Origin of the sequence: Psychrobacter sp. UBA6291 (assembly GCF_002439405.1) — a bacterium.
GTDB classification, from domain to species: Bacteria; Pseudomonadota; Gammaproteobacteria; order Pseudomonadales; family Moraxellaceae; genus Psychrobacter; species Psychrobacter faecalis.
Map to the genome: position 1 here is coordinate 55,475 of NZ_DJUD01000014.1, position 55,658 is coordinate 111,132.

The following is a 55,658-nucleotide window of genomic DNA, read 5'->3' on the forward strand; positions in this document are numbered from 1 at the left end:
AATGAGTTTGTGTATTCAGCGGTGAATAACGGCGTGTATAAAGCAGGGTTTGCCACGACCGAAGCTGCGTACAAAGAAGCAGTAGTAACGTTGTTTGATGCGCTTGATACGTTAGAGGCGCGTTTGGCAGACCAACGTTACTTGCTCGGTGATACGGTTACTGAAGCCGATTGGCGTTTATTCACCACGCTAGTACGGTTTGATGCAGTATATGTTGGGCATTTTAAATGTAATATCCGCCGTATTGTTGATTATCCCAACCTTTGGGGCTATCTGCGTGATTTATATCAGGTGCCCGGTATCGCCGAGACGGTGAGTATCGAGCATATCAAGGCGCATTATTACACCAGTCACGCCAACATTAATCCCACGCGTATTATTCCTGTCGGTCCACTGCTTGACTTTAACGAACCTCATGACCGTACGCGTTTCTAGCTTTTATTGAGCTTTTTAAATTAAGCTAAGAAAAAACCGCGCCAGCTTCTATAGAAGCTGGCGCGGTTCTTTGTATAAAACGATTTAATTTATATTAAGCGTTATTCAACTGACGAGCCGCTTCTAGGGCAAAATAAGTCAAAATCCCATCAGCGCCCGCACGGCGGAAACCAATCAAGGATTCCAAAATCACCGCATCGGTTAGCCAGCCGTTTTGAATAGCGGCCATATGCATGGCGTATTCACCAGACACTTGATACGCAAAGGTTGGTACGCCAAAGGTGTTTTTAACTTCACGAATTAGGTCTAAGTACGGCTGACCCGGTTTAATCATCACCATATCAGCCCCCTCATTGATATCCATGGCAACTTCGTGCAGCGCTTCGGCGCGGTTGCCAAAGTCCATCTGATATTGCTTTTTATGCCCACCTTTTAAGTTGCCGGCACTCCCAACGGCATCACGGAACGGACCGTAGTAAGCAGAAGCATATTTGGCAGAATAGGCCATGATAGCGGTGTTGACAAAGCCTTCAGCTTCAAAGGCATCACGCATAGCTTTGATACGCCCATCCATCATATCACTTGGCGAGATGATATCAGCGCCTGCACGGGCATGTACAAGCGCTTGCTTGACCAAGACTTCGACCGTTTCATCATTGACCACATAGCCTGAGTCATCGAGCAAACCGTCTTGACCGTGAGAGGTATAAGGGTCTAGCGCCACATCAGTGATTACCACCATTTCTGGTACGGCATCTTTGACTGCTTTGACGGCGCGCGCGCTTAAGCCATTTTCATCATAAGCCGATTTACCATCAGGCGTTTTTAATGAATTATCAATGACAGGGAAGATGTCGATAGTGGTAACACCCTCTGCTAATAATTCTTTGGCATAATTAATCAACAGATCAATCGATAGGCGCTCAACGCCGGGCATGCTAGCGATTGCTTCACGCTTGTTTTCACCTTCTAATACAAAAACAGGGGCGATAAAATGCTTGGGATGCAGCTCAACTTCACGAATCATCGAACGCACGTTATCGTTATAACGCAAGCGACGTAGACGGGTTTCAGGGAATTGACGGTTAAAAGTATAAGTCATGAGGTTTCCTTATTTGATTTTAAGCATGGTTATCTATCAGCTTTATGGAAACAGCTGTTTTAAGACTGGCTTTTATAAGATTGGTATCATTAAGAGAATAAAAAGGTCGTTGGTATAATGTTGTACGATAACTGGCACTACTATAACCAATAGTGACTATCGAAAGCAAAAAGCCCTACCAAGTCGGTAGGGCTGATTGTAGTTATCGACTATCAAGGTGAGGAGAACTTTCCCACAGCCTTTACAGCTACTTAACGCTCATTAATCTGCGTGACCGGTACTTGCTCAACATTGGCCTCTTTCGTAATGGTCTGTTCAGTGACCACGCCGACGGCAGCGTCTGTCTTGCCATCATTATTGACATCGACAACAGCTGTTGGGTTAAAAGTTGCTTTCTCTATTGGCTGTGCCTGCTTAATTGCTTGCGCTTCTTGTGCAGAAGCCACGCGAGCAGAGCTGGCAGCTTCGATAGCATCGACCGCTTTGGCTTTATTGCTATTGGCCGGTAGATTGACCAATTGTACCAAGTTTTTATGCGGTACAGGAATGACCGTTGGTACATCAAGGTTGGCACCGCCACCTAGCACTTGGTAGAGCTCAACTTGGCTGATAATTTTTTGTAGCTCTAAGTCCAAGATACCTTGCTGCGTTGAGAATAGCGAACGCTGCGCATCGAGTACATCTAGGTAGTTGGCAATACCCGCTTTAAAGCGCGCATCGGCAATCTGATACGTTTGTTCAAAGTTATCTTGCAGACGGTACTGCGCGGCCAACTGTTCGCCCAATGTCGCGCGTGTCGCTAGGACGTCCGATACTTCACGGAAAGCGGTTTGAATAGAGCGCTCGTAGTTTGCCAGCGTCTGTTCGCGCTCAATTTTCGCCACATCATAATTGGCATCTAAACGGCCCGCATCAAAAATAGGCACGCTAATACTTGGACCAAATGACCAGCCAACCGAACCACTCTTAAATAAATCATCCAAACTGCCACTACTCACACCCACGCTACTAGCTAAGCTAATAGATGGGAAGTAAGAGGCGCGCGCCACTTCAATATTGGCACCAGCGGCTTTTAGACTGTACTCTGCTTCCAATACATCAGGGCGATAGCGCAGCAATTCACTTGGTAAGCCGGCGCTAAATATCTGCTGGCTTGTGATATTGCTGACCGCAGGCGCTGGAATAAGATTGGTTGGAATGGGTCCACCGACCAAAAACTGCAGCGCGTTACGCGATCTTAAAATACTGCTTTGCGCCTGTAAAACGGCAAGTCTGGCATTTTCTAGTGACGCACTGGCTTGCAAAGACGGCAGTTTGGGATCTATACCTGCTTCAAAGCGTTTATCAGCGATAAATAGAGACTTCTCACGGCTTTCGACCGTCGCTTCAGCCAGCTTTAACTGCGCAAGGCTATAGCTCAAATTGGCATAGCTTTGAGCGATATTACTAATCAAGCTGATTTGGGTAGTGTCTTTCGCTGCCGTAGTCGCTAAGAAGTTCTGTAACGCCTGCTCTTTTAAGCTGGCGATTTTACCCCAAAAATCTAACTCATAGTTGGCCAAGCCAAGATTGACATTATATGAGCTGTTAGGGTTTTTATCCGTTCTGTTTTGCGCTTGGCGCGTATAACCACCGCTACCATCAATTCTAGGCAGGTCATTGAGATCAGTAATTTGATACTGCGCGCGTGCTTTCTCAATTGCCAAACGCGCACTTTCAAAGTCTTTGTTGTTCTCTAAACCTAACGCAATCAGACCTTTTAAGCGCTCGTCGCTGTAAAACTCCTGCCAGCGCTGCCCAGCGATACTGGCCTGATTGGCGCTGCTGACCGTTTCTTTGTCGAACGCGCCATAGGTTTGCTCGATAGGCACGTTTGGTTCAGCAAGCACAGGGCGCATATCCGCTTTTGGAATGGTATTACAAGCAGCCATGCTCAACGCTAAGGCGGTAAGGCCAATGAGGCGACCGCCATTTTTACGCAGTACTGCTAGCGCTGGTTGGGCAGTGGTAGCTATAGAGACTACCGCTGCTGAGTTTAAAGTAAAGTTTTTTTGAGCACTCATTGTATATTATCTCCAAAGCTTGCAGGCTGATAACTATCAGAAGGCATTGGGTCAGAAGGTGTTGGATTTTGCGGGCCAGGTGTGCCGTCGTTACCATCATCTCTATCTTTCGGTTTATTATTCTCATACTTGTAAGGGAATAAACTACGTACCCAAATAAAGAACATTGGAATAAAGAAGATACCTAATAACGTCGCGGTGACAACACCACCTACCACGCTGGTACCAATGGCGTTTTGACTGCCTGAGCCCGGACCTGTGGCGATGAATAATGGCACAACACCAAGTCCAAACGCAAGTGAGGTCATGATAATTGGACGCAGACGTTGACGCGCCGCTATCATAACCGCTTCTTTTAGCGTATTACCTTCTTCTTGATGCTCTTTTGCAAACTCAATAATCAAGATAGCGTTTTTGGCTGATAGACCAACCACCGTTAGTAGACCAACTTGCAAGTAGATATCGTTATTAAAGCCGCGTAGCCAGGTAAATATCACCGCACCTAGCACCCCAAGCGGGATGACCAATAGTACAGAGAAGGGGATAGACCAGCTTTCATATAGAGCGGCGAGACATAAGAATACCACCAAGATCGACAGGGCATAAAGCATCGGCGCTTGGGCACCTGACTTTTGCTCTTCAAGTGACATACCTGTCCACTCGTAGCCAATACCTTCAGGTAGCTTTTGCATCATCGCTTCCATTGAGCTCATCGCTTCACCCGTACTAAGACCAGGGGCGGCGCTACCTTGGATATTCATTGACGGTAAGCTGTTATAACGGGTCAGACGCGGTGAGCCTGATTGCCATTCACTGCTTGAGAACGCATCAAATGGAATCATTTCACCGGCATCATTACGAACATACCATTTGCCGATATCATCAGGATTGGTACGACTGCTTGGCTCGCCTTGGACAAACACGCGCTTAATACGACCACGATCGACGAAGTCGTTGATATAGCTTGAGCCCCAAGCTGTAGAAATAACACTATTGATGCTACCAAGCGATAGGCCATAAGCGGCGGCTTGCTCTTGGTTGATATTGACTTTGAGCTGCGGCGCATCTTCTTGGCCGTTAGGACGCACGCCTGCTACTTGATCGTTTTGCGCGGCCATACCAAGCAGCATATTGCGTGCCTCGAGCAGGCCTTCGTGGCCGAGGTTGCCGGTATCCTGAATCATCAAGTCAAAACCACTGGCGTTACCCAGCTCAGTAATCGCTGGTGGAACGATGGCAAAGACTTGTGCTTCGTTTAGCTGGGTAAAGAAGTAACCCATGGCACGATCGGCGACAGCCTGTGCGGTGTTTTCTTCACCAGGACGATCCGCCCAGTCAGATAAGCGCACAAAGGCCAGACCCATGTTTTGACCTTGTCCAGCAAAACTAAAGCCTGCAATGGTAAAGACAGAGGCGATATTGTCGCCTTCTTGGGTGTCGTAATAGTTACTGACTTTATCGAGCACGTCTTGTGTTTCATCTAGCGTGGAGCCAGCAGGAAGCTGAACTAAGGTAAACATAATACCTTGGTCTTCTTCTGGCAAAAACGAACCTGGAATACGTAGGAATACCACGGCCATAACACCAATAATGGCAGCATAGCCGATTAAGTATAACCACTTAAAGCGGAAGCTTTTGCCAACCGAGTTTTCATATTTACGGCTGACTTTATAAAAAGAGCGGTTAAACCAACCGAAGAAACCTTTTTGCTCTTCAGTAGATCCTTTCTCGTGGCTCTTACTACGTTTTAGCAAGGTCACACATAGGGCAGGGGTAAAGATAAGCGCCACTAATGCTGACAGTACCATGGCGGTAATCAGGGTAATGGAGAACTGACGATAAATGACACCGGTTGAGCCACCAAAGAAGGCCATCGGTACGAAAACGGCCGATAGAATCAAGGCGATACCGACAACAATTTTACTAATCTCGCCCATCGATTGTATGGTCGCGTCTTTAATGGAAATATGAGGGTCTTCTTCCAAGATACGCTCAACGTTTTCGACGACAACGATGGCGTCATCGACCAGTAGACCGATGGACAATACCAAGGCAAACATGGTTAATACGTTGATACTAAAGCCAGCGATATATAAGACGGCAAAAGTACCCAGTAATACCACGGGTACAGCAAGCGTTGGAATAATGGTCGCGCGCCAGTTCTGTAAGAAAATGAACATGACGATAAAGACTAAAACAATCGCTTCGATGAGTGTTTTGACTACTTGCTCAATAGACAAACGTACAAATGGCGTGGTGTCATAAGGAATAACGGTCGTCAGATTTTTTGGGAAATTCTGTTCAAGCTCCGCCATACGAGCGCCAACGGCTTCACGAGTTTCAAGCGCGTTTGCACCACCCGCCAAAGAAATACCGAGACCAGCGGAACTCTGCCCATTATAAAGCGCAGTCACACTATAGTTTTCACTACCGATTTCAACTTTTGCAACATCACCTAGGCGAACCTTCGCCCCAGAGGTATCGGTTTTTAATAAGATATTTTTAAATTCTTCAGGGGTTTGTAAATAGCTTTGCACGGTAACCGTGGCGTTAATAACCTGTCGATCCGTATCTGCAGGCGCTTGTCCTAATTGGCCAGCAGACACCTGCGCGTTTTGCGCACGTACGGCATTGACCACATCAGCTGGCACCAAGTTATAACTACGTAGCAGCGAAGGATCAAGCCAGATACGCATGGCATAGGCTGAACCAAACACCTGCACTTCACCAACACCTTCGACACGGCTGAGCTGGTCAACGACGTTTGAGTTGATATAGTCAGCAATATCGCCGTTATCCATACTGCCGTCTTCAGAGATAAACCCTTGTACCATTAAAAAGCTACTAGAGGATTTATTGACGTTGACGCCTTGACGCTGTACGGACTCAGGTAGCGAGCTCATGGCCGCTTGTAGTTTGTTTTGTACTTGTACCTGTGCCGTATCAGGGTCTGTGCCGTTTTCAAAAGTGAGCGTCACAGAGGCGCTACCGTTTGAGGAGCTCGACGATGACATATACATCAGACCATCAAGGCCCTTCATACGTTGTTCAATGATCTGGACAACGGAGTCTTCGACGGTCTGGGCGTTAGCACCAGGATAGCTTGCGCTAACCGAAATGGTCGGCGGTGCAATACGTGGATACTGTTCGATCGGTAGGTTGATGACCGATATCACCCCGATGAGCATGACCAAAATAGCCAGCACCCATGCAAAAATAGGGCGATCAATAAAAAAACGTGACATAGTATATTCCTAGTCTTCCTATCTTTGAATGGAATTAGTTAGCGGTAGATTCTAATGGCTTTTTGGCAGCGGCATCTTTACTGGCTGGCTTATCCATCGCTTTTGCAGCTTGCTGCGGCGTTTGAGCAGTAGCAGCGCCTGGCTTAGCAGGGGCGGCATTCGGATTTTCTAATGGTTTAGCAACGACTTCTTGCTCCGGCTTCACTTTTGAGCCGCCGATAATCACCACTTTATCCCCTGCTTGTAAGCCGTCAGTGACGACCCACTGATCTTTATAGGTGCCATTAATAGTGACAGGACGTACTTGAATTTTATTATTCTCATCAACGATATAAACTTGCGGTTCGCTTTTTGGTGTACGCATCACTGCGCTTTGTGGCACTAATGCAGCATTGCTGATGACGCTTTGGGTTAAGCGTGCACTGACGTACATCCCCGGTAGCAGGACATTATTAGGGTTGGGGAAGACGGCGCGTAAAGTCACCGCACCCGTTGATTCATCAACTTTTGCTTCTGATAGAGCAAGCTTGCCGCGTACCGGATAGACCGAACCATCCTCTAATACCAGTTCAACCGAATTCATGCCTGCTTGTGCTTTACCGGCAGAGATTTGCTGGCGTAATTTAAGCAGCTCAGAGGATGACTGGCTGATATCGACATAGATAGGATCTAAGCGCGAGATAGTCACTAAAGGATCTGGTTGACCGGCGCTGACCAAAGTACCAGCAGTCACGCTCGAGCGGTCAGTACGTCCTGCGAGCGGTGCCCGTACGATAGTACGGTTGAGATCTAGTGTACTGGCTTGTAAGTTTGCTTTTGCTGTTTGGATACCAGCTTTAGCACTTTCAATACCAGCTTCGGTTTGCCCAATCGCCGCACGCGCGCTTTCGACTGCTGCTTGTGCGGTGCGAACTTGGGTAACTGCTTGGTCGTATTGCTGCTTTGAGATGGCATCAATTTCGATCAAACCTTGCAAGCGATTTAAGTCATTTTGCGCTTGTGATAATGACGCTTGGCGACTGACCAGCTCAGCTTTGGCATTGGCGTTGTTTGCTAACGCCGTCTGATAATTGGCTTCAGCTTGTTGAATGGCCGCCTGCCCACTGGTGATAGACGTCGCGTAGTTATCGGTATTGATACGGTATAAAGGTTGGTCTTTTTTGACTTTGCTGCCTTCGCGGAACAACACCTCGTCAATAATTCCGTTTACTTGTGGGCGAACGTCGGCGGTTTGGTAAGCGGCGGTACGTCCAGCAAAGGTTTGTACTTGCGGTACGGTATCTAAAGTGACAGTCTGAACGTTGACGACGGCAGGTGGCATCTGCTGCTGCGCCGCTGCCCCAGCTGCGTCCTCATTTTTATCACAGCCGACCAATACAGCGCCAGATAGTACAGATGCTATTACAAGCGCAAGAGTAGAGTGCTTCATTAATGTCCTCGGCAATATAAATATCATATAATAATTACAGTTTAAAAAGTTTAGGGATAAATCTTAACGAAGTAAATATGAAACGTAATATGTCTTTACCGCTGTTAGAGTTCATTACTAAATAGATAATATAATAACTAAACACAGAACAATCGGCTAAGCAGATTTAAAGTAATGCATGATTATAAACTATAGGGTATACCCCACAGTCAAGACACAAAAAGGTGCTTATTCACCTTGTAAATGCTTTATATCTCGATAAAATTCTAACAAACATTGATAATACAAGCGTAACGTTCTAAATACTTCGTAAGATTGGTAATGAATACAGCGCCAAAATATTGTTAAATTTTGTTTTTTTAAATACGATTCAGAGATAGTAGCAAGAAAACCATATAAAAATACAGTAGAAAATGGCATGTACAGAAAAACGGTGTTTTAGCAATACTTAAGTGTGAACGCTAAAATTTCAGGGAAAAATAAGAGCAATTGAACGAAGAAAGTGATGGGTAATGAGAAAACTGCGTGTATAGCAACCTTGTTTTCTCATTTTATTTATTTTATTATTATAAAGTAAAACTTAACTAAAAATTAAATAGTCACATACTTTTTTTATTGATGCCTAAACATTTTAAGCATCAATAATATTTTTAAGCATCTATAATATATAGGCTAGCAATATTTACACTAACCGCGCGCTAGCAAGCTCAGTCAGCTGATATAGCCCTTGACGGTAGCGGTTATCAGGTAAGCTGCTTAGCGCTTGCTGTGCCAGTTTGGTTTCTTCCAAAGCACGCTTTTTACAGTATTCAAGCGAACCTGACTGACGGACGAGCTCGATAAGCTGCTCAGCGTTTGGCGTTTTACCCGTTTGCACCGCAAGGCGTAATTGCTCATAGCCTGCTTTATCGCTGTTTTTTAATAGTTCAAGTGCCTTAATGGTTGGCAGCGTAGGTTTGCCTTCTGCCAAATCATCGCCCAAATTCTTGCCCATTACTTCACTATCGCCACTGTAGTCGAGTACATCATCGACGATTTGAAAAGCGTTACCGAAATGCTGACCAAAATCAGCCAATGCTTGCAAGTGCTCGGTTCTATTTTGCAAAATAGCCGCGCCTTGGGTCGCCATCATAAATAAGCGCGAGGTTTTGCCATCGATAATATTGAGGTAGTCTTGTTCAGTGGCTGCAGGGTTATGCTGATGCTGTAGCTGTAAGACTTCGCCCTCGGCAATATCACAAGTACCATCGGAGAATACCTGCAATAACGGCAAGCTTTGAAAACCAACCAACAGATTAAAAGCGCGAGCTATCAAATAGTCGCCGACCAGCACGGCAGTGGCATTGTCCCAAGTGGCATTAGCCGTTGGTTTGCCACGGCGCTGTCCTGATTCATCAATCACATCATCATGTACCAAGGTTGCCGTATGCAGCATCTCAGTAATCGCCGCCAGATGCATCGCTTGCTGCGATGGCTCGTCGTTAAACATACGCGCGCACAATAAGGTAATCAGCGGGCGCATACGTTTGCCACCAGCATTGATTACATGCTGCGAGACGCTCATTACCAGTTGCACTTTAGAATTCAAACTGCCAAAGACTTGCTTATCCATAATCTCAAAATCGTTAGCAACGATACTTTGGATATCAGCATAGCTTAGCGTATCAGCAGAGCTTGGCGTACTGGTTAGAACGTTTAATGGCGTGGTCGAGGGTGCGGCGGCGTTCGATAAAGAATTACTGGTCATAATGAGTCGTCATACCAATGAAAGAAATGAAAAATGAGTTTAGATAGCGGTCTATTTATAATAATGCTTGCAGCAAATAATAGTTAGGCTAGCGTTTGACGCATAATAGCATAGCTGTTTAGGTCAATGGTTGATTTAAGTATAGCAGAAAGTAAGTTAGGACTTTTAATATAGCGACGTGTTGTCCTTTTGATTTCTATCATTTTTAAAAGTTAACTGATTAGATTTTTTTTAATTAGTCACTTATGTTAGCAACATTTTATTAATAATAGTCGTTAATAAGGTTTATATTTACAAAAAACTGTAAGTCACTGATAATATAAGCTATAATAGCGGCTGTTGGATTTTAACCCATTCGCGTTCGTTATAGTATATCTACATAGAGCGGTTTATCTTAACATCGGTAGTCACTACCTTTGTCAGTGAAATCTATCGCTTTTTTTGAGAATTATATCAATCGCTATGATTGTTATTACCACCTTGCAAAAACAAGAGGCGCGGCTTGCTTTTATGAGCAAAAAGCCGTAAAATCTTGCCTTTAATTTTTCCCTGTCGTGTTCGTTATTGAAGCGTTGATATAACATCAGCCACGGCACACGGGTTAAACGGAGTCAGACAATGTACGCAGTAATCAAAACTGGTGGTAAACAGCACCGTGTTGTGGTCGATGAGCTTTTAAAAGTTGAATTACTAAAAGCAGAAAAAGGCGAAACAATCAAATTTGAAGACGTATTGATGGTTGTTGACGGTGAAACTGTCAAAATCGGTCAACCTATCGTTGAAGGCGCTAGCGTAGAAGTTGAAGTAGTTGAGCATGGTCGCGGCGAAAAAATCCGTATCATCAAACACAACCGTCGTAAGCATTATCACAAAGAGCAAGGTCACCGCCAATGGTATACCTTGTTAAAAATCAAAGCGATTAATGCCTAATTATTCACTTAGCAATGACTGCTAAATAGCGCACTAAATGCTTAAGAGTTGTCGCATTAGCGATAAGTCACATTAACAAGGAGATTTTCTCATGGCACATAAAAAAGCTGCCGGTTCGAGCCGTAACGGTCGTGATTCAAACCCAAAAATGCTAGGCGTTAAAATCTTTGGTGGCCAAGCTATCACAGCTGGTAACATCATCGTACGTCAACGTGGTACAGAATTCCACGCAGGCGAAGGCGTTGGCATGGGTCGTGACCATACTTTATTTGCACTAAATGACGGTGTGGTAAAATTTGCGACCAAAGGTAAATTCAACCGCCGTTATGTTATGGTTGAAAGCGCATAGTTGCCCATCTAGATTATTTAGTTATTAACTAACATAATCGGATGACTAAAAAAGCCCTTATTACCCTTTGGTAGTAAGGGCTTTTTTATGGTGCCAATTTAAATATAAAACAGCTAAAGCAAAGAATAAACAGCGCCATATGCCGTGTAACGCTATCGGTTACAAGCGTGTATGGCAACGGTAGTAATGATTGCAAATCATGACTAGGCGCGTAATAAAAAAACTGGCACACTGTCTGCATTGTTTACTGACGTCGATTTTTTGGCGCGAGATAAGCACTTATTGAAAACAAAAATTTTAATTATCACGTATTATTTTTATGCAACTTTGCATTTGAGAGAGGATTTATAATGACTGTATTACCAAAAAAGATCACTTTAAAACAAAAATTGATGGGCGGCGCTTTAACGGGCGTATTGATGACATCGCTTGGAGTGGCAGCGCCGATGGTAGCATTGACCCAAACAGCAAGCGCTGCTCCTGCGGATAATTTAACGGCCGCTAAACGCTTAAATAAGCTACTAAGCAACACCAAAAGCATGACTGCTAATTTTAGCCAAACCACCAAAGGTGCGAATAGCGGTACTTTTAGTGGCACCATGAGTGTTCAGCGCCCAAATAACTTCCGCTGGGAAACCAAGTCACCGTCAGAGCAGCTTATTGTAGCGAATGGCAGCTCAATGTGGGTTTATGACAAAGACTTGGAACAAGCGACCAAGCAAAATGTCGATAGCCAAGTAGGTAATACGCCAGCGTTATTGTTATCAGGTGACCCAAGTAAGATTGATAAAAACTTTAAAATCACCCAGCCTTATGCCAATAAAAACTACTATGTGCTCTATCCAAAATCAGATAGCGCCAGCTTTAAGAGCTTATCGATGAGCTTTAGTGGTGGCAAACCTGTGATGATGGTGCTGAATGATACGCTAGGACAAACCACGACGATTAAGTTTAGCGGTATTAAAATGAACCCAAGTATCAATAGCAGTCAGTTTAAATTCACGCCGCCAAAGGGCGTTGATATTATTAATCAATAATTCTTTTAGTGGTTAAGCCTATAAAAAAGGACACGCTTATAAAGCCTGTCCTTTTTTATTGCTATAAGTCCAAGATATACAGATTTTACTTTAATCGATAAGAAATAACGACTTGCTACTAAGACAAAGCTTTGATGGCTTCCATATCGGGCAGTGGCGGTAGCTCATCTAAACTGGTTAATCCAAACGCATCTAAAAATTGCGCTGTGGTATGTAGCAGTGCAGGGCGCCCCAAAGTTTCTTTATAACCTTTCTCTTCAATCCAGCCTTTATCAAACAGTTGACGCAAGATATTACTTGATAGCGTCACACCGCGCACGTGCTCGATATCACTACGGGTCACAGGCTGCTTATAGGCGATGACACTTAAGGTTTCAAGCAGGGCTTGGCTCAGGCGCTCTTGACGCTGAGGAAAGACACGCTGGATTAATGCACTATAGTCGTCGGCAACTTGCAGTCGATAGCCGCTAGCCGTTTCATGTAAGGTCAGCACACCAGTATCTAAACGTTGTTGTAATAGCGCTAACGCTTGCGTAAGCTCTTTAGTGTTTAATGACAGATATTTTTTTAAAATACTGGCAGTCAGGGGCGCTTCTGAAGCGTGCAGGAGTACTTCGATATGCTTGCTGATTTCTTCTAAATCTTGATTTTGCTTATCTGTCATTGCACGTATTCTCTGTTAAAACCATTAAGCTAGCCACTGTAACGTTAATTGTCCTATATGGCGGTCTACAGCAGACTGATTGTCAGCAGCTGGTTGGAGCTCTGAATGATTATTTACGACACCAACCAACTGCCGTTTCATCAGCTCAAGTACGGCGACAAAACTGACTACGACGCCTATCTTACCTTGGGATTTATCCAGTAGTTCATAAAACGAGCGCGCACCATCCGTGCTTAGTTGTCTGCTAATACTAGCGATACGATCAGAAAGAGGCATTGCATCAACTTTGATATTATGCATTTGATAGTCGGGCTGTAGCTGCATTTTAAATAAGCTATCAATCAAAAGGTTTGGCGAATAATTGGGCAGTTCGGCATTCATAACGTCTTGACTTGGCACACTGACCAGCGCTAAAAATACATCGCGCTCAAGACGCATGAGATTGTCCAAACGTTGACTGGCCACTTTGATTTGCGCATATTCTTCAAGGCGTTCAATCAGCTCAGCTTTTGGGTCGCGCTCATCGCTTGGCGTTTCAGGCCTTGGTAGTAGCAGCTCGGTTTTAATGGCAATCAAGGTCGACGCCATCAGCAGATAGTCACCGGCCAATTCAAAATGTTCGGTATCTAGCTCACTAATATAAGCCAAATACTGCTCAGTAATCGGCAATATCGGCATTTGGGTGAGATCGACATTATTCTTTTTGACCAGATATAATAAAAAATCTAAGGGTCCAGCAAATTGCTCAAGCCAAATGGCAAAGGCTTGCGGTGGTACATAGAGATCTTCTGGTAGATGCTGCACTGGCGTCTGATAAATACGCAGCGCCATATCATTATTGATTGAAATACGATGTTTGCCATTGTTATCCATAAACTTAGCGTTTTCATCCACGCTTACGGAAAATGCGGCCTTTGGTAAAGCCGCTGTTTTATTTTTCAATACTGTCTGCACCTTTAGCATCCGCCCTGATTACTGTGAGTAAAAGCAATCAAAGACTTACTTAAGCTTAGCGAGGGGGCGAATACCAATAGCACGGCGAGTTTTATCGAGCTGTTTACGGCTATGGCGACGGGCTTTTTCTGCGCCCATTTGTAAGATTTCTTCTAGCTCTTTTGGATTGGCCATCAGTTCCTCATAACGAGCACGGAATGGGGCAATCTCGCTATTGATTTTATCAAACAATGCTTGCTTGGCATCACCCCAGCCAATACCTGCGGCATACTGCGCCCGCATATCGGCAATCTCTGTAGGCGTCGCAAAAGCTTTATAAATCTCAAAGAGGGCAGAATCATCAGGGTCTTTCGGTTCAGCAGGCAGTTGTGAGTTGGTGACAATTTTCATGATGGCTTTATGCATCTGCTTTTCAGAGCTGACTTGCGGATTAGGCTCACCAAATAAAGGAATGGTGTTGCCATAGCTCTTGCTCATTTTACGGCCATCAAGCCCTGTTAATAGTGGGATGTCTTCATCAACAACCGCTGATGGTAAGGTAAAGAGGGGTTTATAACGATGGTTAAATGTACCAGCGATATCACGGGCCATCTCAATATGCTGTACTTGGTCGCGACCGACGGGTACATGGGTGGCATTGAACATCAAGATATCAGCCGCCATAAGCACTGGATAGCCGAATAGACCCATATTGATACCTTGATCTGGATCAACGTCGGCTTTTTCAGTATTGATATCGACAGCCGCTTTATAAGCGTGCGCGCGGTTCATCAGCCCTTTGGCGCATGAGCAATTTAAAATCCAAGCCAATTCTGGAATCTCTGGCACATCGGACTGACGATAAAAGGTCACACGTTCAGGGTCAAGACCGCAAGCAATCCAAGTCGCGGCAATGATTTTGGTCGATTCATGAATGACAGTAGGGTCATAACAGCCGATAATGCCATGATAATCGGCCAAAAAGAAAAACGCCTCATCATCGCTATTTTGAATGGACTGAATGGCTGGGCGAATGGCGCCAACGTAGTTACCCAAATGAGGAATGCCCGTCGGTTTGATGCCGGTTAGGATACGTTTACTTTCTTGTTTAGAACTGTCTACAGCTGCGTCAGTTTGAGTGCTCATGAAAAATCCGTTATTTTATTACTCACATCGTTATTTATGCAGGTGAGTTATTGATATGAGTGAGTTATTAAAATAGATAAGTTATCGAGGTAAATAATAGAGCTGATAAAATATCAGCTGCAAAGTATAGCAAATTTCGCAGCTATTTTTTGGGGAATCAAAACCTACTTATAAATATCGGTACGACCGTTAGGGCCGTTTTTAAAGCGACGATGGAACCACATCCATTGGGTCGGATCGATACGAATCAACCCTTCTAGCACCTCATTAACGCGGGTCGCGTCAGCAACCTCGTCATCACTTGGATAATTATCAAGCTCTGGCGTAATGGTCAGATGATAATGCGGACGTTTGCCTCGCGGCAGGTTATCAGGTGTTTGCCGATAAGTATGCAGCGCCATGAGCGCTGGTGGGTTTTGCTTGTCACCCAATTTTGCCATCCGCCGAGAAGCAGTAATAGTAGCGGCAGGCACACCAAAAAACGGCGCCATGACACCTTGCTTGAGACCATAATCTTGGTCAGGTGAGTACCAAATCACGTGCTTAGCTTTAATAGAATTAACAAGGCTACGCATGTCACGGCTGGCAATCTGCTTGCCAAAAATCTTAGTACGTCCGTTATAAATGAACCAATCAAGAAGCGGATTGTTTTGCGGGCGGTACATACAATCGGTGGCAAAAAACTGCGTGCAGAGCATGCCGCCAAGATCGAGCATCGTATAATGCGCCCCAAGTAAAATCACAGGTCGACCTTGGTTTTGGGCATTCACTAGGTGCTGTAAGCCCGAGATAGACACCGTACGGGTAAAAATATTAGGACGATACCAAGCACACAAGGTTTCAAACACCCCAATACCTTGATTGACGAAAACTTGCTTTGCCATCAGTTCGCGCTCAGCTTCGGGCTTTTCTGGAAAAGCCAATCTTAAATTAATTAAGGTATCACGTCTGCGCGAGCCGGCTAGTTTATAGATTGAAATACCCAGTTTACGACCCAACCAAAACTGCCAACGCAGCGGCAGATATATCATCGGCATAATAATTGCCAATAACAGCCAGATGCCCCAATATTGCGGCAATAAAAACTGCCACTGAAAGGGTTTTTTTTCTGCTTGCGCCGTTTGTTTATGCGTTTGCGTAATTGTAGGCATGCCAGCAGGAATGGCGGGCGACTTAACCATGTCGTTTTGTTTATTATGCTTACCTGTAGGCGGCGGCATATCCGTTTTTGATGGGTTACTAGGATCGTATTGTTCGGGGGCTTTCATAATGAGCACAGTGTAATAAAAGTTATTATTATGATGGGGGAGCGCGTCCAAGTTTGCAAGCAAGTTTTAATAAACTAACGACAACGAGAGCTAAGGACTTTAAACTATTAGGCATTTAAACAATATAGTCAAAATATCCTAAAAACACTGCGGTACTGCTGATATCAATTTTTTGTAGCCTCTGTCTGCGCAGGCACAGCAAGCAAGAAAAATGGATATCAGCAGTGCGTGATGTATNNTATCGATATTACTTTTCACTCAATATAGAGTTAAAACAGCAGCGCTAAAAAATAGCCATAAAAAAACCTTATAAACTGAGACCAGCTTATAAGGTTTTGCAAATCTACTCTTTTGCTTAATACTGCTGCAGCGACTCTGAGAAAAAGAAGGCAGTGGTAAAAAGAGAAGAGATAGCTTTGATTAACGTTTTGAGAATTGTGGACGTTTACGTGCTTTACGTAGACCCAATTTCTTACGTTCAACTTGACGTGAGTCACGAGTAACAAAGCCAGCTGCTTTTAGAGCAGGTTTATTGGCTTCGTCAAGCTCAATCAATGCACGCGTGATGCCGTGACGGATTGCGCCCGCTTGACCACTGATACCGCCACCTTTTACAGTGATGTATAGGTCATAAGCAGTAGGTGATTCAAGTAGTTCTAAAGGCTGACGAACAACCATGCGCGATGTTTCGCGGCTGAAGTACTCATCAAGTGGTTTGCCGTTAACAACGATGCTACCAGTACCTTTCGCTAAAAAGACACGAGCGGTAGAAGTTTTGCGACGACCAGTTCCGTAATTGCGTTCCATAAGTATATCCTTAGATGTCTAGTTCTTTAGGTTGCTGAGCTTCATGTGGATGTTCTGTACCCGCATATAGTTTCAGCTTTTTGATCATCGCGTAGCCAAGAGGACCTTTTGGAAGCATACCCTTAACCGCTTTATGTAGAACATCTTCAGGCTTATGTGCAATCAGCTTGGTGAAGTTGGTTTCTTTAATACCACCTGGGTAACCACTGTGACGATAGTACTTTTTGTCTTGCGCTTTTTTGCCCGTTACCGCGATTTTTTCTGCGTTGATAACAACGATAAAATCACCAGTATCTACGTGCGGCGTGTAACAAGTCTTGTGCTTGCCACGTAAGCGACTAGCGATTTCAGTAGCTAAGCGACCAAGGGTTTTGCCGTCAGCATCTACGACATACCAGTCATGGGTCACTTCAGCTGGTTTTGCACTAAGTGTTTTCATGATAAAACCTTAAAATTAGAATTCGTTGAGAGTTTAGCTGGGAACGGGGCTCTCAAAAAACAGACTGCACATTATAAGCAGTAGCGCCTACGCTTGCAAGCTGCATTGGGGTTTATTTTCGCCTTATATACATTAAACTGCAGCGTTGGCCAGTTTTTTAGCGGTTTTAAACATTTTCGAAATTTGTTAATGGCTTTTATTAACCTGACAATTATGACGCTGAAAGCTGATAAAGTCCAGCGACAACTTGCCCAACTTTGGTCTGTTTTAGGCATTCAAAACGTATTAGGCTTTGCGCTATATCTGCTAGCGGCTCAGCGCTTTCGTTGATACTTGCTACCAATTGGTCCAGTTGCAGGGTTAAATCTTTATCCGCCTCTAAATAAATCAGCGTTTCTGTGTTGATTAAAGACTGTTTAATAAGTGTTGTCAAAATCGGCTGCCATAAATCTTGCGCATACGGCGGGTCGATAAAGACGATATCAAAATGCCGCTGTATCGTTTGGTTTTGCGTCAGTACCTGCTCGGCGGTGCCTTGAATAATCTGATAGTTACTGGCATCTAAGCGTAATTGCTCGGCACTTTGGCGCAGCATAGTGACTTGCGCTGAACTTACTTCAATAAAGGTTGTATGAGCCGCGCCACGTGATAAGGCTTCAAAGCCTAAAACGCCGCTACCAGCGCAGCTATCAAGTACTTTGGCGTCATGAATATCGGCAATCAACCAATTAAACAAGGTCTCGCGCAGGCGGTCAGGAGTCGGGCGCAAACCTTCGGCATCGATAAAGCTGACGATACGGCGTTTATACTGCCCGCCGATGATACGTACGTCTCCCGCTACTGCGTTTTTTGCTTTATGATTTTTCTTTTGTTCGCGACCATTTGAGAGTTTCTTCATAGTGTCTCTTATCTACAGCTTTTTATTCGGTGCATTTCGTTTTATATATTTTATTCAGATGTGGCTGCGTTCTCGGCACCTTGCGCCTCGGCTTTTTCCGCTAGCGCTTGCTCTTTATCACGTAAGGCGTCGCGCATGGCCTTTTCAAAAGCCTTTTGGCGTTTGATGGCCCTTAGTTCATCGGCGGTTGGCGGCAAAATAGGGTCGGTTTTACGCTGTAGCATCCAATAATCAAATAAGGCGCGACCAATAGGCGCTGCAACGGCACTACCGCCGCCGCCATTTTCGACCAGTACTGAAAGGGCGATTTCTGGCTCTTCTACAGGCGCGAAACCATTAAACCAAGCATGATCCCAGTGACGTTTATCGAGTGCCGCTTTATTATAGCTTTTACCTTGAGCGATAGATTTGACCTGCGCCGTTCCGGTTTTACCAGCGATGCGATAGCGCGGTGTATAAATGCCACGCGCTGTACCTGCCTTAACCGTTTGTTCCATCGCATCGTGCATACGCGTCCAATCTGACGGTTTACCATTGTAGTCAATTTTGCCATCAGGCTTGCTAATCACGTTAACGGCCGCCGCGCCATCGCTGCTTTTTAATAAATGCGGGGTGATGTGATAACCCTTGTTGGCGGTCATGGCGGTGGCATTGGCAATCTGTAATGGCGTGGCTAAAAAATACCCTTGACCGATACTGACTGAGATGGTTTCACCCGGTAACCAGCCTTTATCATAGGTGTCTCTTTTCCATTTTGGTGACGGCATAACGCCTGATTTTTCATTGGGTAAGTCAATACCAGTTTGTTCACCAAAACCGAAGCGCACCATCCAGTCATGAAGGCGCTGAATCCCCATCTCATACGCCAACTTATAATAATAGGTATCTACCGACATCATGATGGATTTCTTTAAATCTACCGTGCCGTGGCCACCGCGTTTCCAGTCGCGAAAACGGTGCGAATCGCCGGGTAGACTGAAATAACCCGGGTCATAAATGGTCGTTTCCCAATCTCGTAGGCCGTAATGAATACCGCCCAAACCCTCAAAAGGTTTAATGGTCGAGCCGGGCGGATACGTCCCTTGTAGCGCGCGGTTATAAAGGGGCTGATCAAGGTCATCACGCAGAGCGCCGTAGTCCTTAAAAGAGATGCCCGAAATAAAAGGATTGGGGTCGTAGCTTGGGTTACTAACAAAAGCCAAAACATCGCCGTTTTTTGGGTCGATAGCGACGATAGCGCCGCGGCGACCATCAAGCTGCTGCTGCGCAATGGTTTGCAAGCCATAATCTAGACTAAGCGTGATGTCATTGCCCGCAATGGGCGCTTTGGTATCAAGTTGACGTAGGATATTGCCATGAGCATCGGTTTCTACCGACTGATAACCTGGCTGTCCGAGCAGGATGTCTTCATAAAAATCTTCAATACCAATCTTACCGATAAGATCGGTACCCGCGTAGCGATCTTTATTAATTTGCTTGGATTCTTTATCGTTAATACGTCCGACATAGCCAATTACATGGGCAAATAGCTCGTCATAAGGGTACGAGCGTGTGAGTTTGCTTTGAATACTGATGCCACGAAAAAAAGGCTGACGCTCACTAAACTGCGCCAATTGTGCTTCGGTCAAATCAATCTTGATGGTCACTGGGTCATTTTTGGTTTTGCTAACGCGCGCCAAAATATCGGTAATGTCTTTTTCGCTAAGATCAAAAATGGGCGCCAGCAGATTTAGCGTGCGCTCTGGGTCTTCGACTTCGTCAGGGCTTAGCATAGCGGTAAATACGGGCTGATTGTCAGCGAGAATCACGCCGTTACGATCGTAAATATAACCGCGACTGGGCGGCGCAGAGATAAGCTTAATGCGATTGTTATCGGCTTGGGTAGTGTACTTATCATGGGCATACACTTGCAGATAACCGTAACGCGCGATCAATCCCAACAAGCCCACAAACATGAACAGCCCAAGGATAATAATACGGCTGGTAAAAATACGATTGACCTGTTCGGTATCGGACGCGAGCGGTTTGTTCATATAAAGTCAGTACCCAGACGATCAGTAAAACGGTCGTTGATAAAGTGATGGTTGATTAAGCACAGATAAATAAAGCCAAGAAAGATACAGTCATTTTTTTGTTTATCTAAAACGGGGTGAGCATAAAGGATAAGACAAAGTATTTCAATAACATAGCGCGATGATTTATCAATAAAAAGGTCAAATGATTTACTTGCCGTCTTCAGCTAGCCAGTAGCATTAAGCAACCGTAAATTATAACAGAACAAACACTTTCGCGCAGTAGGCAGTCGTCTATTTTGTGAGGATCGTTATTGCCATGATCGTCATTGTTCTTTAGGTGTTTTTAACATCATTAAATGATAGTAAAGGTTTAGGGTGGTGAGTAGGGCGCAAAACGTGTCATCGCTAGTCACAACTTGCCAAGGCTTGATATGTGCTAATAAATAGCAAGTATGCTAAAATCAGGCGATTTATTTTAGCCACTTATCGCATCTATAGCGTTATTTAATTCAGTGGTTATTGAGGACAGAGCGTTTTTATTGAGCGTTCTTAATCGACTAAGGATATTTGCTTAACAACGACCATCATCACCTCAAGGATAATTAGAGTCATGGATGCAAATTCATTGTGGCAGACGATAGCGGAACACCCCGAGTTTTTTGCTATGTTGACCATTCCACCAGTGACTGCATTTGTCACTTGGATACATGTGTGGATGGCACTCAAGATGCTATTTTATCCGATTAAATTTTGGGGTATTCGGATTCCAAACTTTCCATTCTTTGGTTTGCCGGGATTGGGTTGGCAAGGGATCGTGCCACGTAAAGCAGGCAAGATATCGGGCGTGATTGTTGATCAGACGCTCTCAAAGCTGGGTTCGCTCGATGAGTTTTTTCAGGCGATGGAGCCAGAGCAGATGGCGGTATTTATCACCGATACGGTCGATGAAAACCTTGAGAGTTTGATTGATGAGATTATGCTTGACCATTCGCCAGCGCTGTGGGGCAATCTGCCTTATGCGTTAAAGCGCCGCGTCTATGCCCAAGCGCATCAAGAGTTGCCAAATATCATGCAATCCTTGGTGACCGATTTGACCTATCACGTCGAAGATTTGGTCGATATGCGCAAAATGATTGTCAATAAAATGGAAAGCGACCGACGTTTGATGGTCAATATGTTTTTAAAAGTTGGGCAAAAAGAGATTGATTTTATCTGGCATATCAGTGCTTTGATTGGCCTTGTATTCGGTATTATCCAAATGTTTATATTTTTGGTGGTACCGCAGCATTGGACGGTACCGTTTTTTGCCGCTATTTGGGGGTTCTTGACCAACTGGATTGCGATTTGGATGGTGTTTAACCCAGTTGAGCCACGTTTTATTCCGTATGTGAAGTTTTTTGCGCTACAAAACCGTTTCCCATTTATTAAGCCGCAACTGCCGCACATTGCTCAGTACCGCTTTCAAGGCGGCTTTATGAAGCGCCAAGAAGAAGTCTCTGAAGTTTTTGCTGAGATTGTGGTCAAAGATTTGGTCACTTTAGAAAACATCATGAATGAGATGATGTATGGTGACCGCGCCGCCGAAACGCGTGAGTTGATGAAATCGCATTTGTATAAAGTGTTAGAATCGCCGGTCATTAGTACCACATTGCGGGTTGGGCTGGGTCGCCGCGAGTTTGGGCAATTGAAAAATACCATTATCGACAAATCCATCGTCGCGACTATGGTGCCACTGCGAGACCCTGAACTTAATGAAAGCCGTGCCAGTAAAATATTTGGGCTGTTTCGCGATCGTATTCGCGCGCTATCCCCTGATGAGTTTCAAAACCTATTGCGTCCCGCTTTTCGCGAAGATGAGATGACGCTAATTATCCTTGGTGGTTTGACAGGTTTCTTGGCAGGTTGGTTGCATTTGGTCTTGGTGTTTTTCCCTGCCATGCAGTGAGAAAGGGTTTTTATGTTCTTTACACACATTACCTACAGAGTGGATACAGAAACGTGACAAGTTGACGCTAATGTACCATGCTGTAAGTCTTCTAAGCTGCAATAGCTGATAGATACAGATGCAGAAAAAAGCATGACAATGGCGGCGTAATGTCTAAAAGTAACGACTATTGACTATTCTCAGACGCATTAAAAATACTGCTTTCTAAAATAAACAATGACCGTATTAAGGTAAACAAGGTTAGACCGTATGTTAATCACAGAATTGGGTTATTTTGCCTTGCTGGCCGCCTTTGTGTTGGCGATTTTGCAGGTAGTATTACCAACCATTGGTGTCATGAACGACCACGTTGCCTGGCAGCGCCTTGCACCGAGTTTAGCGTGGGCGCAGTTTGCGGCCATGATTGTCTCGTTTGGGTCATTGATGGCAGGCTTTTATTTTAATGATTTTAGCTTGGTTTATGTCACCCAGCACTCTAATACCTTGTTGCCTTGGTATTATAAATTGTCGGCGACGTGGGGCGGGCATGAAGGTTCGCTGCTACTATGGATGACCATTATGGCCACTTGGTGTGCCTTGGTCTCTTACTTTAGCCGTGGCTTGCCATTGACCATGCGCGCCCGCGTACTGGTGATATTGGCTGGCGTGCAGGTGATGATGCTGGCGATGTTAATCTTTACCTCATCACCGTTTGATCGCACTTTACCAAATTTACCCGTCGATGGCGCCGATTTAAACCCTCTGCTACAGGATTTTGGTTTGGTTGTCCACCCACCAATGCTGTATATGGGCTATGTGGGTATGGCCGTGCCATTTGCGTTTTGTATGGCGGCATTATGGGAAGGACGTTTGGACGCTGTCTGGACCCGCTGGTCGCGTCCATGGGCACTGGCGGCGTGGGGCTTTTTGACTGTTGGTATCGCCCTTGGTTCTTGGTGGGCTTATTATGAGCTTGGCTGGGGCGGTTGGTGGTTTTGGGATCCAGTAGAGAACGCCTCACTGATGCCTTGGCTTGCTGGTTTAGCTTTGCTGCATTCGTTGGCCGTAACCGAAAAGCGCGGAGTCTTTAAAGCGTGGACCATTATGCTGGCCATTTTTGCTTTTGCCTTGAGTCTTTTGGGCACCTTCCTTGTGCGCTCAGGCGTTATTACCTCGGTGCATTCATTTGCAGCCGACCCAACGCGTGGTCTGGTTATTTTGGTCATTCTGGGTATTATCGTCGGTGGCGGACTGTTGATGTTTGCTGTGCGCGGTTGGCGTCTGACGGTTGAAAGTCAGTATCAGCTGATATCGCGTGAATCATTTTTAGTTATTAATAACGTGATTATTTTAATCTCAACCTTAGTCGTTCTGCTTGGTACGCTATATCCTATTATCGCTGACTCCTTTAATTTGGGTCAGGTCTCTGTTGGTCCTCCGTACTTTAATGCGCTCTTTGTACCTTTAGCATGGCTACTGTTAGTAGCAATGGGCATGGGTTCTAATATTCGCTGGAAAAAAGACAGCCGTCCGCTCTTAGGCGCCGGTATGGTCATTGCGGTCAGCAGTCTGCTGTTAGCAGCGATTATTGCCTATTTTGTTAGCCCGTCTGATATGTTAAATATTGGCGTCACGCTGGCGGTTAGCTTTTGGGTACTACTTTGGATGGCAGTCGATTTTAAAGACAAAACCAAAAACGCCCCAAGTTTCTTTAAAGGACTACGTCATCTACGTTTGAGCTACTGGGGGCAGCAAACTGCTCATATTGGCGTAATCGTCGCCGTCATCGGGGTGGCGTTTACCAGCACCTTGAGTGTCGAGCGCGATGTGGCATTGGGCGAAAATGAAACTGTGCACGTACAAGGCTACGACTTTGAGGTCAAAGATTTCCATGAAGTCAGGGGCAGTAACTTTGATGGTATGCAAGCACAGGTTGAGGTGACCAAAGAGGGCCGCGCGGTGACAACTTTGTATCCGGAGAAACGTACTTATATTATCAGTGGTATGCCAATGACCGAGGCGGCAATTGATGCCAGTCTCATGCGTGATGTCTATGTAGCGCTGGGCGAGCCTATCGCAGAAGACAGTAATAAGTGGGCGGTACGTATTTATGTCAAGCCGCTGGTGCGCTGGATATGGCTTGGAGCGATTATCATGGCCTTAGGCGGTCTGCTAAGTATGCTCGATAGCCGTTATCGTTTTAAAAAGGCTAAGGCATCAACGCAAACGGCAGCCAACAAAGCAGGATTTATTACCGAAGCTCACGTAGGGGAGAAGTAACATGAGTCAGTCAAATAATTCTTCCCAAAAAGCGCCTGCAGATAAAAAGACTAAAACTATGAAAAAAAGCCAAATAAAGATATGGTTTTTGATTCCGCTGATTGTGTTTGTTGGTTTTATTATTATGCTGTACCTGCGTTTGGGTCAGCCGACGGATATCGTCACCAATACTGCGCTTGAGCGGCCGGTACCGACATTCGAGCTGCCATTATTATCCGATACAAGCCGTATGATGACCAATGACAATTTGCCCGAACAACCATTTTTGATGAATATTTGGGGCTCATGGTGTCCAACTTGTATCGTTGAGCATCCTTTTTTAATGCAATTAGAAGAGCGCGGAGTCAATTTGGTTGGTGTTAATTACAAAGATGACATCGGTGATGCGCTAGGATATTTAAATCGTGGCGGCGACCCATTCTCCATGTCTATTCAGGATTTATCTGGGCAGTTTGCTTTAGATTTAGGCTTAACTGGCGCGCCTGAAACCTTTGTGGTTGATGGGCAAGGTATTATTCGTCAGCATATTGTTGGTGAGATTAATGAAAGCAACTGGCAAAGCCGCATCATGCCCTGTTTGATGGTGCTCAATGAAGCGGATAAGAAAAATGTCAGTCCCGATCCTAGTCAGGTTCAGGAGGTGTGTAAGTGAACGCCATACCTTTAACAGTGATGTCATCAAAAAGCCTGTCAGCACAAAGCATAAAACCAGCAAATTTTATAATAAAGTTAGCCAGCTTAATGCTTGCGTGCTTGCTGAGTTTTATCCTCAGTTTCAATGCGTATGCTGCCATTGACGTTTATGACTTCGATTCGCCGCAGCAAGAAGCGCAGTATCGCGGACTTATCGAGGAGCTGCGTTGCCCAAAATGCCAAAACCAAAATTTGGCAGGTTCTGATGCGCCCATTGCGCAAGATTTAAAGCAAAAAACGTACGACATGATTAAAGAGGGTCGTAGTGATGCGGAAATACGCGCTTATATGCAAGAGCGTTATGGCGACTTTATTACTTACAAGCCGCCTGTGCGCCCATCGACCTGGATACTGTGGTTTTTTCCGCCATTATTATTGATTGCGCTGATTATTGGCTGGTTTTGGCAAAGTAAACGTAGCCAGCGCGTGGCGCGCGGTGAAAGTGCGGTTAATATAGACAGCTCCGCAGCGTTATCGGCGGCAGAAAAAGCGGAGCTTGATCGTTTATTGTCGCGTAGCAATGCTAAAAGCGAAGCTGTTATCACCAGTACAGAGGACAAAAAATGACCCTATTTTCTACTTTTGGCTTATTTATTGCCCTAAGCTTATTTATTGCGCTGCTACTGGCCGTTATCGCTATCATGCCATGGCTACGCGCCTCACGCTTGCGCGACAATCCTGTTGACAACCAACTGCTAGACATCAACGTTGCCGTATTCCGTGAGCGTCTAACAGAGCTGCAAACCGATAAAGACAGCGGCACCATCGATGACGTCCATTACCGCAATCAAAAGCTCGAGCTTGAGCGCCAATTACTGGACGCGCAGCGCACAGTCACGCCCATGGTAGCGCCAAGTTACAAAAGTCGTTTGATTATCATGATATGGGTGCCGGTATTGGCAGGATTGGCTTATTTTTTAATCAGTGACCGTACGTCAGTATTTGACTTATGGGCGGCTGAAGATAAAGTCGGACAAGTGGCAGATGACTTATTGACTGGTAAAATCGATCAGCCGCCTGCTTGGGCGATTGAAGACGGTACGCAGCTTATCAGTGCCATGCAGACCAACGTCTATCGTCATGCTGATGATCCTGATCGCTGGATGCGTCTGTCTGAGCTGTTTTTATCATTAGAAGCAACCGACTCAGCTCTTGAAGCATTATCGCGTGCTTATCGTTTGTCGCCAGGCAATGAAGAGATTGCCACCACTTATGCGCAAATCAGCTTTTTTGCCAATAAAGGCCAGCTCGATGCCAATAGTCGCCGCGTTTTACAAGATGTGCTAGCGAAAAATCCAAAGCATGAAGGCGCTCAAATGCTGATGGCAATGGGCGAGGCGCGTGGCAATAACTTTGAGCAAGCACAAGGCTGGATTAAGCGTTTGCGCGCCAGTATTGCTGCCAAACCGGGCGACCATAGCCAAGCACTGGCAAGCCTTGATGAATTGAGTGCCAACGTCAGCGCGCAGCAGCAGCAGGCATCTGAGGGCGTTGAGATCACCGTCTCTATTAATGCAAGCTTACTACCATTAGTAAAGGCAGACGATGTGTTGTTTGTCGCTATTCGTGATGTCAAAGGTGGGCCACCGTTCGCTGCCAAGCGTTTACCGATTAGCGTCATTAAACAGGGTGAGGCGACTATTAGTCTAAGTGATTTAGACGCCATGATGCCTGAACGTACGCTTGCGTCTGCTCGCGGTGATAAAGTCCAGCTTGCTGTCATTGCCCGTATCAGCCATAGCGGCACCGCCGATGCTGAATCCGGTGATTTAAGCGGTAATCCTGTTGTCATTAGCGCTGACCAAAATCAGGTCAATGTGGCTATTAATCAACAAGTTCCTTGATAGATATATTGTAAAAACTGAATACTTAATAAATGCGCGCTGTCATATTTTTGGCGGCGCACAACCCGCACAATCTTATCTCATGAACAGATAAGTCATCGTAACTTGCCGCATCAAGACTAAAAATACTTGAGCTTTTGAAAGCCACAAGGTAAGGTAAGCTCTGCAACCCACCAATCCCTAAGTTTTATTAGTCCCAAAATCCTATCTATTAAGGAGAGTCGTATAATGATGCGTATTATTTTGCTAGGTCCACCAGGCGCCGGTAAAGGTACCCAAGCCCAGTTCATCTCTAAAGAGTATGATATCCCGCAAATCTCAACAGGTGATATGCTACGTGCCGCCATCAAAGAAGGTACGGAACTTGGCAAACAAGCAAAAGATGTGATGAACGCTGGTGGTTTGGTTTCTGATGATCTTATCATTAACCTCGTGCAAGAACGCATCGCCAAGCCTGATTGTGTCAACGGCTGTATTTTAGATGGTTTTCCGCGTACCATTCCACAAGCCCAAGCGCTTGCTGATGCCAACGTAGCGATTGACCATGTGATTGAAATCAGCGTGCCTGATGATGAAATCGTTAAGCGCCTATCAGGCCGTCGTCAGCATGCTGGTTCTGGGCGTGTTTATCATATCGACCACAATCCACCTAAGGTCGAAGGTATCGACGATGTGACGGGCGAGCCGTTGATTCAGCGTGAAGACGATAAAGAAGCGACCATTCGTGATCGTTTAGCGACCTATCAACAGCAGACCTCTGCCTTGGTTGGTTACTATCAAGAAAAAGCAGCTGAGGGCGGCGATGCCCCTAAATATGACAAATTCGATGGCACCCAAGGCATTGATGATGTTAAACAGCAAATCTTATCGGCACTAAAAGGCTAAAACTTTTTAAACGTCGCCGATAGACGTGTTGATTAACCTTTATATTCAAAACCCTGCCGCTTGTTATTAATAGCAGCAGGGTTTTTTAATGCTTAAAAATAAATGCTAACCAGTACCAATAAAAAAGCCGCTTACTTAAATTCAGTAAACGGCTTTTAGCTACTATTGTTTAAATGCAGCTTAGCTAATGCTTTAGCAAAAAGTTACGCGTTACCTTGGGCATCAACTTGCGCTTGCTGTTGGCTTTGCGCATATGCTTGGTCAAAGTTGACTGGTGCAAGCAATAACTGCGGGAAGCTACCACGCGTTACGATGTCGCTGATCACTTCGCGCGCATACGGGAACAATACGTTCGGGCAGTAAGCACCCAAGATTTGACCGATTTGATCTTCTGGGATGTCTTTTAATAAGAAAATGCCCGCTTGATGCACTTCAGCGATAAATGCCGCTTCTTCAGCGTTTTTAGCGTTGACACTGACCGTTAATACCACTTGATAATGATCGTCATCAAGCTTTTCAGCGTTGCTCGATAGATTGATATCAAGCTCAGGGTTCCACTCTTTAGTAAATACAGCGGCGCCTGGGACTTCAAGTGACATGTCTTTTACATAAATGCGTTCTAGTGCCAATTGTGGTTGTGCTTGCTCTTCAGCCATGGTCATTCCTCTAAAAGTTAATCAAATAATAGGGCAGATTGTCATTGTAACAACATATCATTGTAATATAAATGCAAACTAAGGTTTGAGATTTATCTCAAGGTCTTTTACGCAGTTTTTTTAAATGTTTTTTATCACAAAGCTTTATTCTTAACGCTGTCTATTTTTACACCAATAAAAATAGACAGAAAAGGACAATAGCAGATTAACCGGCTAATAGCTCGTCAAGTTTGCCTTGTTGGTTCATTTGGTTAAGCTCGTCGAAACCACCGACAAAGGTGTCACCAATAAAAATTTGCGGCACAGTGCGATAGTTGTTGGTTTTTTGCATCAAAGCTTGGCGCTCTTCGCGGCTGATGTCATGCATGCCGATTTCTTCGTAATCAACACCTTTAGATTGTAATAATTGCTTAGCGTTTGAGCAGTATGGGCACATTGGAGTGGTATAAACTTGCACAGGTACAGTCATGGTCTTTCCTTATTTATAAATTTATGGGGGAGCAATTTTGTTATAAGTAATAGGATAAATAGTAAGATAAAAAAATTATAGAGTAGTCATTAATATAATCCGTTATCAATACGTAAATGCTAGCTATATTTGCTGCTCCTCCGTATAAAGTGGGGATGGCTATGGCAAATTCAAGCAGTGTTGGTTAAAAAGTGCTGACGGTAGCATAGTTAGCGTATAAAAAAAGACACCTGATAAAAAGGTGTCTTTTTGATTGGTACTGCTGGTTAATAAGACCAGCTAATAGGATTTGTCTTACTTATGCAAACTTGGCTTGGCTTTACCTTTGTTTTTAGATTTAGTATCTTTTATGCCAACCAATGGCATACCAGCGCCTTGCCAGCCGCCGATTCCGCCATCTAGGCGATAGACATTGTCTTTACCAATCATTTGTACCGCAGCACCTGCTTGGATGCCCATATCACAGACGATGATGACTGGCTGTTCAATCGCACGAATTTCTTCAATTCGGTCTTTAAGCTCAGTAAAAGGTATGTTGCGGCTGCCTTGGATATAACCAGTTTCAAATTTCTTTTTGGCGCGAATATCGATCAGCTGCGCATTTTGCGAGTTGACCATCATACCCAAAGTGTTGGGCGATATTTTTCTGCCACTACGTTTATTTTCAATGGCAAAAAATAGCACGGCAAGCACGGCTAATATACCAAATAAAAACGGGTGGTTGCCCACAAATTCCAGCGCACGATCCAAACCATACCTCCAAAAATATAAGTGTTCGGTCAAACTGAGATAACAGCCCAACGATGGTGAACAAGGCGCTATTATACCGATAAGGTCATCTATAGTAAACGGGCGATGACTTGGTCGTTACTTTATCTCGTCGTTCCTTTATCAGTAACCTTTAGACATATCTGCTAATAAGGCTTAGTATCCGCCTCTTCTGTTAACGTCACAAGGTTTTCAACACGGCGCTGCAACACTTCGCCGTCCGCAACCGCTTGCCATAAGGCGCAGCCTTTACTGTTATGGGTATGGCGACAATCGCGGAACTGGCAATCACCTGCCAGCGGTGCAAGCTCGATAAAGCCTGAGATAATATCATCAGGGGTGAGATGCCAAATACCGTACTCACGAATACCAGGGGTGTCGACAATGCCGCCTTGGGTTAAGTCATTTGGGTTAAATGGCAATAAGCGACTGGTGGTGGTGGTATGTTGACCGAGCTTTGAGTTTTCAGAGATGACATTTACCACTTGTCCTGACTCTGGCAGCAAGGCATTGATTAAGCTGCTTTTACCGACGCCTGATTGACCAGCAAAAATGACCAGTTTCTTATCGATGTAGCGCTTTAGCTCATCAAGCCCTATTTGCTCATCGCTATTAGCGATGTTTTCAGGGCACGCAACCGAGGTCAGTACGCTCTCGTAACCAAGCGCCGCGTATTGTGCCAATAATTCACTGGTATCGACGCCGTTTTCCTGCGCCAACAAATCGGCTTTATTAAGTACCAATAGTGGCTTTACGCCCGCATGATGACAAACGACCAAATAGCGATCAATCAATGTCGGCGCAGCGGCAGGCAAGGGCGCAAATACAATGGCCAAAATATCGACATTGGCGGCGACGGGTTTGAGCTTATGATAACGGTCAGGACGCGAAACGAGCGAGGTGCGAGGCTTGACGGACTCGATACGTCCAAAGCCGGTATTAGGGTCTGCAGTCCAGCGTACTTGGTCACCCGCTGCTAGCATGGGCAGATTGGTACGCACATGACAACGCCAAATATCGCCTAACGCCAGCTCTTGCCAAAACGGCTCAGGATCATCAGGCGCAATCTCGGGCTGCACAGGAATTACTGCTGGCAAGCTGGTCACTTGTACTTCTAGCTGCTTACCATAATGCGCCATAACCACGCCATCCATCAAACTGTCATCGATGCTGTCTTGGCTATCGAGCTGTTGTTTGTCGATGCGACGAATCTGTTGTTTAGTCAGTTTGCGTTGCCGGATTAATGCCATGGATTGTGACCTATTAGAAAAATATTGCTAAGTGTAGCGTGAAAATTTGCTAACATACAGCCTAAAGCGCCGCTAGCAGATAGTGGTTTTGTAATGTTTTAGATTTTTAGGCATTATAGCCAATCAAGCGCAAAGTATGTGATTTTGAGCATGACCATTCACAGTTAGTTTAATTGATTAACAAGGCTCACAAGTTGTGCCAAAGTTTATTGACCATAGGATATTTTATGAGTACCGACGACCATCCCAATAAAATTAAAATCAAAAACCAAGGTAAAAAAGGGTTGGTGTGGATTGACCTAGAAATGACCGGACTTGATACCTTAAATGATGAGATTATCGAGATTGCGACCGTGGTGACCGATGAGGATTTAAACGTCCTTGCCGAAGGGCCGGTGTTTGCCATTAAAGTATCCGATCAAATATTAAATAAAATGGATGACTGGAATACCAAGCAGCATGGGCAGTCAGGCTTGGTGGACCGTGTGCGCCGTAGTACGGTGACCTTGGCGGAAGCAGAAGCGGAAACCATTAAGTTTTTGAATAAATGGGTCGATAGTGGCAAGTCGCCGATGTGTGGTAACTCAATCTGCCAAGATCGCCGCTTTTTAGCCCGCCAAATGCCCGAGCTTGAGCGCTTCTTCCATTATCGCAACCTTGATGTGTCGTCGATTAAAGAGCTGTGTTTCCGCTGGCGTCCAGATATTCTAAGAAATTTCGAAAAAGGCGGCAGTCATTTAGCCCTAGATGATATTCGCGATTCTATTCGTGAACTAAAACATTATCGTCAGCATTTCTTTAAGTTGATGCCTTAACGTCATGTTCAAAGATTGATGTCTTAGAAATCAATCTTTAGAAATAACCATTTAAGAACAAATAAAAAGTCCGTCAAAGAAGCGAATGCCAAGATATGGCTCGTTTCTTGGCGGACTTTTTGTTTCAATGATATTTTAAATGAAAGCTTATTGGGATAATCCTTTAATAGTATATTAGCGACCCTCATCAGGCCGCTTAATGCTATCAGAGCTGGCTTCATAAACCGCATCTAATTCTGCTTCCGTTAAATATTTTTCTACCGTCGGGTATAACTCGCGCTCTTCAAAGCGAATATGGTCGTATAATAGGGTGCCAAGCTCATGAACTTGTGCCACGCTGACCTCTCTATTGCCCGATTTTTGTGATTGTTCGACCGTATTTATCAGTTGATGTAATTGCTTATGCTGTCCATCAAGGGTTTCGAGTACTGACGCCACATCGGATTCAGTAGCGCGATACGGCTCTAAAGCATTAGCGATTAAGTTGTCTTCAATTTGGAAGTGGTAAGCCATATCATTAATATAAGAGGTAAGATTGTCCCAATGTTTGGCAATCTCTTCGGGTTCATCCAAGCTTTCTTTGGCATGGCGAGACAGATTAAGCCCAAGATGGTGCTGGCGTGACAGCGGCTGCAATTGATTGGCGCGTTTCATAATTAAATACCTTAATGCTTCGAGAAGTCATGATTGATTCATTATTTGGAGTCATATTTTATGTTTAACTATCTTTTAATTTTGCATTTACTCGGGGCTGCAATTTGGACAGGTGGTCATTTAATACTAGCATTAGTGGTGTTGCCAAAAGTGCTATCTTCACGTAATTTAGACGCATTGTTACAATTTGAAGGTCAGTTTGAAAAAATTGGTATGCCGGCATTAGCCATTCAAATCATCACTGGATTATGGATGGCATATAAGATATTACCTAACATAGAGATGTGGTTTGCCTTTGATAATGACATCAGTGTCTTGATTGGTATAAAGCTGAGTTTGTTATTACTGACGGCACTAGTCGCGATGCATGCGCGCTTTTGGGTCATACCACGCTTATCCGCTAATAATTTGAATGGGTTTGCCATCAATATTATTCTGGTGACGTTATTTTCAGTGGCGTTCGTCGTGGTTGGTACGCTGTTCCGTACGGGATTTTAAAGAGAAGTTTTTAGATAAAATGATATAGGCTAAGTAGCAATTAATAGCTAATACAAATCAACAAACACAAAAAAACCTCAAGTAAATGAATACTTGAGGTTGAAACTTTGTACTTAATAATTTTATTAAAAACCAAGTTTTAAATATGGCGCAGCGGACGGGACTCGAACCCGCGACCCCCGGCGTGACAGGCCGGTATTCTAACCAACTGAACTACCGCTGCTTAGGTCGTCTTTAGCATGTCGTCTTCTAAAAGACCCACTCGCTAAATGAGTGGTGGGTGATGACGGATTCGAACCGCCGACATTCTGCGTGTAAGGCAGACGCTCTACCAACTGAGCTAATCACCCTGAGAAGCGTTAAAAAATTGCACTGCAATTTTAGCTTCGCAAGGGAAATCCTTTAAATAGGATTTCCTGAAAGCTTTAACATTCAAAGCTGTCACCCTTTAAATAACTTTCAACAGAAGAGAACTAACTAAAGCCTCGCTCTGTGGGTGTGTATTATATACATTTACACATGACTGTCAAATATTATTTTAAGTATTTTTAAAATTATGGCTAATAAACTTACTTACCGCTCAAACTAAGCTGTAAGTAGGGTGATGATAGACTATATAGCCGCTATATTGCTGGCTATTGCGTGCTTGCTAAAAGTCACTATACTGATAAGGCTTTTTGCATCTAACGAACAAGACGTCTACTTATAGGGCGTCTACTTAATAAAACAGCGGGCTAATAACTAATAAATAGATGAATGATTTGAGTGATATAGGGTCATGGAGGTGAGCATAGATAATTTTAATATAGAAGCTCTGTCTATTGAAGACTACTTTACGACATGGTCGGTAGGAGACTTTGCTGGATTGGGTCTGATATTGCACGTGATTTTGATGATCGTCATGACCCTGCGTATCGTCTCGGTGCAGCGCAATATTGGGGTATCGATTGCTTGGGTTGCTGTGCTTTATACTTTGCCTTTGGTTGGTTTTATCGCTTATATCTTATTGGGTGAGCCAATGATTGGGCGGCGTTATCGTGCGCGTATGAATCAGGCGCGGCTACTGATGAATGATATGGCCAAGCGTGAGCAAATGGTGTTTGATGAAGGACAAGAGCTGCTACCCGATAATTATCGCGGTGTCAGTAAAATAGGCACACGTTGGACAGGGTTTGGAGTGTTTCCTGATCATCAAATGCAATTATTGACCACGCCGAGTGCTATCTTTGGGCGCTTGATTGAAGACATTAATGCCGCTCAGCGCATTATTCTGATGGAGTTCTATATCATTTATCCAAAAGGTCAGATACTCGACGTCATGGACGCGTTGATGGCAGCGGTACAGCGCGGTGTCGAGTGTCATATTTTGGCGGATAGTGTGGGCAGTTTTAGCTTTTTTAATAGCAAACAGCATCGCATGTTAGAAGAGGCTGGGGTTTTTGTACACCAGTCGCTGCCGGTTGGTTTGTTTAAGACGCTATTTAAACGCTCAGATTTACGTAATCATCGCAAGATTATCGTCATTGACGAACATATAGGCTATATCGGTAGCTTTAACTTGGTTGACCCGAAGTTTTTTAAACAAAACAAAAATGTCGGTCAATGGATTGATGTGGCGATACGTAGCGTCAGCCAACAACCGATAAATATTGCCACGGCGATGGCAAAAGTGGTGGTCACCGATATTGGCGCGGAAAATAAAGACAATCTCGATGCGCTCAATCACCGCGTGAATAACTATACGCGTAAGCTTTATGTCATGAATCCGACTATTAATGATATCAATAGTCGCGTTAAAGTGTTAGACGAGATTAGCGATACAGATGAGCTACCCGAGATTGGGTCGACATCGATTGTGATACCGCGTATGCCAGTCGTTGAGGATGTGCTGGCGCAGCTAATACCTTCGGCGCCGCAAGTGACGGCGCATGTGATTTATAATACGTTGGTGACGGTGATACATCGTGCCAATAAACGTATTCGTATTACCACGCCGTATTTTGTCCCCGATGAAGCGTTATCAGGGGCGCTGACCACCGCGGCCAAACGAGGGGTCGAGGTGACGGTTATTGTGCCCGAAAAAGTGGATTCATTTTTGGTGCAACACGCCTCACAAGCGTACTATCAAGAGCTACTTGAAGCCGGGGTAACCATTGCTTTATTCAAAGGTGGACTGCTGCATGCTAAAACCGTGGTTATTGACGATGATTATTGTCTGTTTGGTACGGTAAATATTGATATGCGCAGTTTTTATTTAAATATGGAGGTCAGCTTAGCGATTTATACGCCAGAAATGGTCGCGCAGGTTGCGGATTGCCAAGAGGTTTACTTGCAAAGCTGCCGGTTTTTAAGTTTAGAAGAATGGCAAGAGCGCCACGGGGCAGAGCGCTTATTTGATAATGTAGTGCGCTTATTTAGTCCTTTATTGTAGCGCTTTTGATTTTAGGGTAAGGTAAACTACTTATTTTTATTACCATCTTATTGTTATTATTATTTGAAATGTTGGTTTTCAAAACGCTCAACTTTAAAGGATAGGCTCGCCTTATGTCTGCATCGCCCTTAACGCCCCTTGATTATATCGCAGCAGGCTATTGGCAAGATTTTTTAGCCGGCCGTTTTGTTGCCGGCGGCATGGCTTATGAAGCGGAATTGCATCGATGCACACTCGATGAATCGCTGGCAAGTTTACAGCGCGTAGATACTTTGCTGTCGCAGATACGCCGTGACATGGTTAAGTCGGGCAGCTGGGATGAAGCGGCGCTATTAATAGATGAGCGCTATCGTAATTTTATGGTATTTTTGGCATTTTATGCTGGGCGCGTATTAGCACAGCAATGGCAGTATACGCCGCATTGGTTCGGAGAGTTTGAGCTACGTAAGCGCTATCCTACCTTGCCGCTACTGACCGATGACTTTTATCAGCATATGGCCGTGGTTTATCGCGATGATAGTGAGGTTAATAATCAGTTTAATACGACTGAGTCGCTATTTTTTGCTTTAGAGCCGATAGGAATGCGGCTGTTTGGTCATATTGATAGACCGTTTCAAGCAGTGCAAGGCGGTCAGGTGGCAAGTGGACTATACCAAGCAGTAACTGCAAGAGTGCCAAACGCCATTAATAATAGTTATACATTACCCTTAGATGACGCGCAATCTTTCGATAAAAAATTGACTGAAGTAGGTGTGACGCAGCATAGCAGACAAGATATTCAGACAGACAATATTGATAATAGTTATTCTCATCATGAGCTGCAATCAACACCTGAACCTGTTAAAGCAGATACTGTATTAGCAAAAGCTAATTTATCGACGGCTTCATTAGAAAGCCCCCCTGTACAAACTATAACGGCAGAAACTACGTCAGTAGTATCTTCACAAGCAGCGTTAAAAGAAGTTGCAGTAAAACCAACAACAAAATTCGCGCCAACTCCAGAGCTTTTTACTCAATTGCTGATAGAGCTTGATGAAATAGACGTCGCCCAAAGCGCTGGCAAGACAGAATACGAGCAAGCCCGTAAAGTCTTGGATCAATTTGAGCAGTATATTGCTAAGCAAGAGAAACCGCGCGCGCAAGTTGCCTTTTCACAGCAGCATTTGGCAGCAAAGCAGCAAGCTCTAGCAAGATTGCAAGACGCTGCCCATGCAGGTAATAGCGCGGCGATGCTACGTTTGGCAATGTATGAGCTGCTTGGTGAAGGAATAAATACGGATAAAGTAGCTGGCATGGAAGCAGGCGTTGAATGGGTGAAGCAAGCAGCGAGCAAAAACGACAGCCGTGCCCAGCGTTTATTAAGTAAGCTCTACTATCAAGGCTTTGGCGTACCGCAAGATATGACCAATGGCAAATATTGGCTTGAGCAAGCGGCCGAAAACGGTCATGTAGAAGCGGCCAGTTTGGTCAGTCAATGGCAGCAAGCGCAGGCGTTGATTAGCACACAAAAGCAAGAGCAGCATAGTCTCAAACGTTATCAGTTATTGTTTGCGGTAATTATTGTCGTCGCTATATTAATCTTCATTATTGTCTAAATGCTTATTTTAAATTCTAGCTCTTAAATCCTCGTTTTTAAATCTTTGTTTCTGATAGCGAGTGCTTTAAAACTATTGTTTAGCGTTAAATTCAGGTAGAATTGGCGCGTTTTTTATTGGCATCTCTTATTGTCATTTTATAACGTCACTTCTTATCGTCCGATCCATTACTAATCTGGGCTTCTTCATGCCATCTTCTGATAATTCCTTACCTTCTTTTGATAAGTCGACTCAGCCAAGCCGAGCCGTTTATAAGCCACCTGTTTACTATCAGGTGACGATTGGTTTGCTAAAACCGCTCTATCGTCTGCAAGTATGGCGCCGCTCGCATAAGCGTGATAATTATCCGCAAGAAGTGCAGCAGCGTTTTGGTAAGCGCTATCCTGCGCCGCCTGTATCTAATGCCAAAGTTAAACCTAATGCGACTGCCAACGAAAATGGCAATCTTAAAGAGAGCGATGGCAAAAGGGTCATCTGGTGCCATGCGGTGTCTTTAGGCGAGACCAATACTGTCGCGCCTTTGCTGGATGCGCTATTGGCAAAAGGCTATCAGATATGGTTGACCAATACCACGCAGACAGGATATGCGCGCGGTGCCAGCCGCTTTGCCGATGATATTGCTCAAGGTCGCTTAAGCCATAGTTACGTTCCAGTCGACAGTCCTGCGGTGATTGAGACATTTTTGGCACATGTACAACCCGTCGCTGCCCTGTTTGTAGAAACCGAGCTTTGGGCCAATATCTTAACCAAACTGTCCGAGCATCATATCCCAAGTGTTTTGGTCAATGGACGGCTGTCGGCGTCTTCTTTTAAAAGCTATCAAAAAATTGGCGCCGTCAGTGCCAGTATGATGAAGAATTTGAGTTTGATTATTGCGCAAGATAATGAATCGGCAAAACGCTTTCGGCAATTGGGCGCTCATAGCGCGCAAATCCGCGTGGCAGGCTCGCTAAAATGGGTCATTAATACCCCGAAGCTGAATGATGATAATGGTGCCAAAAAAGCTGAAATAGTAAGCGATGGCGCAGACTTGGACTTAGATTTAGACGTAGCAGATCGTCCGATTTGGGTGGCAGCAAGCACGCATAGTGGTGAGGAAGAGATCGTATTATCATGGCAGCAGCAAATCCTATCTAACCCTTTGTTAGCCAATACCTTACTGATTATAGTGCCAAGACATCCAGAGCGTTTTGATGACGTGGCAGAACTGATTGAAAAATCTGGCTTGGGCATGGCGCGGCGTAGTGCTGAAGTTGCCATTAGCGCAAATACTCAAGTCTATCTCGCTGATAGTATGGGTGAGTTGATGCGCTGGTATGCGCTTGCCGATGTGGCATTGGTAGGCGGCTCATTGGTCGATATTGGCGGGCACAACCCCGTTGAGCCGGCAAGCGTAGCAACGCCAGTATTGATGGGTGCTTATACCCAGTCTTGCCAAAGCGTGGTTGATAAGCTTGCTAGCGTCGGGGCGTTATATCAGCCAAACAATGCGTTTTATAGCGCGATTAATGCGAATGGCCAAGTCTCTCAGCCGCGTCACTCTGATGGTAAGCAATCTTCTTCAGATGATGGTGACAATCTTCTTTATCAGCAGCTAAAGTATTGGCTGAGCCATTTAACCTTAGCAAAACAGGCAGGGCAAGCAGGTGCAGCAATGACTGAGCAACAGCAAGCAGTCTTACATCGTCAGCTATCGATGATTGAAGGTGTTATTGAACAATACGCTAAACCATCTTTTGAGCAAGACCTGAGCCAAGACGTGAATTAACAGCGGATATAAGTGACGCTATGAACTGTATATTATTGCCAGCGACCAACTTTCAACATGATAACGCGTCTGCGTATATCAATGATTTAGCGCAAATTGCTCATGTGAATAAAGTGCTAAATGCCCAAGTAGGCGATAGGTTAAAAATTGGTCAGCTTGGCGGTAAGCTCGGTAGCGCTATCATTAAAACCATTACCTCCGATAGTATTCAACTAAGCGATATACAGCTGAATAACAATCCGCCAGCAAAGCTTAATCTTATAGTGGTGTTGGCATTGCCAAGGCCAAAGGTATTGCGGCGTTTAATCATGGATATGACAGCGCTTGGCGTTAACGATATCATTCTTATCAACAGCTACCGTACGCAAAAAAGCTATTGGCAAAGTCCAATGCTAGCTCGCCTTGACGAGTTTGTGTTAGAAGGTCTGCAACAAGGCGTGGACACAATTGCGCCGCGTATTAGCCTGCAAAAACGCTTTAAACCCTTTGTTGAAGATAAGCTTGCAAACTTAATGACCAATCGTGCTATCGTTGCTCATCCTTATAGCCCGCTGTCATTTGCGCAATATAGGCAAAACCTAGAAAATACTGAACCAGCTCATAGGTCAGTTAATTCATTGTTGCCAAGTATGGTCTTTATCGGTGCTGAAGGTGGCTGGATTGATTATGAGATTGAGTTGCTTGCTGAGCAAGGATGTACGCCAGTTAATATCGGGCCACGCATCTTACGTACCGAAGCCGCAGTCAATGTCATTTTAGGGCAGTGGTTACTAGAAGGTCAGGATTAAGCTCAGGCAGATACATAAATCATTGATATCTTGTTAAAAATTAGACCAGTTTATCGGCACAGCAGGGCCAGATAAATGTATTGATAATTAATCTCATTTCTATTAGTATAATGTGTCTTAGACATTGAGGTCTTATTAATCCCGCTGTTTAATCATTTTCTAATGATTTTAATGTCGTCTTATCTCACTTATCCGTAGCACCATTATGGGGAATGCCATGTCATTAACTGCTATCAGTGCAAATCTATCTTCTAGTAAGCTTACTTTACCCATTGCTGTATTTGGCATGATGTTGGGTCTTGCGGGCTGTAGTAACTCATCGACGCCAGAAGAAAACGTAGATGCTGACACTACAACCACTGCTGAACAATCTGGCACTGAGCAAGAAGTGGCGAAAAATGATGACGCAACGGCCGCTGGTGGGCAAACGGTTACGATTTACTCATCACGTAATGAGCAGTTGATTAAACCGTTATTGGATAAATATACCGAAAAAACAGGCGTTAAAATTGAGCTGGTCACCGATAAAACTGGTCCATTGATGGCGCGTTTGCAAGCGGAAGGTAAAAACACGCCTGCGGATATGTTATTAACCGTTGACGCGGGTAACTTATGGCAAGCAGCGGAGCAGGGCTTATTGCAACCTGTGTCTTCTACTATCTTAGAAACCAATGTTCCTGCTAAATACCGTGATCCAAAAGGTCAGTGGACAGGTCTGTCTTTGCGCGCCCGTACGATTTTTTATGATCCAAGCAAAGTTAGCGCCGACCAACTATCTACTTATGCAGATTTGGCCGATCCAAAATGGAAAGGGAAACTTTGTCTGCGTTCATCAAAAGCTGTTTATAACCAATCATTGGTTGCAAGCATGATGGAAAATCTGGGCGAAGAAAAAACAGAAGAAATTATTCGTGGTTGGGTAGCTAACTTAGCAACGGACGTCTTTAGTGATGATACCAGCATGTTAGAGGCGATTGCCGCTGGTCAGTGTGAAGTGGGTATTGCTAACAGCTATTATTATGGTCGCCTGCTTGATGAAAAACCAAATTTCCCTGTAAAAATATTTTGGGCAAACCAAGGTACGACTGGTACTCATGTCAACATCTCTGGCGCTGGGGTTATCGCTAACTCAGACAATCCAGATGGCGCGCTTAAATTGATGGAGTGGTTATCTTCTGATGAGGCGCAAGGTCTTTATGCCAGTTCTGATAAAGAGTATCCTGTAAAAGTAGGTATCGATGAGTCAGAGCTACTCAGATCTTGGGGTCCGTTTAAACAAGACAGTATCAGCGTGCAGAAGTTTGGTGAGCTACAAACCCAAGCCATTCAAATGATGGATAAAGCGGGTTATAAATAACAGACTGTCAGTCGCTGAGCGGTTGGTTTTTAGCGATTAGATGTTTAGTCATCTAGCATCTAATCGCGTCATTATGCGTATGACACGGTAACAACTTATGATAACAACGCCAGAAGCGTCTGCTAAACAAGGCAATACTGTCAATGAAGCTAATAACGACAATAAAAGCTCGTCTATCAGTCAAGACCATGTCGTCCGCAAACGTATTATCTCGAAATCAGTCTTAGGACTGATTTCGTTGTTTATGCTCGTACCGATTTTAATCGTACTATTATCATGGACGCAGCCGGTCGCTGATATTTGGACGCACATGCGTCAATATGTGTTGCCGCAAGTGTTAAAAAACACCGTCATTTTATTGCTGATGGTGACGGTGATTTCCGGCATTATCGGGACCGCACTTGCGTGGGTCACCAGTATGTACCGCTTCCCGGGACAGCGGTTTTTTGCCTGGGCGCTGATGTTGCCATTAGCGATGCCCGCTTATGTTTTAGCATTTGTCACTGTCGGTATCGTTGACTTTAGTGGACCACTGCAAACGGCGTTAAGGGAGTTTGGTTTTACCACCGCTATTCCCTCGGTACGTAATGTTTGGGGCGCAGGTTTGGTATTGTCGTTGGCATTTTATCCTTATGTCTATTTGCTGGCACGCCAAGCGTTTTTATCACAAGGCAGGCGCGCGATTGAAGCGGGGCAGATGCTTGGCTTAAGTCGTAGTAAGGTATTTTTTCGGCTGGCATTACCACAGGCGCTGCCTTGGGTTATTGGTGGTTTGCTGCTTGCTAGCATGGAAACGCTAGCAGATTTTGGCGCAGTATCGGTCTTTAATGTCGATACTTTTACCACGGCGATTTATAAAGCATGGTTTGGATTTTTTAGTCTAACCACTGCCGCGCAGTTGGCCGCGTTATTAATCGGAGTGGTCTTTATCGTCGTCTTGTTTGAGCAATATTGGCAGGCCAAGCGCGGTAATACGGTGTCGCAGGGTAGTAGTCAGCGCTTTGAAGCCAGTAAACCTGCGCAGTGGGGCATGGCGCTACTTTGTATACTGGTGTTTTTGATAGCGTTTTTGATTCCATTTTTGCAGCTGCTTTATTGGACCGCTTTAAATTTTCAGCAAGACTTTGATGCGCGTTATATTGATTTTGTCACCAATAGCCTTATGATTGCCAGTATGACCACCATATTTATCGCATTTTTGGCAATTATTATTGCGTGGGTCAAGCGTCAATATCCGGATAAATCGACCAAACTCATGACTACCTTAGCCAATTTGGGCTATGTGGTGCCGGGTACGGTATTGGCGGTTGGGATATTTATTCCGATAGCGTGGCTTGATAATCAGCTCATTGCTTTTGGTATTACTTCAGCACAGTTTTTATCCGGTAGTGTGATTGTGATGCTGCTGGCCTTATCGACGCGTTTTATGACGGTGAGCTTTCAGCCGGTCGACCGTCAGTTACAGCGCTTGACTGTCAATCAAGAAGCGGCAGCTAAATTACTCAGTGATAGCCCGTATCAGCGTTGGCGGCAAGTGATGCTACCCGTACTTAGCCCTGGGGTATTGACTGGGTTATTAATGGGTTTTGTCGAAGTGATGAAAGAGATGCCGATTACCTTGATGACGCGGCGACAAGGCTGGGATACGCTGGCAGTAAGGGTGTTTGAGATGACCAGCGAAGGCATGTGGGGACGCGCTGCCTTGCCAAGTTTGTTGATTGTACTGGTTGGTCTTATTCCTGTTTGGATATTGCTGCGTCAAAGTGATAAACAAAGTTAAGCGCATTTATCATTAAGCAACAATAATCCAAGCGCTATAATCAAAAAGCCTTAATCAACTAGCCCTAGTTAAATAGTAGTTAAACAGTCTCTTTGAAAAAGAATCATATTAAAAAAGCCATATTAAAAACCGTGTCAATAAAAGGTTTTATTCACTAACAGCTTACTGGTACCGTCTATGTATACTGACTTGATGAACGATTCAACCAATCCAGCAGCGTCTAAATCCGTCAAGGTGGGCGGCAAGCCAAGACCGGAGCATGTGAAAAAACCACCGACAACGTTATTAACCAAAGCTCAAGTAGCAAAGCTGCAAGCGGATAAAGGCTTGCCTAAAAATACAGCAAAACAAAATATATTAAAACAAGGCATATCAAAACAAGGTACTTTAAACCAAAGCACTTTAAACCAAAGCACTTTAAATCAAAGCGTTATAAATCAGTCTGTCTCAAATCAAGAAACGGCAGAACAGAGCCAATCGCAAGATAACCAAGCTATTAAAGCATCGACTAACAACACCGGTGCTGATGACGCTTACTTTAGCGTGCAGGACTTAATCGTTGGCTATGACGATACGATTATCGTGAATGGCTTATCGTTAGATTTACAGCAAGGTGAAATAGGCTGTTTTTTGGGTTATAGCGGCTGCGGTAAAACCACGGCGTTAAGGGCGATTGCTGGGTTGGAGCAGAGTCGTGGCGGTAAAATTTGCTTAAGCAATCAGCGTCTCACCGAGCAGACAGCGCGCACCAAATTTGCGGTCGCGCCAGCCAAGCGCGGTATGGGCATGGTGTTTCAAGATTATGCGTTATTTGGACACTTAAGCGTGGCAAAAAACATCGCTTTTGGTCTTAATAAATGGTCGGCGGCCGATAAAAAAGCGCGTATTAAAGAAATGCTAGCACTTGTCGAATTGACGGAACATGCCGATAAACGTCCTAGTGAGCTATCGGGCGGCCAGCAGCAGCGGGTGGCATTGGCGCGCGCATTGGCACCAAAGCCTAAACTCTTGCTACTTGATGAGCCGTTTTCTAACTTGGATGTGGTGCTACGTGAATCACTGGCGATGAGCGTGCGTGATATCCTTAAACGTACCAATACCACCGCTATTTTGGTCACCCATGATCAAAACGAAGCCTTTGCTTTAGCGGATAAAGTCGGGGTCATGGATAAAGGTAAATTGGTCCAGTGGGCGACGCCAAGTGAGCTATATCATGAGCCGGTCAGTCCGTTTGTCGCTGAGTTTGTCGGCGAGGGGGCAATGATAGATGGCATCATCAAAGAAGGTCATGTCGAAACCGCGCTTGGTGATATTTATCGGCGTATGGAAGTCTATGATGAGTTGGGGCAGCCGCTGTACTGCGAATATGACTATCCGAACGGCACACCGATTAAAGTATTGGTGCGTCCTGATGATATCGTCCATGACGATGAAAGTACGCAGACGGCCTTGGTCGTCGGACGCGTCTTTCGCGGCGCAAACTATCTATATCGCTTACAGCTTGCTGACGGTCAAACCGTATTGTCCCTCGTTGCCAGTCATCATAACCATGAGATTGGCTCGCAAATTGGTATCTTGCCTATCCTCGAGCATGTGGTGGTGTTTGATGAAAAAGACATCAATGCCACCACCTGGTCAGAGTATGATAGATCCGAGCGCGTGGAAGACGTTAAATAACCAGCAAGCCTAGGCCTGGCGAGTCGCCATTATATGCAGATAGCGCCCAAGCCATTTATACGGCTCGAGTTGTGAGTAGCGCAGCTCCATGCGTATAACGGCATTAGGGTCGTTATGACCGCCGCGCTTTAGCGGCGCATAATCATGAAATACCCGTAAACCGCTGGCAGCTATCGTTTTATACGCATGCGCCTTTAACCAAGTCTCTACTTCTTCTTTGGCGACCGGATGATTTGGCGTGAGGCTTTTTTTATTGTCCGCTTTATAATCCGCGTTATCTAACAAGTTAAAATTACCCATGATAAGATTGCGATAATCAAAACTTGCCGGATTATAAAAGCACAGCGATAGCGCGCCATTTGCGCTCAAGTGCTTATCAAAAAAATTCATCACCGCAGCAGGCTCTGCCAACCATTCAAGCAGCGCATGACACATAATCAAATCAAACTTTTCTGTGTTACTCGCGAGCTTTTCTTCAAGCGCTTGATATGGACAAATATACCACCTAATATCTAAATCCTTTTCGACGCTTTCAGCGTTTGCTTGCGCTTTCTCCAGCATATTGGCTGAAATATCATTGATAACCAGCGTATGTCCTTGAGTAGCAAGCTCAATGGCAATTTGTGCAAGTCCTGCGCCGACATCTAGAATACGTAACGGTCGCCCAAGTGTTTGGCTCATCTGCGCACAATAGGCAAAAATATCACGGCGCAATACGGCTAGACGAATGTCGCCCTTTAAGCCGCCATAAACCTTTTTTTCAAAGTGATCGGCAATCGCGTCAAAGCTGCGGTCTGTGCGCATATCAGATTGTGCAATGGGCGCTGTGATGGCTTGTTTGCTTGGCTGGCTAGTTGCATGATGAATGGATGAATTGCTTGCTTGGCTCTCTTTTTGTGTCATTACGGACTCTATCTTATCTAAAGTATTTGAAATGGTTTTTATAACTTTTTTATTGGATTTTAATAGGGTTTTAGCGTATAAATAGTAGGGTTGCAGCCATAATTTTTATTAAATTATTTTAATTAAACTACATTTATCCACTGCCTAGGATTTTAGGCAATTTTTTGCATTATCACTGCTAAGGATAGCAATCATGGTCTTACCCAATACCTCTATTATAAACAAACCCGCCATGACGCGTGGTCTATTATCGCTAGCGATTGCCAGTAGCTTATTACTTGTTGGTTGTAATGACGATGATAATGATCATTACGTTTCAGCGCCGTCTGTTAGCGCCAAATTTATAAAAACCTTTACAGCAAACGATATCAATAGTAGTTTTGGTCTGGGAAGTACAGCAACGCCTGTAGCTAAGTGCGGTGTTACCATAGAAAAAGTCAGCTATGATACCAAAGGCGCTGCCGATGAAGATACCAATGCTACAGCCGCTTTGATGCTACCGACTGGCGACGCAGCCGAATGTAAAGGTGATCGTCCTGTCTTATTATACGCGCATGGCACGACAACGGATAAAGGCTATGACTTTGCCCAAGTCGGCAATGCTAAAAATCCAGCAGTAGGAGAAGCAAACTTAATCGCCGCAAACTTTGCCGCCCAAGGTTATATCGTCGTCGCACCTAACTATGCAGGCTACGATGAATCAAAACTTGATTACCATCCTTATTTGGTTGCCCAGCAGCAGTCGACCGACATGGTCGATGCCCTAGACAGCGCGCGCAGCATTATCGAACGCAAAAAACGCGCCAATGATGCCAATTACAGCAAAATTGATGACTCAGGTAAGCTGTTTATCGCCGGTTACTCGCAAGGTGGTTATGTCACTATGGCCACCGCACGCGCTTTACAAGATAAAAATGAACCCGTAACCGCTATTGCGCCGTCATCAGGGCCTTATGCGCTAGCGGCATTTGGTGATGAAATATTTAGTGGTAATGTCAATATTGGCGCATCGCGCTTTGCCCCGCTACTAGGTATCGGTTTACAGGCAAAATACGGCAATATCTATAGCAAAAAATCAGATATATTCTTGGATAAATATGCTGACGCGCAGTTGCCTAGTAATACCCCATTTGGCGAGTTGGTTAAAGCAGGTAAGCTGCCTAACAATGCTTTATTCCAAAAGAATCCTAGCGATCCAAGGCTGGCAGGTCTATCACCAGGTAAGCTGTTTTCTATCTTGGGTGGCTACGATGATACCGATTATCTGATTAAAACGGATTTCCGAGCGGCTTATGTGGCAGATACGCAAAAAAATCCTGATGGTTTAACATTAGCTAATAGTAATAATTTACCGGCTGCTAATCCGCAAAATAATCTGCGTAAGGCGCTTAAGGATAATGACTTACGTGGTTACGTGCCTACAATGCCAACGTTTATTTGTGGCGGCAACCAAGACCCAACGGTTTATTTCGATACCAATACCGGCTCGATGGTAAAACTCATACAGACCGAAGTGGCTAAAAATCCTGCTAAGAAACTTAATATTACGGTTTTGGATGTGGATAAAGACAATGAAGCAGATCGCCCAGATTATCAAACGTTGACTATCATTGGGCAAGCGTCAATGAACCCTTGGAAAGTCAACGATGTAGTCAAAAAAGTACAAACCAACTTTAGTAATAGTGTGAAAAAAGTCAAAGACGATGCAGATCCCAACGGAGGCGTCGCGGCGCTATTGGCATTCTATACCAACTATCACGGTGATTTGGTCAGTCCAGCCTGTACTGAGGCTACGCGTGAGTTCTTTAATCAAGAGTTCAAACCTGTTTAAACTGCTTTGTAATTAAATGTCCTAATAGCTGTAGCCTTACTCACGAAAAACTGTATCCTTTGGGTGCAGTTTTTTTATGAAATAGCCTTTAAAAACAGCAAAGACAATGCCCAATTATTAAAGTCGTTTTTATCCTTATCACTAAAGATAAAAACGAGCGCTAATCAGCTGTTTTGCTTGATTTTAATAGCATCTACAATCCCCTAAATAGACAAAAATGTGTTAAAATAGCTTCTTTAATTAAACGTTATTTTTAACAAAAACCGTATCGCCATTTTCCTATTATTTAGCCTGTTTGATAACGCTTTTATAGTCTGTACATCATGGATATTGACGCTTTTTAGCGCCTTTATTTTTGTACAACTATCAGCGTTTTTAACCGAGCCAAATACTAGAAAAAAATGTGAATAAAGGAGTGTATATGAGCGACTCGATCAGTCCTATTGCCATCGTGGATGAATTAAAGCAGTCCTATCTGGATTATGCGATGAGCGTGATCGTCTCGCGCGCGCTGCCTGATGTGCGTGATGGGTTTAAGCCAGTGCACCGCCGTGTGATGTATGCGATGCATGTGTTGTCCAATGATTATAACAAACCTTATAAGAAATCAGCACGTGTGGTCGGTGATGTCATCGGTAAATATCACCCGCATGGTGATCGTGCTGTCTATGATGCGATTGTACGAATGGCGCAGGACTTTAGCTTGCGTTATCCGATGGTTGATGGTCAAGGAAACTTTGGCTCGATTGATGATGATCCACCGGCGGCAATGCGTTATACCGAAGTGCGTATGACCAAGCTGACCCATCAAATGCTAGCGGATTTGGATAAAGATACGGTCGACTGGGAAGACAACTACGATGGCTCTGAGCGCATGCCAAGCGTCTTGCCAGCGCGTATTCCAAACTTATTGGTCAATGGCGCAACCGGTATTGCGGTTGGTATGGCGACCAATATGGCACCGCACAACCTGACAGAGGTGATTAATGCCTGTTTAGCGTATGCCGAAAACCCGCAAATATCTGCCGAAGAGTTGATGTCGCATATATCAGGTCCTGACTTTCCTACTGGCGGTGTTATTTATGGTCGAGCGGGTATTTTAGACGCTTATCGCACGGGTAAAGGCCGCTTGCATGTACGCGGTCGCTATATCATTGAGCCAATGAGCGATACGGGCGTCAACCGTGACCGTGAGCGCATTGTCTTTACTGAAGTGCCTTATCAAACCAATAAAGCCAAATTGATTGAGCGTATTGCTGAGCTGGTACGCGACAAAAAAATCGAAGGTATTACTGAAATTCGTGACGAGTCTGATAAAGACGGTATGCGTATCGCTATCGATTTGCGACGCGGTGAAACGGCAGAAGTGATCGTTAATAACTTGTTCTTGCAAACGCCGCTCGAATCTAGCTTTAGTATCAATATGGTGGCGCTCGATAACGGTCAGCCAAAACTATTGACTTTGCGTCAGTTAATCGCCGCCTTTGTCCGTCATCGTCAAGAAGTGGTGACGCGTCGTACTATTTTTGAGCTTAATAAAGCCCGCGTTCGTGGTCATCTGCTTGAAGGCTTAACCGTTGCCCTAGCCAATATTGACGAGATTATTGCGACGATTAAAGCCTCTGCAAACCGCGGCCTTGCTCGTGAAAATTTACTCAATAATACGTGGGGTTCAGGCAGCGTCGTTGCGATGCTAACCGCGGCAGGTAGTCAGTCGGTACGTCCAGACTTCATCGAAGGCGAAGACCCAAAAGCGCCGTTTGGTTTGATTGACAATCAAGAAAGCTATCGCTTATCACTTGAGCAGGTCAATGCCATTTTAGACATGCAGCTGCATCGCCTGACGGGTCTTGAACAAGACAAATTGACCGAAGAATACCAAGATTTATTACGTGAAATTGCTCATTTAGAGTCAATTCTTGGTGATTTTGATAAATTAATGACCATTATCTCTGATGAGATGATTGAGATTCGTGAAAACTTCGGTGATGAGCGTCGTACCGATATCATTGATTCCCGTATGGATTTTAACCGTGAAGATCTGATCCCAGAGCAAACCGTTGTGATGACAGTGTCGCGTACGGGCTATGCAAAAACGCAGCCAATTGACGATTATGTGGCACAAAAACGTGGTGGCAAAGGCAAATCTGCAACCGCGATGAAAGAAGACGATGTGATTGATCATTTGGTCGTGACCTCAACGCACGCAACGGTATTGTGTTTCACCGACACAGGCCGAGTGTTCAGCTTACGTGGTTTTGAAGTGCCGATTGCCAGCCGCGGTTCGCGTGGTCGTCCGCTAGTGAATTTGATTGGTTTAAATGCTGATGAAACGGTCACCACGATATTGCCAATACCGCAAAATACCGCGGATGTGAGCGGGCATTTTGTCTTCTTTGCCACGGCAAATGGTACGGTTAAGCGTGTTGAGCTTGAGCAGTTTGCCAATATTCGCTCGAACGGTTTGATTGCTGTTGGCCTAGAAGATGATGATAAATTGGTTAGCGCCCGTATTACCAATGGCAGTCAAGAAGTGATGCTATTTGCTTCGAGCGGTAAAGCCATTCGTTTTGATGAAAACGATGCGCGTGTGATGGGTCGTACTGCTAAAGGTGTGCGCGGTATGCGTCTGGCCGCCGATGAATTTATCAAATCGCTGGTGGTTATCGAAGATGATGTGCGCGAAATCCTTATCGCTTGTGAAAACGGCTTTGGTAAACGTACCTTTGTCGAAGAGTTTAATACGCAAAATCGCGGCGGTGGCGGTGTCATTGCTATCAAAACCAGCGCCCGTAATGGCGCCTTGGTTCGGGCGACCAAGGTTGAGCCTGAAGACGATATTATCTTAATCTCTGATAAAGGCACTTTAGTTCGTACGCCGGTAGAACAAGTTGCAAGCTCGGGTCGTAATACCCAAGGCGTTACCTTGATTCGTCTGTCAAAAGATGAAAAACTGGTGGCCATGGCGCGCGTTGAGAACGAAGAGGGCGACGACGAGTTGGTCGAGGCGATGAAAGAAGATGGTACCTTTGGCGTAGAGGGTCAAGAACAAATCGATATTGATACCGAAACTGGCAACAGCGCGACGACCGATATCAATGATGTTATCGATATTGCCAATGACTATACGTTAGATGACGAAACGTCGACTGATACCGCAAATGAAAACACCGACGATGACGAGTAATCATATCAGTTGTTAGCTTTTTAGTTTAGTGAGTAATACTGCTCTAGAATAAGCCTCTGACGTCATCGTTGGAGGCTTTTTTCTGAGCGCTGTTTATCCTTATAGCGTGTTTTTTAACCTTTAACTTTGCATGCTTAGCTTCTATACACTTATGATAAATAATATCTATTAAGCGCTATTTTTTAAGGCCGTTGTTATGCTTACGACCAATCAAACTTTTCAGGGAACGTTAGCCGCAATATCATCGAGTTTTTTATTCTCGATGATGTTTTTGTTTGGGTTATTTATGCTGCCATTGTCAGGGACGCAGGTAGCATCATGGCGCATATTGATGATGCTGTTGAGTTTGCTTATATTGGTCAGCTTTACTAAGCAGTGGCAACATGTCTTTGATTATTTAAAAACCTTAAAAACGCCAAAAGAATGGCTGATATTTATCTTACCAACGCCAATTTTGGGTGGGCAAATTTGGCTATTTATGTGGGCGCCGGTCAATGGCTTTGGTCTTGACGTCACTTTGGGCTATTTTTTATTGCCGCTGGTGATGATCATATTGGGGCGCTTTTTTTACCATGAGCATATGAGCGCGCTACAGTGGCTAGCGGCCCTGTTGGCCGCTTTAGGTATCGGTCATGATATTTGGCAATATGGCACCATCTCTTGGGTTACCTTGTTTGTCTGTTTAGGTTATCCCCCTTATTATCTGCTGCGGCGTAAGCTTGCCGTACCGCCGATTACTGGTTTGTTGTCAGATTTAACTTTGCTGACGCCAGTGGTACTTATTATGCTGTATAGCAGTGGCGGCTTTAGCGTGGCGGCACAAAATATGAAGTTTTGGTATTTATTGCCGCTGCTTGGCGCGTTTAGTGCGCTTGCGATGTCCCTGACCATGATTGCAAGTAGTAAATTACCTGTCTCGTTATTTGGTGCGCTAAGCTATATAGAGCCGATGCTATTGTTTGTGTTATCCATTACCGTGTTAAGCCAAAGCATTGAGGAAGGCGGCTCGTTATTTATGTACGGTATGATTACGCTGGCGTTATTTATTATGATTACTGATAGTGTCATGGGTTATCTTCGCCGCCGCCGCGACAACCATTTGCACGGCTACCGCGAGCCACAAGTGGGCGGTTTTCCGCCGCGTCGCCGCTTGATAAACTACCGTATCGACGGGGTGTTAGCCGCACATCGTTTTCGTAAGATGCGTCGTTATCAAAGGAAGCTCGATAGCATACAGCGTAAAATCGAGCAGCTTGATAGCAAATAAATCCTCACATGTATGTCAAATGAATAAACTGGATTTTAAAATGAACAGACGGGTTAAGCCATTGTATTGCGTATCTATGCCGACTTTGACATAATGCTGAGCATGAGATACACAAGCGTTTATCTTAATTTTATTTAGTGACAGGATAGATAAAAATTTCTATCAACAATAGAGCTGATAGACAAAAGGCCTCCGACGTTCGCGTCTGAGGCTTTTGTTTTTTTCAAAATTGCCAAGGACGTGCGCTTATTTTTAAAGGCAGTTGTTATGCTCCTCACCAATCAAACGTCGCAAGGCACCATCGTTGCAATCGCAGCAAATTTTTTATATGCAGGTTTGTTTTTATTTGGTCTGTTGATGCAGCCGTTATCAGGGACGCAAGTCGCTTCTTGGCGCGTACTGATGATGCTACTCAGTTTGGTGCTACTGGTCAGTGCGCTGAAACAATGGCAGCATATTTTTGATTATCTAAAAACCTTAAAGACGGCCAAAGAGTGGTTTTTATTTATCATTCCCACACCGATTTTGGGTGCGCAAATCTGGATATTTATGTGGGCGCCGGTCAATGATTTGGGATTGGAGGTGACATTAGGTTACTTTTTATACCCGATGATTATGATTGTCGTGGGGCGCTTTTTTTATAATGAAGACATGAGCTTGCTGCAATGGCTTGCGACTATTTGTGCGGCGCTCGGTATTGGCTACGATGTGTGGCAATATGGCGCTATTTCTTGGGCGACTTTATTTGTCTGTCTGGGTTATCCGCCTTATTATTTGTTGCGGCGTAAGCTTGCCGTACCGCCCATCACCGGACTTATCTCGGATTTGGTGTTATTAACGCCGGTGGTGTTGGTGGTATTATACTTAAGCGGTGGTTTTGAGCTGGCGTTCGCGACCGATAAGTTTTGGTATCTATTGCCGCTACTCGGTATTATTAGTACAGCGGCGATGGCGCTGACCATGGTTGCCAGCCAAAAGCTACCCGTATCGCTATTTGGTACGTTGTGTTACCTTGAGCCGATATTTTTATTTATATTTTCCATTACTATTTTGCACCAAAGTATCAATGACGGCGGCTCGCTGTTTATGTATGGCATGATTGTCATCGCGCTGCTGATTATGATTGCTGATAGTGCGCTTGGTTATTTGACACGTAAGCGTCACGACCGCCTGCAAGCGTACAATGAGCCACAAGTCGGCAGTTTCCCGCCGCGCCGCCGCCTAAAAAATCGCCGCATCAAAGGGGTTTTGATTGCCCATCGGTTTCGTAAAATCAGAAAGTACCAGCAAAAAATAGATAAGATGACGCGCAAAATCGAAGAGCTACATGCTAAGTAAGCTTTGCTATAAAGGCTCTCAATTAGACTCAGCAAGCATTGTTTTTCATTATATTTTTCCTTATTGCTCTACATAGTTTCTGTATTAAAGGGCGATTAATTGCGCTATTATCGACAATAAGGTCGCCTTGCTCAATGATGCTTGACGAGTTACAAAAATGAAGTCTGAAGGCAGGCGTAGCCTATTAATATAGGTCTTATTTAAAATTATCGCTTATTCAAATTATAACTAGGATGGTTTATGTTACATCTTCATCATTTAGCAAATTCACGCTCGTTTCGTATTTTATGGCTATTAGAAGAGCTTGGACTCGATTATAAATTAACCTGTTATGAGCGCAACAAGGCTTACCGCGCCCCAGACAGTTTAAAACAAGTACATCCGCTCGGTCATGCGCCCATATTAGAGGTAAACGACCGTGCGCTCGTCGAGTCGGGATTTATCATTGAGTACTTGCTTAAGCATTATGATAAAGAACATCAATTTAAGCCTGCTGATGACAATGAAGCGGCATGGGATGCTTATACGTTTTGGCTACATTTTGCAGAAGCATCACTCATGCCGCCATTGGTCATGCGTCTGGTCTTTACCAAAGTGGTTGAGCAATCGCCGATGCTGATCAAACCTGTGAGCAAAAGTATTCGCAATCAGGTCGAGAAAAGCATGATTAGCAAAAGTTTGGATACAATGCTCGCCATGATGGAGCAACATCTGCAAGATAATCATTGGTTTGCAGGCGCAGAGTTCAGTGCCGCGGATATTCAGATGCATCTTGCGGTCGTCGGTGCCAATGCGGGAGCAGGTTTAGATAGCAGTAAATATGCCAATATCTTAAACTGGCTAAAACGCTGTGAAGAGCGCGACGCCTTTAAACGTGCAGAAGAAAAAGGCGGGCGTTTAAAATTTTAGATGCAGCACACTTCATCATTAATAAATGACTGAATTTATATTAAAATAAAGGTTTTGTTTATTTACAGACAAAACCTTTTTTAGGATAAAAAATGACAGACTTAAATAAAACAAACAACCGGCATAGCAATGCTGATACAAGCTTAACTACGGAACCAACTATAAATGCTGCTGAAGAAAATAAAAATAGCCAGCAAGTCTCTATCAAAGCGTGGTCACAAAAGCTGCTGGTAGTACTCCTATGTCTTGCAAGCTTTTATGGTGGTTGGAAATCCTATGAATCCAATATGGTAAATGAATGTACGGCTAATGGCGGTAAAATGATTGAGGGTCAAAGAACCATGCTATGCCAGTCTTTATAAAGTCGTCTTTATAAAAACATCACTATAAAAACGTCGCTATAAAAAGTATTTAGATAAAGAGTTTGCCTATGTTAAAGCTTACCTTTTTGGGCACCTCAGCGGGCGTGCCAACCAAGCAGCGTAATGTCACCGCATTAGCTGTTGAGTCTCTTAATCCCTATGCCTCAAACATCCAAAACACGACTCAATCTAAAAAATCACGGCCTTGGGTGTTGGTTGACTGCGGCGAAGGCACACAGCAGCAGCTCTTACATACTAAGTTATCTCTACATCAGCTCCAAGCCATTTGCATCACTCATGTGCATGGCGATCATTGTTATGGTCTGCCGGGGTTGCTTGCGAGTGCGGCAATGTCAGGGCGCCGTGAGCCGTTAATCATCGTTGCGCCAAAAGCAATCGCCACGTTGCTTGAAGCGGTAACTTTGACGACAGAGCTATATTTTCCATTTGTTATCAACTTTATGGCGATAGAAGATTTGCTTTCTGAATCAGACGATAAAAACAAAATTCAAGTAACGATTACACTAGACAATCAGCAGCAGCTGACGATAGGTATTTATCCTTTATCGCATCGCGTGGCCTCTTATGGCTTTGCTATCAATCAAACCATCAGCCGCCGTACGCTGAATACCGATAAATTGACAGCCGATGGTATTCCAGCAAGCGCGCTGTGGGGCAAGTTGCAGCAAGGCAAAGATGTCGCAGCCGAAGACGGACGCACACTTTATTCAGCCGATTACGTCGATAATAATAGTCAGCGCACAAAAGTTGTGGTGGCGGGCGATAACGATACGCCAGAGTGCCTAAGTGCTGCGGTAGTCGATGCCGATTTGTTGGTACACGAAGCCACATATACTCATGATGTGTTACATAAGATTCAGGCAAAAAACCCAGACTTTGATCCGATGCACAGTAGCGCGCAATTGGTCGGTCAATTTGCCCAAGAAAACAGCGTTAAAAATTTAATTTTGACCCATTTTAGCGCCCGTTATCAAAGCTTTGATAATCCTCACAGTGATACGCCCAATATGGCGCATATCCGCTTGGATGCCCAAAGTGCTTATCAAGGCAATCTATGGTTAGCCGCTGACTTTGATCAATATATGGTGAATGGCACAGCGGACTTAGTAAGCGCAGAAGAAGGGAGCCGCGTACAGTATCTAGGCTCTGCACGCGACCATAAAGAATAACATAACAACAAATTTTGGTGGTGTTCTAAAAA

Annotated in this window: 45 protein-coding genes and 2 tRNA genes (1 of these 47 cut by a window edge); 26 read left to right on the forward strand and 21 right to left on the reverse strand. The window is 44.6% G+C overall.

Translation table 11 applies throughout. The features are described 5' to 3' along the window. Positions 1 to 435, forward strand: partial view of a glutathione S-transferase family protein gene (locus tag B3R91_RS01750; RefSeq protein WP_286796173.1) — the final stretch only. Its footprint begins 543 nt before the window's first position; only the last 435 of its 978 coding nucleotides appear in the window; its start codon lies off the left edge, out of view; its stop codon occupies positions 433 to 435. A 94-nt stretch (positions 436 to 529) separates the two neighbouring features. On the opposite strand, the gene hemB is transcribed toward B3R91_RS01750, so the two are convergent. From hemB to B3R91_RS01775, 5 genes are all read right to left on the reverse strand, one after another. After that, entirely contained in the window at positions 530 to 1,537 is a 1,008-nt protein-coding gene (gene hemB / locus B3R91_RS01755) for a porphobilinogen synthase (protein WP_286796174.1), read from the reverse strand. Between the two features lie 251 nt (positions 1,538 to 1,788). After that, positions 1,789 to 3,600, reverse strand: coding sequence for an efflux transporter outer membrane subunit (locus B3R91_RS01760; protein WP_286796176.1), 1,812 nt, complete (start codon positions 3,598 to 3,600; stop codon positions 1,789 to 1,791). Next, a complete protein-coding gene (locus tag B3R91_RS01765; protein ID WP_286796178.1) occupies positions 3,597 to 6,845 on the reverse strand; it encodes an efflux RND transporter permease subunit in 3,249 nt (1,082 codons plus the stop codon). Before B3R91_RS01765 ends, B3R91_RS01760 begins: the two co-directional genes overlap by 4 nt. A 34-nt stretch (positions 6,846 to 6,879) precedes the next feature. Beyond that, on the reverse strand, positions 6,880 to 8,274 hold the full coding sequence (locus tag B3R91_RS01770) for an efflux RND transporter periplasmic adaptor subunit (protein ID WP_286796180.1): 1,395 nt from the start codon (positions 8,272 to 8,274) through the stop codon (positions 6,880 to 6,882). A 682-nt stretch (positions 8,275 to 8,956) separates the two neighbouring features. Further along, positions 8,957 to 9,886 carry a polyprenyl synthetase family protein gene (locus B3R91_RS01775; RefSeq protein ID WP_286796236.1) on the reverse strand — a complete coding sequence of 310 codons (930 nt, stop codon included), beginning with the start codon at positions 9,884 to 9,886 and terminating at the stop codon, positions 8,957 to 8,959. A 753-nt stretch (positions 9,887 to 10,639) separates the two neighbouring features. On the opposite strand from B3R91_RS01775, the gene rplU reads away from it, so the two are divergent. The 3 genes from rplU to lolA all read left to right on the forward strand — a co-directional run bounded on the left by rplU (position 10,640) and on the right by lolA (position 12,337). After that, positions 10,640 to 10,951, forward strand: coding sequence for a 50S ribosomal protein L21 (gene rplU / locus B3R91_RS01780; protein ID WP_025652795.1), 312 nt, complete (start codon positions 10,640 to 10,642; stop codon positions 10,949 to 10,951). Between the two features lie 91 nt (positions 10,952 to 11,042). After that, complete coding sequence (rpmA, locus tag B3R91_RS01785) at positions 11,043 to 11,300, forward strand: 50S ribosomal protein L27 (RefSeq protein ID WP_055123782.1); 258 nt, start codon at positions 11,043 to 11,045, stop codon at positions 11,298 to 11,300. Between the two features lie 350 nt (positions 11,301 to 11,650). Next, on the forward strand, positions 11,651 to 12,337 hold the full coding sequence (gene lolA, locus B3R91_RS01790; protein WP_286796186.1) for an outer membrane lipoprotein chaperone LolA: 687 nt from the start codon (positions 11,651 to 11,653) through the stop codon (positions 12,335 to 12,337). 118 nt (positions 12,338 to 12,455) lie between these two features. Here the strand turns inward: lolA and scpB are convergent, their stop codons facing one another. The 8 genes from scpB to mrdA all read right to left on the reverse strand — a co-directional run bounded on the left by scpB (position 12,456) and on the right by mrdA (position 20,525). Further along, a complete protein-coding gene (scpB, locus tag B3R91_RS01795) occupies positions 12,456 to 13,001 on the reverse strand; it encodes an SMC-Scp complex subunit ScpB (RefSeq protein ID WP_068406071.1) in 546 nt (181 codons plus the stop codon). Between the two features lie 24 nt (positions 13,002 to 13,025). Then, a complete protein-coding gene (locus B3R91_RS01800) occupies positions 13,026 to 13,874 on the reverse strand; it encodes a segregation and condensation protein A (RefSeq protein ID WP_286796238.1) in 849 nt (282 codons plus the stop codon). Positions 13,875 to 14,000: 126 nt separating this feature from the next. Beyond that, positions 14,001 to 15,080 carry a tryptophan--tRNA ligase gene (locus B3R91_RS01805; protein ID WP_286796189.1) on the reverse strand — a complete coding sequence of 360 codons (1,080 nt, stop codon included), beginning with the start codon at positions 15,078 to 15,080 and terminating at the stop codon, positions 14,001 to 14,003. A gap of 164 nt (positions 15,081 to 15,244) precedes the next feature. Then, the gene (locus B3R91_RS01810; protein WP_286796191.1) at positions 15,245 to 16,348 is read right to left on the reverse strand and encodes a lipid A biosynthesis acyltransferase; all 1,104 of its coding nucleotides are present in this window, start codon (positions 16,346 to 16,348) and stop codon (positions 15,245 to 15,247) included. Between the two features lie 420 nt (positions 16,349 to 16,768). Next, entirely contained in the window at positions 16,769 to 17,155 is a 387-nt protein-coding gene (gene rpsI / locus B3R91_RS01815) for a 30S ribosomal protein S9 (protein ID WP_068407462.1), read from the reverse strand. 10 nt (positions 17,156 to 17,165) lie between these two features. Continuing rightward, complete coding sequence (rplM, locus tag B3R91_RS01820; RefSeq protein ID WP_068407459.1) at positions 17,166 to 17,594, reverse strand: 50S ribosomal protein L13; 429 nt, start codon at positions 17,592 to 17,594, stop codon at positions 17,166 to 17,168. Between the two features lie 211 nt (positions 17,595 to 17,805). Next, a complete protein-coding gene (gene rsmD / locus B3R91_RS01825) occupies positions 17,806 to 18,492 on the reverse strand; it encodes a 16S rRNA (guanine(966)-N(2))-methyltransferase RsmD (RefSeq protein ID WP_144297740.1) in 687 nt (228 codons plus the stop codon). A gap of 50 nt (positions 18,493 to 18,542) precedes the next feature. Then, on the reverse strand, positions 18,543 to 20,525 hold the full coding sequence (gene mrdA, locus B3R91_RS01830; RefSeq protein ID WP_286796195.1) for a penicillin-binding protein 2: 1,983 nt from the start codon (positions 20,523 to 20,525) through the stop codon (positions 18,543 to 18,545). A gap of 592 nt (positions 20,526 to 21,117) precedes the next feature. Between mrdA and B3R91_RS01835 the strand changes: the two genes are divergently transcribed. The 6 genes from B3R91_RS01835 to adk all read left to right on the forward strand — a co-directional run bounded on the left by B3R91_RS01835 (position 21,118) and on the right by adk (position 28,133). Continuing rightward, positions 21,118 to 22,452 carry a hypothetical protein gene (locus B3R91_RS01835; RefSeq protein WP_193031309.1) on the forward strand — a complete coding sequence of 445 codons (1,335 nt, stop codon included), beginning with the start codon at positions 21,118 to 21,120 and terminating at the stop codon, positions 22,450 to 22,452. A 249-nt stretch (positions 22,453 to 22,701) separates the two neighbouring features. Next, entirely contained in the window at positions 22,702 to 24,711 is a 2,010-nt protein-coding gene (locus B3R91_RS01840; RefSeq protein ID WP_286796198.1) for a heme lyase CcmF/NrfE family subunit, read from the forward strand. 1 nt (position 24,712) lies between these two features. Next, complete coding sequence (locus B3R91_RS01845) at positions 24,713 to 25,363, forward strand: DsbE family thiol:disulfide interchange protein (RefSeq protein ID WP_144297736.1); 651 nt, start codon at positions 24,713 to 24,715, stop codon at positions 25,361 to 25,363. Positions 25,364 to 25,434: 71 nt separating this feature from the next. Then, positions 25,435 to 25,971 carry a cytochrome c-type biogenesis protein gene (locus B3R91_RS01850; RefSeq protein ID WP_286796239.1) on the forward strand — a complete coding sequence of 179 codons (537 nt, stop codon included), beginning with the start codon at positions 25,435 to 25,437 and terminating at the stop codon, positions 25,969 to 25,971. Beyond that, a complete protein-coding gene (gene ccmI, locus B3R91_RS01855; RefSeq protein WP_286796200.1) occupies positions 25,968 to 27,248 on the forward strand; it encodes a c-type cytochrome biogenesis protein CcmI in 1,281 nt (426 codons plus the stop codon). Before B3R91_RS01850 ends, ccmI begins: the two co-directional genes overlap by 4 nt. Before the next feature lie 228 nt (positions 27,249 to 27,476). Then, positions 27,477 to 28,133, forward strand: a complete 657-nt coding sequence (adk, locus tag B3R91_RS01860) for an adenylate kinase (protein WP_068407441.1) — start codon at positions 27,477 to 27,479, stop codon at positions 28,131 to 28,133. A 203-nt stretch (positions 28,134 to 28,336) separates the two neighbouring features. Here the strand turns inward: adk and secB are convergent, their stop codons facing one another. The 4 genes from secB to rsgA form a co-directional block, all read right to left on the reverse strand. Further along, on the reverse strand, positions 28,337 to 28,789 hold the full coding sequence (secB, locus tag B3R91_RS01865; RefSeq protein ID WP_068407439.1) for a protein-export chaperone SecB: 453 nt from the start codon (positions 28,787 to 28,789) through the stop codon (positions 28,337 to 28,339). 205 nt (positions 28,790 to 28,994) lie between these two features. After that, entirely contained in the window at positions 28,995 to 29,258 is a 264-nt protein-coding gene (gene grxC / locus B3R91_RS01870; protein WP_201541272.1) for a glutaredoxin 3, read from the reverse strand. Positions 29,259 to 29,552: 294 nt separating this feature from the next. Then, on the reverse strand, positions 29,553 to 30,008 hold the full coding sequence (locus tag B3R91_RS01875; protein ID WP_144297732.1) for a rhodanese-like domain-containing protein: 456 nt from the start codon (positions 30,006 to 30,008) through the stop codon (positions 29,553 to 29,555). A gap of 164 nt (positions 30,009 to 30,172) precedes the next feature. Beyond that, positions 30,173 to 31,276 carry a ribosome small subunit-dependent GTPase A gene (rsgA, locus tag B3R91_RS01880; RefSeq protein ID WP_286796204.1) on the reverse strand — a complete coding sequence of 368 codons (1,104 nt, stop codon included), beginning with the start codon at positions 31,274 to 31,276 and terminating at the stop codon, positions 30,173 to 30,175. A gap of 227 nt (positions 31,277 to 31,503) precedes the next feature. Here rsgA and orn point away from each other — a divergent pair, with 227 nt between their 5' ends. Then, positions 31,504 to 32,091, forward strand: coding sequence for an oligoribonuclease (gene orn, locus B3R91_RS01885; RefSeq protein WP_102077375.1), 588 nt, complete (start codon positions 31,504 to 31,506; stop codon positions 32,089 to 32,091). Between the two features lie 174 nt (positions 32,092 to 32,265). Here orn and B3R91_RS01890 read toward each other — a convergent pair whose 3' ends face one another. Then, positions 32,266 to 32,745: a hemerythrin domain-containing protein gene (locus B3R91_RS01890; protein ID WP_286796206.1), complete on the reverse strand. Its 480-nt coding sequence runs from the start codon at positions 32,743 to 32,745 to the stop codon at positions 32,266 to 32,268. Positions 32,746 to 32,805: 60 nt separating this feature from the next. Between B3R91_RS01890 and B3R91_RS01895 the strand changes: the two genes are divergently transcribed. Continuing rightward, the gene (locus B3R91_RS01895) at positions 32,806 to 33,243 is read left to right on the forward strand and encodes a CopD family protein (RefSeq protein ID WP_102077377.1); all 438 of its coding nucleotides are present in this window, start codon (positions 32,806 to 32,808) and stop codon (positions 33,241 to 33,243) included. A 146-nt stretch (positions 33,244 to 33,389) separates the two neighbouring features. On the opposite strand, the gene B3R91_RS01900 is transcribed toward B3R91_RS01895, so the two are convergent. Together B3R91_RS01900 and B3R91_RS01905 are read right to left on the reverse strand one after the other, a co-directional pair. Then, positions 33,390 to 33,466, reverse strand: a tRNA-Asp gene (locus B3R91_RS01900). 51 nt (positions 33,467 to 33,517) lie between these two features. Continuing rightward, positions 33,518 to 33,593 (reverse strand) — tRNA-Val (locus B3R91_RS01905). A gap of 428 nt (positions 33,594 to 34,021) precedes the next feature. Here B3R91_RS01905 and B3R91_RS01910 point away from each other — a divergent pair. The 7 genes from B3R91_RS01910 (at position 34,022) to B3R91_RS01940 (ending at position 44,639) form a co-directional block, all read left to right on the forward strand. Beyond that, entirely contained in the window at positions 34,022 to 35,674 is a 1,653-nt protein-coding gene (locus B3R91_RS01910) for a cardiolipin synthase (RefSeq protein ID WP_414707488.1), read from the forward strand. Between the two features lie 113 nt (positions 35,675 to 35,787). Further along, complete coding sequence (locus B3R91_RS01915; protein WP_286796210.1) at positions 35,788 to 37,269, forward strand: tetratricopeptide repeat protein; 1,482 nt, start codon at positions 35,788 to 35,790, stop codon at positions 37,267 to 37,269. 187 nt (positions 37,270 to 37,456) lie between these two features. Next, positions 37,457 to 39,037, forward strand: a complete 1,581-nt coding sequence (locus B3R91_RS01920) for a 3-deoxy-D-manno-octulosonic acid transferase (RefSeq protein WP_286796211.1) — start codon at positions 37,457 to 37,459, stop codon at positions 39,035 to 39,037. A gap of 20 nt (positions 39,038 to 39,057) precedes the next feature. Further along, a complete protein-coding gene (locus tag B3R91_RS01925) occupies positions 39,058 to 39,825 on the forward strand; it encodes a 16S rRNA (uracil(1498)-N(3))-methyltransferase (protein ID WP_286796213.1) in 768 nt (255 codons plus the stop codon). A 217-nt stretch (positions 39,826 to 40,042) separates the two neighbouring features. Then, positions 40,043 to 41,182 (forward strand): Fe(3+) ABC transporter substrate-binding protein, encoded by a 1,140-nt coding sequence (locus B3R91_RS01930; RefSeq protein WP_286796215.1) that lies wholly within the window; start codon positions 40,043 to 40,045, stop codon positions 41,180 to 41,182. Positions 41,183 to 41,279: 97 nt separating this feature from the next. After that, complete coding sequence (locus tag B3R91_RS01935; RefSeq protein WP_286796217.1) at positions 41,280 to 42,962, forward strand: ABC transporter permease; 1,683 nt, start codon at positions 41,280 to 41,282, stop codon at positions 42,960 to 42,962. Between the two features lie 177 nt (positions 42,963 to 43,139). Continuing rightward, entirely contained in the window at positions 43,140 to 44,639 is a 1,500-nt protein-coding gene (locus tag B3R91_RS01940; RefSeq protein ID WP_286796219.1) for an ABC transporter ATP-binding protein, read from the forward strand. A 9-nt stretch (positions 44,640 to 44,648) separates the two neighbouring features. On the opposite strand, the gene B3R91_RS01945 is transcribed toward B3R91_RS01940, so the two are convergent. Then, positions 44,649 to 45,443, reverse strand: coding sequence for a methyltransferase domain-containing protein (locus B3R91_RS01945; RefSeq protein WP_286796240.1), 795 nt, complete (start codon positions 45,441 to 45,443; stop codon positions 44,649 to 44,651). A 292-nt stretch (positions 45,444 to 45,735) separates the two neighbouring features. On the opposite strand from B3R91_RS01945, the gene B3R91_RS01950 reads away from it, so the two are divergent. The 7 genes from B3R91_RS01950 (at position 45,736) to B3R91_RS01980 (ending at position 55,626) form a co-directional block, all read left to right on the forward strand. After that, on the forward strand, positions 45,736 to 47,373 hold the full coding sequence (locus B3R91_RS01950) for an alpha/beta hydrolase family protein (protein ID WP_286796221.1): 1,638 nt from the start codon (positions 45,736 to 45,738) through the stop codon (positions 47,371 to 47,373). Between the two features lie 421 nt (positions 47,374 to 47,794). Beyond that, complete coding sequence (gene gyrA, locus B3R91_RS01955; protein ID WP_286796222.1) at positions 47,795 to 50,560, forward strand: DNA gyrase subunit A; 2,766 nt, start codon at positions 47,795 to 47,797, stop codon at positions 50,558 to 50,560. Between the two features lie 196 nt (positions 50,561 to 50,756). Continuing rightward, complete coding sequence (gene rarD, locus B3R91_RS01960) at positions 50,757 to 51,827, forward strand: EamA family transporter RarD (protein ID WP_286796224.1); 1,071 nt, start codon at positions 50,757 to 50,759, stop codon at positions 51,825 to 51,827. Between the two features lie 267 nt (positions 51,828 to 52,094). Further along, a complete protein-coding gene (rarD, locus tag B3R91_RS01965; protein WP_286796225.1) occupies positions 52,095 to 53,165 on the forward strand; it encodes an EamA family transporter RarD in 1,071 nt (356 codons plus the stop codon). A gap of 240 nt (positions 53,166 to 53,405) precedes the next feature. Beyond that, on the forward strand, positions 53,406 to 54,074 hold the full coding sequence (locus tag B3R91_RS01970) for a glutathione S-transferase (protein ID WP_286796227.1): 669 nt from the start codon (positions 53,406 to 53,408) through the stop codon (positions 54,072 to 54,074). 92 nt (positions 54,075 to 54,166) lie between these two features. Further along, positions 54,167 to 54,436 (forward strand): hypothetical protein, encoded by a 270-nt coding sequence (locus B3R91_RS01975; protein ID WP_200662422.1) that lies wholly within the window; start codon positions 54,167 to 54,169, stop codon positions 54,434 to 54,436. Positions 54,437 to 54,504: 68 nt separating this feature from the next. Continuing rightward, positions 54,505 to 55,626, forward strand: coding sequence for a ribonuclease Z (locus B3R91_RS01980; RefSeq protein ID WP_286796230.1), 1,122 nt, complete (start codon positions 54,505 to 54,507; stop codon positions 55,624 to 55,626). The last annotated feature ends 32 nt before the right edge of the window (positions 55,627 to 55,658 follow it).

What these genes read in the sequence shown, in the direction of transcription:
- rpsI (WP_068407462.1), bottom strand. Translation starts at nt 17,155, where the DNA reads ATGGAACGCAATTACGGAACTGGTCGTCGCAAAACTTCTACCGCTCGT.
- adk (WP_068407441.1), top strand. Translation starts at nt 27,477, where the DNA reads ATGATGCGTATTATTTTGCTAGGTCCACCAGGCGCCGGTAAAGGTACC.
- ccmI (WP_286796200.1), top strand. Translation starts at nt 25,968, where the DNA reads ATGACCCTATTTTCTACTTTTGGCTTATTTATTGCCCTAAGCTTATTT.
- orn (WP_102077375.1), top strand. Translation starts at nt 31,504, where the DNA reads ATGAGTACCGACGACCATCCCAATAAAATTAAAATCAAAAACCAAGGT.
- gyrA (WP_286796222.1), top strand. Translation starts at nt 47,795, where the DNA reads ATGAGCGACTCGATCAGTCCTATTGCCATCGTGGATGAATTAAAGCAG.
- B3R91_RS01895 (WP_102077377.1), top strand. Translation starts at nt 32,806, where the DNA reads ATGTTTAACTATCTTTTAATTTTGCATTTACTCGGGGCTGCAATTTGG.
- rsgA (WP_286796204.1), bottom strand. Translation starts at nt 31,276, where the DNA reads ATGGCATTAATCCGGCAACGCAAACTGACTAAACAACAGATTCGTCGC.
- B3R91_RS01975 (WP_200662422.1), top strand. Translation starts at nt 54,167, where the DNA reads ATGACAGACTTAAATAAAACAAACAACCGGCATAGCAATGCTGATACA.
- B3R91_RS01760 (WP_286796176.1), bottom strand. Translation starts at nt 3,600, where the DNA reads ATGAGTGCTCAAAAAAACTTTACTTTAAACTCAGCAGCGGTAGTCTCT.
- B3R91_RS01810 (WP_286796191.1), bottom strand. Translation starts at nt 16,348, where the DNA reads ATGAAAGCCCCCGAACAATACGATCCTAGTAACCCATCAAAAACGGAT.
- B3R91_RS01950 (WP_286796221.1), top strand. Translation starts at nt 45,736, where the DNA reads ATGGTCTTACCCAATACCTCTATTATAAACAAACCCGCCATGACGCGT.
- B3R91_RS01920 (WP_286796211.1), top strand. Translation starts at nt 37,457, where the DNA reads ATGCCATCTTCTGATAATTCCTTACCTTCTTTTGATAAGTCGACTCAG.
- B3R91_RS01805 (WP_286796189.1), bottom strand. Translation starts at nt 15,080, where the DNA reads ATGAGCACTCAAACTGACGCAGCTGTAGACAGTTCTAAACAAGAAAGT.
- rarD (WP_286796224.1), top strand. Translation starts at nt 50,757, where the DNA reads ATGCTTACGACCAATCAAACTTTTCAGGGAACGTTAGCCGCAATATCA.
- scpB (WP_068406071.1), bottom strand. Translation starts at nt 13,001, where the DNA reads ATGACAGATAAGCAAAATCAAGATTTAGAAGAAATCAGCAAGCATATC.
- B3R91_RS01835 (WP_193031309.1), top strand. Translation starts at nt 21,118, where the DNA reads ATGGATGCAAATTCATTGTGGCAGACGATAGCGGAACACCCCGAGTTT.
- B3R91_RS01915 (WP_286796210.1), top strand. Translation starts at nt 35,788, where the DNA reads ATGTCTGCATCGCCCTTAACGCCCCTTGATTATATCGCAGCAGGCTAT.
- rarD (WP_286796225.1), top strand. Translation starts at nt 52,095, where the DNA reads ATGCTCCTCACCAATCAAACGTCGCAAGGCACCATCGTTGCAATCGCA.
- B3R91_RS01910 (WP_414707488.1), top strand. Translation starts at nt 34,022, where the DNA reads ATGGAGGTGAGCATAGATAATTTTAATATAGAAGCTCTGTCTATTGAA.
- rpmA (WP_055123782.1), top strand. Translation starts at nt 11,043, where the DNA reads ATGGCACATAAAAAAGCTGCCGGTTCGAGCCGTAACGGTCGTGATTCA.
- B3R91_RS01770 (WP_286796180.1), bottom strand. Translation starts at nt 8,274, where the DNA reads ATGAAGCACTCTACTCTTGCGCTTGTAATAGCATCTGTACTATCTGGC.
- B3R91_RS01980 (WP_286796230.1), top strand. Translation starts at nt 54,505, where the DNA reads ATGTTAAAGCTTACCTTTTTGGGCACCTCAGCGGGCGTGCCAACCAAG.
- B3R91_RS01840 (WP_286796198.1), top strand. Translation starts at nt 22,702, where the DNA reads ATGTTAATCACAGAATTGGGTTATTTTGCCTTGCTGGCCGCCTTTGTG.
- B3R91_RS01935 (WP_286796217.1), top strand. Translation starts at nt 41,280, where the DNA reads ATGATAACAACGCCAGAAGCGTCTGCTAAACAAGGCAATACTGTCAAT.
- B3R91_RS01925 (WP_286796213.1), top strand. Translation starts at nt 39,058, where the DNA reads ATGAACTGTATATTATTGCCAGCGACCAACTTTCAACATGATAACGCG.
- grxC (WP_201541272.1), bottom strand. Translation starts at nt 29,258, where the DNA reads ATGACTGTACCTGTGCAAGTTTATACCACTCCAATGTGCCCATACTGC.
- secB (WP_068407439.1), bottom strand. Translation starts at nt 28,789, where the DNA reads ATGGCTGAAGAGCAAGCACAACCACAATTGGCACTAGAACGCATTTAT.
- B3R91_RS01765 (WP_286796178.1), bottom strand. Translation starts at nt 6,845, where the DNA reads ATGTCACGTTTTTTTATTGATCGCCCTATTTTTGCATGGGTGCTGGCT.
- mrdA (WP_286796195.1), bottom strand. Translation starts at nt 20,525, where the DNA reads ATGAACAAACCGCTCGCGTCCGATACCGAACAGGTCAATCGTATTTTT.
- B3R91_RS01970 (WP_286796227.1), top strand. Translation starts at nt 53,406, where the DNA reads ATGTTACATCTTCATCATTTAGCAAATTCACGCTCGTTTCGTATTTTA.
- rplU (WP_025652795.1), top strand. Translation starts at nt 10,640, where the DNA reads ATGTACGCAGTAATCAAAACTGGTGGTAAACAGCACCGTGTTGTGGTC.
- B3R91_RS01890 (WP_286796206.1), bottom strand. Translation starts at nt 32,745, where the DNA reads ATGAAACGCGCCAATCAATTGCAGCCGCTGTCACGCCAGCACCATCTT.
- rplM (WP_068407459.1), bottom strand. Translation starts at nt 17,594, where the DNA reads ATGAAAACACTTAGTGCAAAACCAGCTGAAGTGACCCATGACTGGTAT.
- B3R91_RS01930 (WP_286796215.1), top strand. Translation starts at nt 40,043, where the DNA reads ATGTCATTAACTGCTATCAGTGCAAATCTATCTTCTAGTAAGCTTACT.
- B3R91_RS01800 (WP_286796238.1), bottom strand. Translation starts at nt 13,874, where the DNA reads ATGGATAACAATGGCAAACATCGTATTTCAATCAATAATGATATGGCG.
- hemB (WP_286796174.1), bottom strand. Translation starts at nt 1,537, where the DNA reads ATGACTTATACTTTTAACCGTCAATTCCCTGAAACCCGTCTACGTCGC.
- lolA (WP_286796186.1), top strand. Translation starts at nt 11,651, where the DNA reads ATGACTGTATTACCAAAAAAGATCACTTTAAAACAAAAATTGATGGGC.
- B3R91_RS01775 (WP_286796236.1), bottom strand. Translation starts at nt 9,886, where the DNA reads ATGGATAAGCAAGTCTTTGGCAGTTTGAATTCTAAAGTGCAACTGGTA.
- B3R91_RS01845 (WP_144297736.1), top strand. Translation starts at nt 24,713, where the DNA reads ATGAGTCAGTCAAATAATTCTTCCCAAAAAGCGCCTGCAGATAAAAAG.
- B3R91_RS01945 (WP_286796240.1), bottom strand. Translation starts at nt 45,443, where the DNA reads ATGCGCACAGACCGCAGCTTTGACGCGATTGCCGATCACTTTGAAAAA.
- rsmD (WP_144297740.1), bottom strand. Translation starts at nt 18,492, where the DNA reads ATGAAGAAACTCTCAAATGGTCGCGAACAAAAGAAAAATCATAAAGCA.
- B3R91_RS01940 (WP_286796219.1), top strand. Translation starts at nt 43,140, where the DNA reads ATGTATACTGACTTGATGAACGATTCAACCAATCCAGCAGCGTCTAAA.